At 65.2% G+C, this 56,573-nt stretch carries 55 protein-coding genes (2 of these 55 running past the window's edge); 23 read left to right on the top strand and 32 right to left on the bottom strand.

Translation table 11 applies throughout. The annotated features are described in order from the left end of the window. Window positions 1–363 carry the beginning of a GntR family transcriptional regulator gene (locus tag ACFC4D_RS17530; protein ID WP_376064487.1) on the bottom strand. The gene continues 363 nt to the left of window position 1, outside the view, so 363 of the gene's 726 nt are visible here — the first part of the coding sequence; it begins with the start codon at window positions 361–363; the stop codon falls past the left edge of the window. Between the two features lie 183 nt (window positions 364–546). Between ACFC4D_RS17530 and ACFC4D_RS17525 the strand changes: the two genes are divergently transcribed. The 4 genes from ACFC4D_RS17525 (at window position 547) to ACFC4D_RS17510 (ending at window position 4,931) form a co-directional block, all read left to right on the top strand. Then, complete coding sequence (locus ACFC4D_RS17525; protein ID WP_376064484.1) at window positions 547–1,521, top strand: phosphate/phosphite/phosphonate ABC transporter substrate-binding protein; 975 nt, start codon at window positions 547–549, stop codon at window positions 1,519–1,521. Between the two features lie 4 nt (window positions 1,522–1,525). Continuing rightward, window positions 1,526–2,347 (top strand): phosphonate ABC transporter ATP-binding protein, encoded by an 822-nt coding sequence (phnC, locus tag ACFC4D_RS17520; RefSeq protein ID WP_376064482.1) that lies wholly within the window; start codon window positions 1,526–1,528, stop codon window positions 2,345–2,347. Window positions 2,348–2,421: 74 nt separating this feature from the next. Then, window positions 2,422–3,942: a phosphonate ABC transporter, permease protein PhnE gene (phnE, locus tag ACFC4D_RS17515; RefSeq protein WP_376064854.1), complete on the top strand. Its 1,521-nt coding sequence runs from the start codon at window positions 2,422–2,424 to the stop codon at window positions 3,940–3,942. Next, on the top strand, window positions 3,918–4,931 hold the full coding sequence (locus ACFC4D_RS17510) for a zinc-binding dehydrogenase (RefSeq protein ID WP_376064480.1): 1,014 nt from the start codon (window positions 3,918–3,920) through the stop codon (window positions 4,929–4,931). Before phnE ends, ACFC4D_RS17510 begins: the two co-directional genes overlap by 25 nt. Before the next feature lie 432 nt (window positions 4,932–5,363). Here the strand turns inward: ACFC4D_RS17510 and ACFC4D_RS17505 are convergent, their stop codons facing one another. After that, window positions 5,364–5,639 (bottom strand): hypothetical protein, encoded by a 276-nt coding sequence (locus ACFC4D_RS17505; protein WP_376064478.1) that lies wholly within the window; start codon window positions 5,637–5,639, stop codon window positions 5,364–5,366. A 124-nt stretch (window positions 5,640–5,763) separates the two neighbouring features. After that, window positions 5,764–6,255, bottom strand: coding sequence for a hemerythrin domain-containing protein (locus ACFC4D_RS17500; protein WP_376064477.1), 492 nt, complete (start codon window positions 6,253–6,255; stop codon window positions 5,764–5,766). 62 nt (window positions 6,256–6,317) lie between these two features. Between ACFC4D_RS17500 and ACFC4D_RS17495 the strand changes: the two genes are divergently transcribed. Both ACFC4D_RS17495 and argS read left to right on the top strand, forming a co-directional pair. Further along, window positions 6,318–6,980 (top strand): hypothetical protein, encoded by a 663-nt coding sequence (locus ACFC4D_RS17495; protein WP_376064474.1) that lies wholly within the window; start codon window positions 6,318–6,320, stop codon window positions 6,978–6,980. Window positions 6,981–7,198: 218 nt separating this feature from the next. Then, the gene (argS, locus tag ACFC4D_RS17490; RefSeq protein WP_376064472.1) at window positions 7,199–8,965 is read left to right on the top strand and encodes an arginine--tRNA ligase; all 1,767 of its coding nucleotides are present in this window, start codon (window positions 7,199–7,201) and stop codon (window positions 8,963–8,965) included. A gap of 198 nt (window positions 8,966–9,163) precedes the next feature. On the opposite strand, the gene ACFC4D_RS17485 is transcribed toward argS, so the two are convergent. Both ACFC4D_RS17485 and ACFC4D_RS17480 read right to left on the bottom strand, forming a co-directional pair. Next, complete coding sequence (locus ACFC4D_RS17485; RefSeq protein WP_376064469.1) at window positions 9,164–10,753, bottom strand: DHA2 family efflux MFS transporter permease subunit; 1,590 nt, start codon at window positions 10,751–10,753, stop codon at window positions 9,164–9,166. 130 nt (window positions 10,754–10,883) lie between these two features. Beyond that, window positions 10,884–11,894, bottom strand: coding sequence for an NAD(P)/FAD-dependent oxidoreductase (locus ACFC4D_RS17480; RefSeq protein WP_376064467.1), 1,011 nt, complete (start codon window positions 11,892–11,894; stop codon window positions 10,884–10,886). Window positions 11,895–11,985: 91 nt separating this feature from the next. Between ACFC4D_RS17480 and ACFC4D_RS17475 the strand changes: the two genes are divergently transcribed. After that, a complete protein-coding gene (locus ACFC4D_RS17475; protein WP_376064465.1) occupies window positions 11,986–12,564 on the top strand; it encodes a helix-turn-helix domain-containing protein in 579 nt (192 codons plus the stop codon). Here the strand turns inward: ACFC4D_RS17475 and ACFC4D_RS17470 are convergent. Then, window positions 12,561–13,232 carry a TetR family transcriptional regulator gene (locus tag ACFC4D_RS17470; RefSeq protein WP_376064463.1) on the bottom strand — a complete coding sequence of 224 codons (672 nt, stop codon included), beginning with the start codon at window positions 13,230–13,232 and terminating at the stop codon, window positions 12,561–12,563. The two genes, ACFC4D_RS17475 and ACFC4D_RS17470, sit on opposite strands and share 4 nt — an antisense overlap. 5 nt (window positions 13,233–13,237) lie before the next feature. Next, window positions 13,238–13,642 carry a hypothetical protein gene (locus ACFC4D_RS17465; RefSeq protein ID WP_375958846.1) on the bottom strand — a complete coding sequence of 135 codons (405 nt, stop codon included), beginning with the start codon at window positions 13,640–13,642 and terminating at the stop codon, window positions 13,238–13,240. Window positions 13,643–13,902: 260 nt separating this feature from the next. On the opposite strand from ACFC4D_RS17465, the gene ACFC4D_RS17460 reads away from it, so the two are divergent. Next, on the top strand, window positions 13,903–14,790 hold the full coding sequence (locus ACFC4D_RS17460) for a virginiamycin B lyase (protein ID WP_376064461.1): 888 nt from the start codon (window positions 13,903–13,905) through the stop codon (window positions 14,788–14,790). 84 nt (window positions 14,791–14,874) lie between these two features. Here ACFC4D_RS17460 and ACFC4D_RS17455 read toward each other — a convergent pair whose 3' ends face one another. The 3 genes from ACFC4D_RS17455 to ACFC4D_RS17445 form a co-directional block, all read right to left on the bottom strand. Further along, entirely contained in the window at window positions 14,875–16,191 is a 1,317-nt protein-coding gene (locus ACFC4D_RS17455; protein ID WP_376064458.1) for a M20 family metallopeptidase, read from the bottom strand. A gap of 77 nt (window positions 16,192–16,268) precedes the next feature. After that, window positions 16,269–16,934 carry a DUF2625 family protein gene (locus ACFC4D_RS17450; RefSeq protein WP_376064457.1) on the bottom strand — a complete coding sequence of 222 codons (666 nt, stop codon included), beginning with the start codon at window positions 16,932–16,934 and terminating at the stop codon, window positions 16,269–16,271. A gap of 56 nt (window positions 16,935–16,990) precedes the next feature. Continuing rightward, window positions 16,991–17,401 (bottom strand): hypothetical protein, encoded by a 411-nt coding sequence (locus ACFC4D_RS17445; RefSeq protein ID WP_376064455.1) that lies wholly within the window; start codon window positions 17,399–17,401, stop codon window positions 16,991–16,993. A gap of 189 nt (window positions 17,402–17,590) precedes the next feature. On the opposite strand from ACFC4D_RS17445, the gene ACFC4D_RS17440 reads away from it, so the two are divergent. Continuing rightward, the gene (locus tag ACFC4D_RS17440; protein WP_376064453.1) at window positions 17,591–21,595 is read left to right on the top strand and encodes a WD40 repeat domain-containing protein; all 4,005 of its coding nucleotides are present in this window, start codon (window positions 17,591–17,593) and stop codon (window positions 21,593–21,595) included. A gap of 14 nt (window positions 21,596–21,609) precedes the next feature. On the opposite strand, the gene ACFC4D_RS17435 is transcribed toward ACFC4D_RS17440, so the two are convergent. After that, window positions 21,610–22,884, bottom strand: a complete 1,275-nt coding sequence (locus ACFC4D_RS17435) for a family 1 glycosylhydrolase (protein ID WP_376064451.1) — start codon at window positions 22,882–22,884, stop codon at window positions 21,610–21,612. A gap of 343 nt (window positions 22,885–23,227) precedes the next feature. Here ACFC4D_RS17435 and ACFC4D_RS17430 point away from each other — a divergent pair, with 343 nt between their 5' ends. After that, window positions 23,228–23,857, top strand: a complete 630-nt coding sequence (locus tag ACFC4D_RS17430) for a LysE family translocator (RefSeq protein WP_376064449.1) — start codon at window positions 23,228–23,230, stop codon at window positions 23,855–23,857. A gap of 91 nt (window positions 23,858–23,948) precedes the next feature. On the opposite strand, the gene ACFC4D_RS17425 is transcribed toward ACFC4D_RS17430, so the two are convergent. Next, window positions 23,949–24,617 (bottom strand): SMI1/KNR4 family protein, encoded by a 669-nt coding sequence (locus ACFC4D_RS17425; RefSeq protein ID WP_376064853.1) that lies wholly within the window; start codon window positions 24,615–24,617, stop codon window positions 23,949–23,951. Between the two features lie 898 nt (window positions 24,618–25,515). Then, window positions 25,516–26,658 (bottom strand): epoxide hydrolase family protein, encoded by a 1,143-nt coding sequence (locus tag ACFC4D_RS17420; RefSeq protein WP_376064448.1) that lies wholly within the window; start codon window positions 26,656–26,658, stop codon window positions 25,516–25,518. Between the two features lie 62 nt (window positions 26,659–26,720). Here ACFC4D_RS17420 and ACFC4D_RS17415 point away from each other — a divergent pair, with 62 nt between their 5' ends. Then, complete coding sequence (locus ACFC4D_RS17415) at window positions 26,721–27,683, top strand: helix-turn-helix transcriptional regulator (RefSeq protein WP_376064447.1); 963 nt, start codon at window positions 26,721–26,723, stop codon at window positions 27,681–27,683. 233 nt (window positions 27,684–27,916) lie between these two features. Here ACFC4D_RS17415 and ACFC4D_RS17410 read toward each other — a convergent pair whose 3' ends face one another. Further along, on the bottom strand, window positions 27,917–28,717 hold the full coding sequence (locus tag ACFC4D_RS17410; RefSeq protein ID WP_376064445.1) for a transporter substrate-binding domain-containing protein: 801 nt from the start codon (window positions 28,715–28,717) through the stop codon (window positions 27,917–27,919). Between the two features lie 615 nt (window positions 28,718–29,332). Here ACFC4D_RS17410 and ACFC4D_RS17405 point away from each other — a divergent pair. Beyond that, window positions 29,333–29,950, top strand: a complete 618-nt coding sequence (locus tag ACFC4D_RS17405) for a DUF4203 domain-containing protein (RefSeq protein ID WP_376064442.1) — start codon at window positions 29,333–29,335, stop codon at window positions 29,948–29,950. A 13-nt stretch (window positions 29,951–29,963) separates the two neighbouring features. On the opposite strand, the gene ACFC4D_RS17400 is transcribed toward ACFC4D_RS17405, so the two are convergent. From ACFC4D_RS17400 to ACFC4D_RS17390, 3 genes are read right to left on the bottom strand one after another with little or no spacing between them, the layout of a single operon-like run. Then, complete coding sequence (locus ACFC4D_RS17400; protein ID WP_376064440.1) at window positions 29,964–31,868, bottom strand: alkyl/aryl-sulfatase; 1,905 nt, start codon at window positions 31,866–31,868, stop codon at window positions 29,964–29,966. A gap of 49 nt (window positions 31,869–31,917) precedes the next feature. After that, window positions 31,918–32,082, bottom strand: coding sequence for a hypothetical protein (locus ACFC4D_RS17395; RefSeq protein ID WP_376064438.1), 165 nt, complete (start codon window positions 32,080–32,082; stop codon window positions 31,918–31,920). Between the two features lie 15 nt (window positions 32,083–32,097). Further along, entirely contained in the window at window positions 32,098–32,520 is a 423-nt protein-coding gene (locus ACFC4D_RS17390) for a DUF6325 family protein (protein WP_376064437.1), read from the bottom strand. Between the two features lie 89 nt (window positions 32,521–32,609). On the opposite strand from ACFC4D_RS17390, the gene ACFC4D_RS17385 reads away from it, so the two are divergent. Further along, window positions 32,610–34,283 (top strand): SulP family inorganic anion transporter, encoded by a 1,674-nt coding sequence (locus ACFC4D_RS17385; RefSeq protein WP_376064435.1) that lies wholly within the window; start codon window positions 32,610–32,612, stop codon window positions 34,281–34,283. Between the two features lie 41 nt (window positions 34,284–34,324). On the opposite strand, the gene ACFC4D_RS17380 is transcribed toward ACFC4D_RS17385, so the two are convergent. The 6 genes from ACFC4D_RS17380 to ACFC4D_RS17355 form a co-directional block, all read right to left on the bottom strand. Further along, window positions 34,325–34,756: a response regulator transcription factor gene (locus ACFC4D_RS17380; protein ID WP_375958897.1), complete on the bottom strand. Its 432-nt coding sequence runs from the start codon at window positions 34,754–34,756 to the stop codon at window positions 34,325–34,327. 233 nt (window positions 34,757–34,989) lie between these two features. Next, window positions 34,990–35,463, bottom strand: coding sequence for an RDD family protein (locus ACFC4D_RS17375; RefSeq protein ID WP_375958899.1), 474 nt, complete (start codon window positions 35,461–35,463; stop codon window positions 34,990–34,992). A 386-nt stretch (window positions 35,464–35,849) separates the two neighbouring features. Then, window positions 35,850–36,050, bottom strand: a complete 201-nt coding sequence (locus tag ACFC4D_RS17370) for a hypothetical protein (protein ID WP_376064434.1) — start codon at window positions 36,048–36,050, stop codon at window positions 35,850–35,852. A 63-nt stretch (window positions 36,051–36,113) separates the two neighbouring features. Next, window positions 36,114–36,302 (bottom strand): hypothetical protein, encoded by a 189-nt coding sequence (locus ACFC4D_RS17365; RefSeq protein WP_376064432.1) that lies wholly within the window; start codon window positions 36,300–36,302, stop codon window positions 36,114–36,116. Between the two features lie 105 nt (window positions 36,303–36,407). Continuing rightward, complete coding sequence (locus tag ACFC4D_RS17360) at window positions 36,408–37,394, bottom strand: Rpn family recombination-promoting nuclease/putative transposase (protein ID WP_376064431.1); 987 nt, start codon at window positions 37,392–37,394, stop codon at window positions 36,408–36,410. Window positions 37,395–38,003: 609 nt separating this feature from the next. After that, complete coding sequence (locus ACFC4D_RS17355; protein WP_376064429.1) at window positions 38,004–38,414, bottom strand: hypothetical protein; 411 nt, start codon at window positions 38,412–38,414, stop codon at window positions 38,004–38,006. Between the two features lie 229 nt (window positions 38,415–38,643). Between ACFC4D_RS17355 and ACFC4D_RS17350 the strand changes: the two genes are divergently transcribed. Then, complete coding sequence (locus tag ACFC4D_RS17350; protein ID WP_376064427.1) at window positions 38,644–39,027, top strand: hypothetical protein; 384 nt, start codon at window positions 38,644–38,646, stop codon at window positions 39,025–39,027. A gap of 30 nt (window positions 39,028–39,057) precedes the next feature. Here the strand turns inward: ACFC4D_RS17350 and ACFC4D_RS17345 are convergent, their stop codons facing one another. Then, window positions 39,058–39,300: a hypothetical protein gene (locus ACFC4D_RS17345; RefSeq protein WP_376064425.1), complete on the bottom strand. Its 243-nt coding sequence runs from the start codon at window positions 39,298–39,300 to the stop codon at window positions 39,058–39,060. A gap of 330 nt (window positions 39,301–39,630) precedes the next feature. Between ACFC4D_RS17345 and ACFC4D_RS17340 the strand changes: the two genes are divergently transcribed. After that, entirely contained in the window at window positions 39,631–39,795 is a 165-nt protein-coding gene (locus tag ACFC4D_RS17340) for a hypothetical protein (protein WP_376064422.1), read from the top strand. On the opposite strand, the gene ACFC4D_RS17335 is transcribed toward ACFC4D_RS17340, so the two are convergent. Then, the gene (locus ACFC4D_RS17335) at window positions 39,787–41,619 is read right to left on the bottom strand and encodes a hypothetical protein (RefSeq protein WP_376064420.1); all 1,833 of its coding nucleotides are present in this window, start codon (window positions 41,617–41,619) and stop codon (window positions 39,787–39,789) included. The genes ACFC4D_RS17340 and ACFC4D_RS17335 overlap by 9 nt on opposite strands. 477 nt (window positions 41,620–42,096) lie before the next feature. Between ACFC4D_RS17335 and ACFC4D_RS17330 the strand changes: the two genes are divergently transcribed. Together ACFC4D_RS17330 and ACFC4D_RS17325 are read left to right on the top strand one after the other, a co-directional pair. Continuing rightward, on the top strand, window positions 42,097–43,968 hold the full coding sequence (locus ACFC4D_RS17330; protein ID WP_376064418.1) for a ThiF family adenylyltransferase: 1,872 nt from the start codon (window positions 42,097–42,099) through the stop codon (window positions 43,966–43,968). Beyond that, window positions 43,965–45,002 (top strand): 3-oxoacyl-ACP synthase III family protein, encoded by a 1,038-nt coding sequence (locus ACFC4D_RS17325; protein ID WP_376064415.1) that lies wholly within the window; start codon window positions 43,965–43,967, stop codon window positions 45,000–45,002. Before ACFC4D_RS17330 ends, ACFC4D_RS17325 begins: the two co-directional genes overlap by 4 nt. Here the strand turns inward: ACFC4D_RS17325 and ACFC4D_RS17320 are convergent. Then, entirely contained in the window at window positions 44,999–45,424 is a 426-nt protein-coding gene (locus ACFC4D_RS17320) for a nitroreductase/quinone reductase family protein (protein WP_376064412.1), read from the bottom strand. The genes ACFC4D_RS17325 and ACFC4D_RS17320 overlap by 4 nt on opposite strands. 49 nt (window positions 45,425–45,473) lie before the next feature. After that, the gene (locus tag ACFC4D_RS17315; protein WP_376064409.1) at window positions 45,474–48,755 is read right to left on the bottom strand and encodes a BTAD domain-containing putative transcriptional regulator; all 3,282 of its coding nucleotides are present in this window, start codon (window positions 48,753–48,755) and stop codon (window positions 45,474–45,476) included. Window positions 48,756–48,809: 54 nt separating this feature from the next. On the opposite strand from ACFC4D_RS17315, the gene ACFC4D_RS17310 reads away from it, so the two are divergent. The 6 genes from ACFC4D_RS17310 (at window position 48,810) to ACFC4D_RS17285 (ending at window position 51,835) form a co-directional block, all read left to right on the top strand. After that, the gene (locus ACFC4D_RS17310) at window positions 48,810–49,484 is read left to right on the top strand and encodes a hemerythrin domain-containing protein (protein WP_376064406.1); all 675 of its coding nucleotides are present in this window, start codon (window positions 48,810–48,812) and stop codon (window positions 49,482–49,484) included. A gap of 351 nt (window positions 49,485–49,835) precedes the next feature. After that, entirely contained in the window at window positions 49,836–50,180 is a 345-nt protein-coding gene (locus ACFC4D_RS17305; protein ID WP_376064403.1) for a DUF6247 family protein, read from the top strand. Between the two features lies 1 nt (window position 50,181). Continuing rightward, window positions 50,182–50,322, top strand: coding sequence for a hypothetical protein (locus tag ACFC4D_RS17300; protein ID WP_376064401.1), 141 nt, complete (start codon window positions 50,182–50,184; stop codon window positions 50,320–50,322). Window positions 50,323–50,780: 458 nt separating this feature from the next. Beyond that, entirely contained in the window at window positions 50,781–51,257 is a 477-nt protein-coding gene (locus ACFC4D_RS17295; protein ID WP_376064399.1) for a macro domain-containing protein, read from the top strand. Window positions 51,258–51,374: 117 nt separating this feature from the next. Next, on the top strand, window positions 51,375–51,554 hold the full coding sequence (locus ACFC4D_RS17290; RefSeq protein ID WP_375958931.1) for a hypothetical protein: 180 nt from the start codon (window positions 51,375–51,377) through the stop codon (window positions 51,552–51,554). An 89-nt stretch (window positions 51,555–51,643) separates the two neighbouring features. Continuing rightward, the gene (locus tag ACFC4D_RS17285) at window positions 51,644–51,835 is read left to right on the top strand and encodes a DUF1059 domain-containing protein (RefSeq protein ID WP_364650749.1); all 192 of its coding nucleotides are present in this window, start codon (window positions 51,644–51,646) and stop codon (window positions 51,833–51,835) included. Window positions 51,836–51,913: 78 nt separating this feature from the next. Here ACFC4D_RS17285 and ACFC4D_RS17280 read toward each other — a convergent pair whose 3' ends face one another. The 5 genes from ACFC4D_RS17280 to ACFC4D_RS17260 form a co-directional block, all read right to left on the bottom strand. Continuing rightward, window positions 51,914–52,090 carry a hypothetical protein gene (locus ACFC4D_RS17280; protein ID WP_364650746.1) on the bottom strand — a complete coding sequence of 59 codons (177 nt, stop codon included), beginning with the start codon at window positions 52,088–52,090 and terminating at the stop codon, window positions 51,914–51,916. A gap of 222 nt (window positions 52,091–52,312) precedes the next feature. Next, on the bottom strand, window positions 52,313–53,407 hold the full coding sequence (locus tag ACFC4D_RS17275) for a diguanylate cyclase (protein WP_376064396.1): 1,095 nt from the start codon (window positions 53,405–53,407) through the stop codon (window positions 52,313–52,315). A gap of 128 nt (window positions 53,408–53,535) precedes the next feature. Beyond that, window positions 53,536–54,186 carry a TetR/AcrR family transcriptional regulator gene (locus ACFC4D_RS17270; RefSeq protein WP_375958936.1) on the bottom strand — a complete coding sequence of 217 codons (651 nt, stop codon included), beginning with the start codon at window positions 54,184–54,186 and terminating at the stop codon, window positions 53,536–53,538. A 93-nt stretch (window positions 54,187–54,279) separates the two neighbouring features. Then, on the bottom strand, window positions 54,280–55,503 hold the full coding sequence (locus tag ACFC4D_RS17265; protein ID WP_376064393.1) for an oxygenase MpaB family protein: 1,224 nt from the start codon (window positions 55,501–55,503) through the stop codon (window positions 54,280–54,282). A 194-nt stretch (window positions 55,504–55,697) separates the two neighbouring features. Beyond that, on the bottom strand, window positions 55,698–56,573 hold the 3' portion of the coding sequence (locus tag ACFC4D_RS17260; protein ID WP_376064390.1) for an FAD-dependent oxidoreductase. Its footprint extends 702 nt past the window's final position; only the last 876 of its 1,578 coding nucleotides appear in the window; its start codon lies beyond the right edge, outside the window; its stop codon occupies window positions 55,698–55,700.

Here is a 56,573-nt window from a genome sequence, read left to right as displayed (position 1 = left end):
ACCGACGGCGATTTCGAGTTGGGCGGCCAGTACGTCGTCGGCATACAGGTCGGTCCAGTCCACCAGCATGCGATATGTGCTGAGCCCGTTGGCTTTCGCGGCTTCGGTGTAGGAGCCCATCGCCAGGGGCAGCATCACTTTGGCGCGGGCGACGATGGTGGTGCGGCCGCGGCGTTCGACGCGGCCCGCCACGAGCAACTCGCGCATGGCTTGGCGCACGGTTTCGCGTGCCACGTCGAATCTTTCGGCGATCTCGCGTTCGGCCGGGAACGGTTCGCCCGGAGTCATGCCGTCCAGGAGGCGGTCGAGTTGCCCTCGGACCACCTGATGCTTGAGGACGCGAGGTTCGTCGGTCGCGGTCATGGGGTCAACTCTAGCAGTCGCTGGTATAGACCAGTGGTATAGACCAAGTGGTTAGGCACTGTTCACCTGCACGTCTACCGCCGCATACTTCTTGGTCTATACCAAGGATCATCGTTCCTTCCGTCCTTCTCCCTCCGCCACCACGCTCGACTTCCGGTCGGAAGAACACAAGAAAGTTCCACCATGAAGGTCTTCACCCGCCGCTCGCTCGCCGCGGCCGGATTCGCTGCCGCCCTTGCCCTCACGGTCTCGGGTTGCTCGGGTTCACACTCGGAATCCACCGCGCGCAATGCCCAGGGATTCCCCGAAACCATCACTCTCGCAGCGGTTCCCGCCGAGAACTCCACCGATCTCAAGGCCAGCTACGGCCCGTTGATCAAATTGCTCGAACACGAGACCGGATCCAAGGTCGAATTCAAACAGGCCAGCGATTACGCGGGCGTGGTCGAGGGCATGATCGCCAAGAAGGTCGATCTGGCCTTCTTCGGCCCCTTCGCCTACGTGGTCGCCGGCACCAACGGCGCGCACCTGACCCCGCTGGGTGCGGTGATCAAGGACAAGGGGCTCCAGCCCGGCTACAAGTCCTACGGCCTGACCCGGGCCGATCAGTCGAATATCAACGGGCTCAAGGACTTCAGCGGTAAGAAGGTGTGCTTCGTCGACCCGGGTTCAACCTCGGGTTTCCTCTACCCGACCGCCGGGCTGATGGAGGCCGGGGTCATCAAATCCGGTAGCGACGGCGATATCTCGGCGGCGATGAAGCCGGTCTACGCCGGTGCGCACGACGCCTCCGCGCTGGCCATCGCCCACGGCGACTGCGATGCCGGATTCGCCTTCGACACCATGGTCGACAAGACCATGATCGACAAAGGCGACCTGAAACCCGGTCAGCTCAAGACGGTGTGGAAATCCGAGACCATCGCGGGATCGGTGTTCGCGGCCAATAACGCGCTCGGCGATGAGGTCATCGGGAAACTGAAGGACATTTTCGCGAACAAGATCGATATCGAGAAGCTTCAGGCCGCCGGATACTGCCAGGGCGATGCCTGCCGGTTCACCGATGAGCGCGCCTGGGGTGTTGTGGCCGTAGATGATTCGGCCTACAACGGCGTGCGCCACGTCTGCGAAGTGACCGGCTCCAAGAAGTGCAAGGGCTGAGCTGATGTCCGTGCCCGGTCCCACGCCGTCGCCGATCGCGGGCGACGATGTCGTCATCTCGGTCCGCGATCTCGGCAAACGATTCGGCGACACCGTCGCCCTGCACGATGTCACCTTCGATGTGCACCGCAGTGAACTGCTGGTACTGCTCGGACTCTCCGGATCCGGAAAGTCCACGCTGCTGCGGTGTTTGAACGGATTGCATCCGGTGTCCTCGGGCAGTGTCGAGGTCAACGGGGTGCGTGTCGACCGGGCCTCCGGACGCCAGTTGCGGGTGCTGCGCCGCGATGTCGGATTCGTTTTCCAGCAGTTCAATCTGGTCGGGCGGCTCAGCTGTCTGGAGAATGTGCTGATCGGCGCGCTGGGGCGGCTGAGTCTGCCGCGCTATGGGGTGCCGACCTATCCGAGGCGCATGCGTGCTGAGGCGCTCGCGCACTTGGATCGAGTGGGGCTGGCCGACTACGCCGAACGGCGGGCGGACACGCTCTCCGGCGGTCAGCAGCAGCGAGTCGCCATCGCGCGCAGTTTGATGCAGCGCCCCAGTGTGCTGCTCGCCGATGAACCTGTGGCATCGCTGGATCCCGAAAATGCCCGGGCGGTCATGGAATTGCTGTTCCGGGTGTGTATCGAGGACAAGCTCACGGTCGTGTGCACCCTGCATCAGGTGGATATCGCCTTGGGCTGGGCGCATCGGCTGATCGGGTTGCGCGATGGCCACAAGGTGCTAGACCATGCCGCGGCGGGAATGACCCGCGAGGACGTCATGGCCATCTATCAGCGGGGAGAGTCGCTGTCCGCCGCATCCTCGCAAGCGGAGCGATCGTGAACTCGACACTGTCCGATCGAACCGAATCGGCTTCGGTAACAGATGTTTTCGGTACCCGCGCGCGGCGTTATCGGCTGCCGCTGCTCGCCGCCGGGGCGGTGGTCGCGACCGCGGCGTCGGCATGGTCCATCGACTTCGCGCCGGGCGCGCTCGTCGACGGTGCGGACGCGGTGCGCGCGCTGCTCGAACGCATGTGGCCGCCGCGGCTCGATGAACCCGAACGCATTGCGCTACTGGGATTTCAAACCCTGTTGATGGCGATCCTGGGTACGGTCTTGGCAGCCGTGGCCTCGGTTCCGCTGGCATTTCTGGCCGCACGTAATACCACCCCGCACCCGGTGGTGTACACGGCGGCGCGGGCGATCATCACCTGCTGCCGGGCCATTCCCGATCTGTTGTTCGCGGCCCTGTTCGTCCGGGCGCTCGGGATCGGGGTGCTGCCCGGAATCCTCGCTCTCGCATTGCATTCGATCGGAATGCTCGGGAAGCTCTTCGCGGACGCCATCGAGCAATCCGATCCCGGGCCGCGCGAAGCGGTGCGTAGCACCGGCGCGGGATACCTGCGCGAATTGCTCAATGCCGTCGTTCCGCAGGTGATTCCGGCATGGATCGGCGCTTTCGTCTATCGGATCGACATCAACCTGCGCATGTCGGTAGTCCTGGGTTTCGTCGGTGCGGGCGGTATCGGCTTCGCGCTCCAGGATGTGCTGCGGGGTTTGGTGTATCGCGATGCGCTGGGCATCGTGGGCGTCATCCTGGCGATCATCGCGGCAATGGAGTTGGCGGCCATCTGGATTCGCCGACTGCTGCTGGTCCCGTCGCGCTTCGGTCCCCGTGCCGACCGCGTGGTCCGGATGGGATTCACGCTGCTGCTGGCCGCGGCGATCGTCGCGGGACCGCTGGTGCTCGACTTCGATCCGATCGCGCTGTTCACCTGGATCGGCCCCGCTCTGGACATCTTCACCCGGCTCACACCGCCCGACTTCGGTGCGCTGGGTGGTGAATTATTCACCGCCGCATTGGAAACCGTCGCCATCGCGGTGGTGGCGACGGCGACCGGGATCGTGCTGTCGGTGCCCGCGGGAATCCTCGCCGCCCGCAATGTCACCCCGAATCTCTTCGTGTACTGGCTATCTCGCGCCTGGATCCTGCTGGTCCGCGCGGTTCCCGAGCTGATCCTGGCCGTGGTGTTCGTGGCCGCGGTAGGGCTCGGACCGATCGCCGGGGCGTGCGCCTTGGCCCTGGGATCGATCGGGTTCCTCGCCAAACTCGTCGCCGACGCGATCGAGGAGATCGATCCGGGGCCGCTGGAAGCGGTCCGATCGGTCGGTGGGGGCTGGTGGAAAACGCTTTTCGCGGCCGTGATTTCGCAGGCGCTACCCGCGGCCGTGGGAGCGAGCCTCTATCTGCTCGACGTCAATATCCGGACCTCCACGGTCCTGGGCATGGTCGGCGCCGGAGGTATCGGATTCCTGCTGTTCGAATCCATCCGCACCCTCAATTTCCAGGTGGCCGGAGCAATTGTGCTCGTCATCTTCGTCATCGTCTACGCCATCGAAAGGCTCTCGGGATGGATACGCTCCCAACTGGTTTGACGCGCGCCGCGGTGTGGGACGGCACCGGCGTCGATATCCGCACGATCCCGATACCCGAGCTCCGCACGGGTGAATGTCTGGTCCGCGTTCGGCTGGCCACTGTCTGCGGCAGCGACCTGCACACCATCAGCGGTCGGCGACCCGGACCGTACCCGTCGATCCTCGGGCACGAGGCGCTCGGGGAAGTCATCGCGATCGGCTCGAATGCACCTGCCGCCGTGGGTGATCGGATTGTCTGGTCGGTCACCGTGGCCTGTGGCCACTGCGCCCGGTGCCGCTCCGGGCGCACCGCCAAATGCGTTGCCGTGCGCAAGATCGGCCACGAGGCGATGCATCCGGACTGGGCGCTCTCCGGTTCCTACGCCCAGCACATCGTGCTGCCCGCGGGAACCACCGTGGTCCAGGTCCCTAACGGAATGCCCGACCAGGTCGCCGCACCCGCCGCCTGCGCCACCGCCACCGTCATGGCAACGCTCGAGGCCGCGGGCGATCTCGCCGGACGCCGCGTACTCATCTGCGGGGCGGGCATGCTCGGCATCACCGCGGCCGCCGCCTGCCACGAGGCCGGAGCCACCGTCCACATCACCGATATCGACCCGGACCGCCTGCACCTGGCCGAACGCTTCGGCGCGCGCCCCGACAACGGCTCGAAGGCCGATATCGCATTCGACTTCTGCGGCTCCACCGACGCTGTCCGCGAGGCATATTCGCGCCTGGACATCGGCGGCACCCTGGTCTTGGCGGGCTCGGTCAAACCCGGCCCGCCCCTCCCCCTGGACCCCGAAGCCGTTGTCCGGCAATGGCTCACCCTCACCGGCGTCCACAACTACGAACCCCGCCACCTGACCCGAGCCATAGCCCTACTGGACCGCACTCGAACCCGCTACCCCTGGCACACCCTCATCGCACCCCCGGTCCCCCTCGACAAGATCACCACCGCACTCGGTCCGACTCCCCCGGGAATCCTGCGATCCGCCATCGCACCCTGAACCCGAGAGGCGATGCCACCACACGTCCGTCGGCCGGAGCGTTGACGATCTCCGACAACGCGTGCGGAGTAGTGTTCGGGAGATGACGGACGCTGTGTCCCAGGGGAATCGGGCGACAATGATGGTGTCGGTGTCGCCTGCGACATGGGATCGATTAGCTGCGGTCGCGCAACCAGGTGAGACGGTGGATGACACGCTCGCTCGCGTGTTGGACATGCACCAGACGCTACGACCTCGCACGGTGCGCGAGGCGAGGATTGTTGCAGCACAAGCTGATCCGGCAGCGTGGGCAGCGGGCGCGCGTATGGCCGACGCGCTCGCAGCACGAGCGGCAACTCGGCGAGCGGGCCGGCGGTGACGCGCGAGAACTCGAGGTGCGATGACGACCGATTACCCTGCGCACCATCACGGCCGGGGACGTCGCACCGCAGACTATTTCGAGCTGGCTGCCGAGCCGGTGAAGTCACTACCCAGGACGCCGACAACGAGTTCCATGAGGAGGGTGAAGATGCCCTTCTCATCGCACCCGGGCGGTCGCGGAATCACAGCGGCACAGGCCATTCCGGAGGAACCACCGTTCGAGAAGAGGGATGAGCTTCCCGAGGAGCCGATGGCGGAGCCCTGGAGGGTCTCAGCGGTCGCGGGGGCGGTGGTTGCGCCCCCGATCAATGCGCCGGCCAGGATCAGTCCGGAAATTCCACGCCTCACGATTCCTCCAATTATGCCTTTGAGCTGCCTGAACGACATTAGGCCACAGCACTGTGAAATATTAGCGATTCACATAAACGAAGGTGACTTCATTCGACACCCCGATCCCGACGTCCCAAGCTGGTCAAACCTGGGTGGCCGTGCCGAAGAGTTCGGATGCGGTGAACTCGGCGGCCGAGAGCTGATCGAGTGCCTCGGTGATGCGGCGTTCTTCCCAGCGAAAATGGGATTCGAGAATGGCTGCCAGGCCGGTGATTTCGTTGCGCACCGCCGTCACGTTCTCGGTGGTGAGGTCGGCGAGCAGAGCGGTCATCCTGGTCAGGATGTCCGCGACCAGGCGATGATCGTCGCCGAGTTCGGTAAGGACCGGCGCCAGTTCCGGAAAGCGCTGTGCCAGAACGGGAAACGCCGACTCATCCTCATTCGTATGATGGGCGCTGAGCGCGCGGCAGAAGGCCAGGCAGTGGCCGCGCAACTCGCGAAGCGGGCGGACGGTGTCGCCCTCCCGATGTTCGTCGAGTTCGCGGGCCACCCGGCCCAGCTCGCCACGAAGCCAATTGTGGGTATCGATCAGTTCCTTACCGAGTGCTCGAGCGCGATCGTGATCAGCGGACATGCCATAGGCATATCACCAGGGACACTTCGGATTACAGCGGCGTGACGCATACGATCCCGATCATGGCCGAATCCGACGATGCCCAGTACTCATTGCCCACACCCATCGATATCTGGGGATATGGTGCCGTGATCGGGCTGCTGTACAGCGTCGACGTACAGACACCCGAGGAGGTGCGCATCGATGCCGACGGCATGCATGTCCGCCACCTCGGCGGAAACTGGTGGTGGTCACTGACTTTCATGAGCGGCGGTCGCGCCGTCGTTGTCGGCGGTGACGTCGACTTCAGCGAGACAATGGATTACGACGTCGACCTGCTCGCCGGTGCGCCGGAGTGGTTCCCGCACGAGTGGTTCGACCGCGTCGGTGACATGGCGGGATTCCTGTACTGGTGGGATGGCACCAGCTGGGATCGAGTCCCCTACCCGCCGGGCTTCACCGCCGACGGCGAAAACCTCCACCGCGCCGCTGACATCATCCATATGCTGAGCGAGGACTCGGAATCAGAACTCAGCGAGGACTCCGAAGTGGCTTTGGGCGAACTGACCGAACACGTTGCCGCTCGAAGCCTCGACGCCACCACGCTGCAGACACTGCTCGGGCGCATCGGCCCCGAATCAATCGCCTCAGGTGAGTACAAACTCTCCCCTGCTGAGCGCGCGGCAGCACTGCATATCGCCGAACTCGCCGGTCTCCTAGCAAGATCCACCCTGCCCGAGCTCTAGCGGGCTGTGAATGTGACGTGGTCGCCGGAAGCGCTACCTATCTTTCGTTCCGGTGTGCTGCCGCGCCGGATCTTGATGCCCGACTTCCCGGCTTCACAACGCCACTCTTGCGCGTGAATACGAGCGAGGATGTGCTGCCACCGGATGCCGCTGGGCCGAAATTGGGTGGCGGGCGCTGGGATACTGAACCATCCCGTTTTCGATGAAAGGATCCGCTGGTGAGTGCTGCCGCCGTCGTGCCGCTGCTCGCAACTGTCGCTACCGCTGTGTCGGAGGCGATCGTGCGTGCCCGCCCGCAATTGGCGGGGGCGGATCCGGTGGTGCGCCGATCGGATCGGGCGGATTTCCAATCCAATGCCGCTCTGCCGCTGGCGAAGCGGAGCGGTGACAAGCCCACGATGCTGGCCGCGGAGTTCAGCAGCGGTATCGCCAGCCACAGCGGCACGGTCATCGCTGACGTGCGGGCCTCGGGGCCTGGGTTTCTCAACATCACCCTCACCGATGCGGCGCTGTGGGGGCAGTTGGCCGCTCGGTTGGCAGGTGCTCGGCTCGGCGTCGGTGCGCCTTGTGGTGGGCAGCGGATCGTCATCGATTACTCCGCGCCCAATGTGGCCAAGGAAATGCATGTCGGGCATCTGCGGACCACGATCATCGGCGACAGCCTGGCCCGGGTGTTCGGGTTCCTGGGCGCGGATGTGGTGCGTGCCAATCATCTCGGTGATTGGGGCACGCAGTTCGGGATGCTGATCCAGTTCATCGACGAGCACCCCGAAACACCTTGGCATGCCGACGATCTGGGCACCGGCTCCTCGGTGTCAGCGCTCGACGGTCTGTACAAGGCCGCGCGCGCCCAGTTCGATGCCGATGCGGACTTCGCCGATCGCGCCCGGACCCGGGTGGTCGCACTGCAGGCGGGTGACGAGGCGACGGTGGCGCGCTGGCGGGAGATCGTCGCCGAATCGGAGAAGGCATTCGGTGCGATCTACGACCGGCTCGGGGTGCTGCTCACTCCGAATGACTATGCGGGCGAATCGTTTTACAACCCCATGCTCGCCGACACCACTGCCGAACTGCTCGACAAAGGGGTGGCGGTACACAGCGACGGCGCGGTCGTCGTGCTCTCCGAACAGGTCACCGGACCCGACGACTCGCCCGCGGTGCTCATGGTCCGCAAACGCGATGGCGGATACGGCTATGACAGCACCGACCTGGCAACGATCCGCTACCGGATCGCGCACCTGCACGCCGATAGGCTGCTCTATGTCACCGATTCCCGTCAGGCCCTGCACTTTCAGCTGATCTTCGAAGCGGCGCGGCGCGCGGGGTGGCTGACCGACGCCATCGAGGTCGATCATGTCGCCTACGGCACGATTCTGGGTCCGGACGGCACACCGTTCAAAACCCGTGCCGGAGGCACCGTGCGGCTGATGGATCTGCTCGATGACGCCGTCGCGGCCGCCCGGGCAGTGGTGGCCGAGAAGAATCCGGATCTGCCGGACGCCCAGCTCGACGCCATCGCCGAGCACGCCGGTATCGGCGCGGTCAAATACGCGGACCTGTCCACCAGCCGGGTCAAGGACTACATGTTCGACCCCGCCCGCATGACCGCGTTCAACGGCAATACCGGTGTGTACCTGCAGTATGCGCACGCGCGGATCTGCTCGATTCTGCGCAAAGCCGGTGACCCCGCAGATGCTCGGGTCGACACCGGAGCCTCGATCGAATCGGCGGAGCGGGCGCTGTTGTTGCACCTGGACGAGTACTCCGGGGTGCTCGCCGATATCGCCAACTCGCTCGAGCCTCATCGCCTTGCGACGTATCTCTACGAGCTGGCGCGGGTGTTCACCGTCTTCTACGACACCTGCCCGGTCCTGGCCGCGCCCGAACCCGCTCGCGCCAACCGGATCGCGCTGTGTCAGCTCACTTCCCGCACCCTCGACCACGGGCTCGGACTGCTCGGCATCGCCGCCCCGGAACGGCTGTGAGAATCGGAAGCGTCTCTGTCCCATACTCATTCGCCGATGTTCGGCGCTCCGGCGCGGCCCACGGGTACCTTCGCCGAGTTCAGCCCACACCCTCGACCGATTCAATCTGAACATTCGATCCGATGGCGACAGCCAAGATTGGGCCTCGTACACGCTGGGCGGGTGTGCTCTATTCGCTCCCGCTCGGCGTGTGCAGGGTCATCGGGTTGTGAGGGCTTCGGTCGCTTGGACGTCGTTGTGCGCCTTGGGTCGGTGGTTCGTCGGACCACGAAAGACAATGTAGAGGAAGAGAACTCCCATCAGGGCGGTGCCTGCCCACATGGCTTGCTGCCAGCCTTCGACGAAGGATTGTTGGGCCGCGTGGATCAGATCCGGTGCGTGCGTGCCTGCGCTGCTTGCTGTTTCGAGGGCGTTGGCGATGCCTTCGCGGGCGGTGTCGGCGGTGGTCTGTGGGATGCCGTCGAGTTTGTCGTTGATGGCGGTGCGGTAGCCGGTTGCGACTAGTGCGCCGAGTAGGGCGACGCCGAGGGCGGTGCCGAACTCTCGGGTGACGTCGTTGAGTGCTGAAGCGACGCCTTGCTTTTCGCGTGGCAGGGAGCTGGTGATGGCTTCGGTGGAGGGTGTCATCGACAGGCCCGCGCCCAGGCCCATGGCTGCCATGCCGGGCAGCACGGACCAGAAGCCGCCGTCGACGGAGACGAGCGCGGCCATCAGCAACAGACCGGCGGCGGCCAGTGCGATGCCGGTGGCCATGGTCGTGCGGGCGCTGATGCGGGCGGCCAGCAGTGGGGCGAGTCCGGAGCTCACCATCATCATCACGGCCATCGGCATGATCGCCGCGGTGGACAGAAGTCCCGACCAGCCGAGTACGGATTGGAAGAACGGGAATAGGACCACCGCGATACCGGCTTGCACTCCGAAAAGCACGAGCAGTGTGAGGGAGCCACCGGCGAGACCGCGCTCGCTGAACAGGCGCACATCCAGCAAGGATGCGTGTCGGCGGCGTAGCTCCCAGGCCACGAAGGCGACCGTGGCCGCGATACCGACGGCCAGGCTGATCAGGGTGATGGGTGCGGTCCAGCCGCGTTCGGGTCCTTCCTGCAGGACGAAGATGAGCCCGACCACCGCGACCGCGGATGTCAGCGCGCCGACGGTGTCGAAGGCGTGCGACGAGCGTTCGCGGGAGTTGGGAACCGACTTCACTGTCATGGCCAGCGCGACGATGACCAGGACGATCGGTAGCGCGAAAAGCCAGCGCCAGTTCGCGATATCGACGAGCAGGGCTGAGAGGAACATGCCCAGGATCCCGCCGCCACCGGCGACACCGGTCCACACACCGATCGCCTTCGCGCGCTGCTCTTCGGGGAAAGTGGCGGTGATGACGGCCAGGGTGATGGGCATGATCATCGCCGCGCCGACGCCCGCCGCCACCCGTGCGATCAACATGACCTCCACCGACGGGGCAAGCGCGGCAACGACATTCGAGATTCCGAACACGACCAGCCCGGCGATCAGCATGGGTTTGCGGCCCAGGCGGTCACCGAGCGCGCCGAGCGGCAGCAGCAGGGCGGCCAGGGCGAGGGTGTAGCTGTTGATGATCCACAGGACCGTGCTCTGGGACGCGGAGAACTCCACGGCCAGGTGGGTTTGGGCGACGTTCAGCCCGGACACCGAGGCGATGACGGCCATCAGCGCGATCGAGACTGCGATCAGGATCGCGCGGAGTTCACGCGCGCCGGGCACTCCCTCGTCAGCGGCCGGGGTTGGCGAAAGTTGTTTCGTGGACACGGGTTTCCTCTCGGAATGGGCATGGGGAAACGAGCGCCGACGCATCGTCGGTCGCTGAGTTGATGGATTGGAGGCCGCCGCGCATCGCGCGCTGCGATCACGGCAGTGGGTCGCGCGGTGTGCGGGAACGTCAGCCGGTAGTGATCCGACCCTGCGCGGCGGCGAGCGCCGCATCGGTGTCGGCGGTGGCCAACAGGGCGTTGATGTGTGCACCGGCCAGGGCACCAGCCGCGCCCGAGGCACCGACCTGGGCGCTCAAGTCGGTGGCATTGCCCGCGACCCACACGCCCGGCACCTCGGTGGTGCCCGCCATGCCGGACGCGAAGCTGGAACCCATGTCGTCGGGCAGGTTTTCGATCGGCAGGTGCAGTCCCTCGAGGCCCTCGGTGCGCGCCCGCATGCGGGTGGCGACCGCGAGCACGCTGCGGGCGATGACCTGTCCATCGGCCAGCCGCACACCCGTGAGCGTGCCGTCCTCGGCGGTGACGACTTCCGCTACCGGGGTATCGACGATGCGGATGCTCCGGGCCGCGAAGCGCGCGCGAGTGTTCGCGTCCAGTTCGGTGTCGCCGGTGAAGTAGACCAGGTCCTCGGTCAACTGCCGGAACAGCAAGGCGTGGTGGATCGAGGCGGGGCCTGTGGCGAGGATGCCGATCGGCTCGTCGCGTACCTCCCAGCCGTGGCAGTACGGGCAGTGCACCACACCGTGTCCCCAATGCTGGGCCAGGCCGGGCACGTCGGGCAGTACGTCGCGCAGTCCGGTCGCCACCAGCACTCGGCGTGCGGTCAAGGTGCGTCCGTCGGCAAGAACGATGGTGAAACGCAGGTCTCCCCCGACCGGCGTGGCGGGTTCGGCGGAGGCCACCTCACCGAAGACGATCGTGCCGCCGTAACCGCGCACCTGCTCCCGACCCCGCTCGAGCAATTCGAGGGGTGGGGTGCCGTCCAGCACGAAGAAGCCGTGCATGGCGGTCGCGGGCGCGTTGCGCGGACTGCCACTGTCGATCATCACGACCGAGCGGCGCGAGCGGGCGAGCATCAATGCACCGTTCAAACCCGCGGCACCGCCGCCGATCACCACGACGTCGACGGTCTCGGCGGGCAGGGCGTCGCTCGTGTACCCCGCAGCCATCTCAACCATTGCCTCGGTCCCTTCGTGCATGGCCCAGCTGTTCCGGACACCTCTCAGCGACGATATGCTTCTCTTGCATCAATGGCATAGGCTCTTGCCTATGACGCAAGACGATGGTGAGCTGGACAGCCTCGTACGCAAACGCATCCGGGCACTGCGCGTGGCGCAGGGCTGGTCGCTCGAGGAACTGGCGAACCGCGCGCATCTGAGTCAGTCCACGCTCTCACGCATCGAGAACGGCCAGCGCCGTCTGGCCCTCGATCAGCTGGTCACCCTCGCGCGCGCCCTGGGCACCTCCCTGGACCAGCTGGTGGAAACCGCCGCGGACGATATCGTCACCAGCCCGATGATCGATGCCGCGCACGGGCTCATGCGCTGGACGATGAAAAGCGAATCGGGCATGAGCGTGGTGCGCCAACGCATGACCGAACCGCCGCCGGACAATCCGGCCCGCATGCGCGCGCATCCAGGCCGGGAGTGGCTCGTGGTCCTGTCCGGAACCGCGATACTCATGTTGGGCCACAAGCGTTTTCGCATCGAAGCGAACCAGGCCGCGGAGTTCCCGACCATGCTCCCGCACGCCATCGGCGCCGAGGGGGGACCGTGCGAGATCCTGGGCATTTTCGACCGCGACGCCCAGCGCGGCCACAAGGCCGACGCGCCCGCCCAACCCGACTAGTTACCGAGGTCGTTGATCAGATCCAGGGCCGGGTACAGGACGGGGCGCAGTGGGCGCAATCTCGACAGCGCCACAACGCGTTCGACGAGTGGGGCGACTCGGCGGATCAGCATTCGGGTGCGTTCCTGATCGGGGCTGCGGTCGTGCACCCAGAACAGCACGATGCCCATATGTGCCAGCCACAGTAGATTCGGCAGCTCGGCCAGCAAGCGCTTGTCGCCTTTGACGTCGTCGCCGATGACCAGGTTGCGCATGATGTCGATGGAAGACTCTCGGGCGGGGCGGCTTTCATCGCTGAACGGGCTGAGCGGACTGGTGGGTTCGGCGGCGATGGCGAAGAACTTGCCGCCGAACTCGTGATAGGGAGCGGCTACGTCGACGAAGGCCATTTCCATCGTCTGCCATCTCGCGGCGAGGGAATCGCCGCGAGTGCTCTGCTGCACCCGCTGTTCGTGCAGGGTCTGAATCTGCTGGTAGAAGCCCTGAACCAGCTGTTCTTTGGACGTGAAGTAGTAATACGCGTTGCCGACGCTGACGCCTGCCTCGCCCGCGATCGCGCGCATGGTGGTCTTCGTGAAGCCGTTCTGCTCGAACAGACGCAGGGCGGCGGCGATGATCTGCTGGCGAGTTTCCTCACCGCGCGCGGTCGTGGGCTCAGGGCGCGTCATGTCGATCAGGCTAGTGGGACCGTGTCGAACTGAATCGGAGCGGGTGCGATGGCGTCCTGCCGCTCCTGATGCCTGCTGCGGCGAATCTTGTTCAGCGCGATCAGGTTTGCGAAGTGCATTCCGCCGAGCACAAGTAGCACCATCCCGAGTTTCATGGCGAGTTCCTCGATGGCGGCGCGCACATCGGGCACCGGTCCGCTGATCCGCAGCGCCAGCGCCACGAATCCGGCATTGACCAGCCAGAACCCAATGACCAGAAGATGATTCACGGTATCGGCGAGATCACTGTCGCCATTCATGACATCCACCAGAAACCGTGCCCCGGTGTGGTGCAGGGTGCGCGCCACCCAGAACGTGACCGCCAAGCTGATGGCCGCGTATGCGGCATAGGTGGCAACGACGAGGTTCATTTTCCCAGCTCCCTTGCTGATTTGAACGTGTTCAACTCTGAGGTTAGGACCTTTGTTGAACATGTTCAAGTGTGAGCGCGGCGACATCGCCCCGCGACGCGGCTACGCCCGCCGACGATCGAGGCTGGGAACGAAAGACGGTTGATCGACATCGGAATCGGACATAACCTGCCGATGCCCGGCTCGCCGCGATCAAGGGCGATATGTGAGCCCGACAGCCGATCGATACCGAATGACAAAGCCAGGAAAGGCAACTCACGATGCCCGAAGCCGACGATCGCATCGTTCAAGAGATCTGGGTGGCCGACGCCGAAGCGAGCCCCTATGGCATCACCACCGGTGCCGACGGCGCGCTCTGGCTCACCCTTGTCAAGAGCGGCGAGATCGCTCGTTTGACCGTCGACGGCGTGTTCGACCGGTACCCGGCGGGCCCTGTCGGCTGCCGCCCGACCATCATCACCGCGGGCGTGGACGACGCCCTTTGGTTCACCCGATCCGGTGACGATCACATCGGGCGTATCACCAGCGACGGTGTCGTGACCGCGTTCGGCCTGCCTTCAGGAGCTAGCCCGTTCGGGATCTGCGCCGGTCCGGACGAGGCGATGTGGTTCACCGAGATGAACACCGACCGCATCGGTCGCATCACCGCTGACGGAAGGGTCACGCACTTCGACCTTCCCATCGAAGGCGGGTTCCCATCGATGATCGACCACGGGCCCGACGGTGCATTGTGGTTCACCCTCAATCAGGCCAACGCCATCGGTCGGATGAGCCTCGACGGCAAGACCGCCATCTACCCACTTCCCGACCCGGGCGCACCGGTAGGCATCACTCGCGGAACGGACGCATTGTGGTTCGTCGATATCGCCGCCGGCCGCATCGGCAGCGTCGACCTCCAGGGCACGATGAGGACGTTCCCGCTCCCCGATCCGACCGCGAAGCCCCACGCCATCACCGCGCTGGACTCGGGTGACTGCTGGTTTACCGAATGGGGAGCCAATCGCCTCGGACGCATCAGCCCCACCGGCGAAATCATCGAATACGACCTGCCCACAACGGAATCCGAACCACACGGCATCACTGTCGGACCCGATGGCGCGGTATGGGCGGCGCTGGAATCCGGAGCGGTCGCCCGCATCGCACCATGACCGAGCCGCTCGGGCGGGCGACGCCGGGGCAGCGGCTGCTGCCGCGCGAATCCTCCGGTAGTCCTCACCACCTTGCAGGTACCGCTAGTTCGGAACCAGATCTCCGTGTAGATGGTCGTAGGCGACGTAGGTGTGAAGGCGCACCCCGGTTACGAGGGTGTCGTCGTCGGCGTAGAAATGCGGATTGTGGTTCATCCACGCTCCGCGTCCACCGGGTTCGGCTTCGAAACCGTTCGGACCGCTGAACGAGGTGTCCTGCACCCCGAGGGTGACGTAGAGGCCACCGTACTTGTTGACGAATTCGGAGACATCGTCGTAGCCCAGGGTGGCCGGGGTTTGCACGACACGATCGTCGCCGACGACCTTGCGCAGGGTGGGAAGTCCCGCGTCGACCCACGACGCCAGGTTGTGTACGGCGGGCACGTCTTGCAGGTAGTCCACCGTCGCGGTGCAGTTGTAGGCCTGTGCGGTGTGGGTGGCCAGGGTGTGCAATCGCGTGCGGACGTCCGCCATATCGGATTCGACGGCGCAACGGATTGTGCCCCACAGGATTACGGTCTGGCCGATGATGTTGAACCGGCCGACATCTTCGATATGGCCGATGCTCACGGTGATCGGGTCGAAGGCGTCGATCTGCCGGTAGAGCTGGCCGATTCCGGTGAGCACGGCCCCGGCCGCGGGCATCGGATCGATTCCCATCCACGGCGTGGACCCGTGGACCTGCTGACCGGTGATGACGATCTTGACGAGGCTGGACGCGCCGAATTGGTTGCCGACCCGATATCCCACGTAGCCCTTGGGATACGGCGTGACATGGAACCCGAATGCCATCGTGGGAAGCGGATCGTCGAGCGCCCCCTGCGCGATCATCTCGCGCGCCCCGCCCTTCTCCTGCACCGGAGGACCCTCTTCGGCCGGCTGGAACACGAACAGAACGGTGCCGGGAAGTTGCTCCCGCACGTCGGCCAGCACGGTCGACGCCCCCAACAGCATCGCGGTGTGGCAGTCATGTCCGCACGCGTGCGATACCGGGAACGGCCCGCCCGGATACTCCTCGTCGACAAAAGTCGACGCGAACGACACCCCGCACTCGTCCGGGACCGGGAGCGCATCGATATCGGCACGCAATGCGATGACACGATCGCCGGGCACCCCGCCTTTTAGCACCCCGACCACTCCATGTCCGGCGATTCCGGTTCGAACCTGTTCGAGCCCAAGAGAATTGAGATGATCGGCAATCAGCTTGGCGGTATTGACCTCACGGTTCGACAACTCCGGATTCTGATGCAGATGACGGCGCCAGGCGATGACCTGATCGGCTACATTCGCCGCGCCCACATCCAACCGGTCATAGATCGTCATCTCCGACATCAGCGTCTCCGATCCGTTGGCGGTGGACACACCTCGATGATATTAGCTATGTAATAGCCGCCAGCTGGTCGATGTACGCATGACAAAATGAATACTTCACTCGCCGGTCAGCTCTGCTGCTCGGCGAGGTCGAGGTGTAGTGCGGCGAGTTCGAGTAGGTCGCAGCTGCGGCGGCTGGTTCCGGCGACGTTCGTAATGCCTTGGGCGCTCCACAGCGGCGGGTATACCGACAGGCCCTGATCGGGCGGTAGGTGTTTCACCTCGTCGGCCCATCCGGGCCAGCGCACATTGGCGTAGAACCTGTTGAGGCCGCCGTCGAGGGCCCAGTTGACGAAGGTGGTGTGGCCGCCGCCGATCGGTATCCAGGCGAGGGTGTCGGAGCCGAGAAAGCATATGCCGCCGGGCTTTCCGGGTAGCGCGCCACCGTTGATGGCGAATAGTCCGCCCAGCACGTCGACGGCGATGATCAGGGCTCCGTGGTCGTCGCCGGGGTTGCTGATTCGGTTCATGGTCGCCACGTCGGGAAGGCCCGCGTGTCCGCCGCCGAGGATCCGCAGCCAGCCGTGATCGACGAGGAGTCCACCGGTGTTCAACACCAGTGTGCCGAGCATTGATCGCGCGGTGACCTGCAGACGGAACAGGGATTGTCGCGCTCGGTCGGCATCGGCGGGCAGCACTTGGACGGTCACCGGACCGGTTGTGAGCTTCTTGGCGATTATCGGCCATGCGGGGTCATCGGTGTCGGTCAGCTCGTGGATGGATCGAACGGTCATGGCGTGAATCCTTTCTGCTGAATCGGTTGTCGCAGGCGAGCTTTGCGGCGGTGAGATCAGCGCCGCGTCGGTGCGCCCAGAGCGGCGCCGGCGCGCGATATCGCCGCCGTACCGAGACTCACCGCGCCGACCGCGAGCGCGAATATCGCCGCGTAGCCCCAGTGCGCGGCGAACAATGAACGAACGGCGCCGGTGGCGAGCAGTGCGGTAACCGTGACGAGGGCTCGGGTGTTGCGCAATTGCCAATGCGCCCGGCGGCGGACGAGTAGATATGTCACCCACAGCGTCCACGCCGCGGGTATCAGCGGCACCACCATCAGCAGCAGCACTAGCAGGTGGAAGTGACCGTCCTGCAGGGAAATAACGCCGATCACGGCGACGGGGGTCAAGAAGAGCACGGCCAATGCGGCCGCTGCGAACGTGCCGCGCCGGATGGCTGCCTCGTTCGCGTCGATCGAATTCGTCATGGCGGCGACGCTAGGTCGCCGGACTCATCCGGAGCAGTCGGTCATGCTGCCGTACAACGCATTACGGCAGGTCAACGCCGCAGACCGGAATTCCTGACCGGAACTCGGCAGCCGAGTGGCGAGGTATCCCACCGGCATGAACCGAGCCGCGTCTGCGCATTGTGCACCGTAATCTGTTGCGGGAGATAGATGCTGGAACATGGAGGGCTTGTGGTCGAGCTGGGTGGGGAGCGGTTGACGCGCACGCCGCGCGAGGAATTCGTCCGCAGGCTCGCGGCATTGTGGGAGCTGGCCGGTGATCCGACCCTCGACCGGGTCACGCGGGCGGCGAATCAGCGCACCAAAGCCGCGCGGGGCTCCTCGACGCGGGGAACCGTGCGAATGCAGCGCATCAGCGCGTGGCGGCGCGGCGATAATGTTCCGGCGCAATTCGATTCGCTACGTCCGGTGCTGCTGACCCTGATGGACGCGGTGCCGCCGGGTGCGGAGCCGGAACTGACCGATCTGCGCGCCTGGCGACGCCTCTGGGTCGAATGTGATTCCTGGACTCCGGAATTGGCGGAAGGGTGCCCCTACGCGGGATTGCAGCCCTACCGCAGTGCGGACGCGGAGTGGTTCTTCGGGCGGGAACAGGTCACCGGCGAGTTGATGGAATTGGTCACCGGCACCGCGGCGGCGGGCGGCGGAATCGTGGTCGTGGTCGGTGCCTCCGGTGCCGGTAAATCCTCGCTGCTGGCGGCGGGACTGGTTCCGGCGCTCGGATCCGAATGGACCGTCGTGAGCGGAACACCCTGGCGGATAGAGGAATCCGACGCGAACCTCGAAGGCCGTCGCGTCGTGGCCATCGTCGATCAGTTCGAGGAAGTGTTCACCACCGCGCTCGACGAACCCGCGCGCACGGATCTACTGGGGCGATTGCGCGGCCGCGCCGATGCCGGTGAGACGGTCGTCCTCGGGGTGCGCGCGGACTTCTTCGCCCGCTGCCTCGAGACACCGGAGCTCGTGGAAGCCTGTGTGCGGCGCGCCTTCGTGCTCGCGCCGATGCGCGGCGACGAACTCCGCACCGCGATCACCGAGCCCGCGCGCCGCGCCGGACTCCGGCTCGAACCCGGTCTCGCGGAACTGATCATGGTCGAGTTGGTGGGGCTCGGCGGCACCACTGGATCGGAAGGCTCGGGCACCCTGCCGCTGCTCTCCCACGTCATGGAGACGGTCTGGCAGCGTCGTGCCAAGAACCAGCTCACGATCGCCGGATACCGCAGCGCCGGCGGCGTCGCCGGTTCGGTGGCGCACACCGCCGACGCGGCGTGGGCGAAACTGAACTCCGATGAGCAGGTGGCCGCCAAAGACCTGCTGCTGCGCATGGTCACCATCGGCGATGGCACGCGGGATACCCGTCGCCGGGTTCCGCGTGACCAACTGTTCACCGGTGTAAGCCATTCCGAGGATGCCGCCGCGGCCCTGGAGACGCTCACCCAGGCGCGACTGGTCACTGTCGACGGTGACACCGCGTATCTCGCGCATGAGGTGGTGCTCGATGCGTGGCCCCGCCTGCGGGAATGGCTCGACGCCGACAGGGAAGGCCATCTGATCCGCCAGCGGACCGCCACCGATGCCGCGGAATGGGAGACCTCGGAGCGTCCCAGCGCGCTGCTGTATCGCGGGTCGCGCCTGGATCAGGCTCGTCGGCATTGGCGTCGGCCCCCGCTGACGGGGGACGACTCCCCCGCCGTAGCGGAAACCGCTGTGCACGAGTCGGATAGAGCCGCATCGCCTCGGCGATGGGGCCGTTTGATCGCGGGCGACGACCGTGAGATCACGCCGGGAACCCACGCCTTTCTCGTATCGGCGATCCGGGCGCGGCGCAGGATGATCGGGACGCAGGCACTGGTCGCGTTCGGGGTCGTGGTGTTACTGGCGGCCGCATTGGTCGGCTTCGTGAATACCCGCGTGGCGGCCGATCAGCGTGATGAGGCGTTCTTCAATTCCGTGGTGAGCGAGGCGGATCGGTTGCAGGGCAGCGACCCGACCTTGTCGGCGGAGCTGACCGCACTGGCCTATCGGATGCGCCCGGGTGACGCCGGGGTCGGATCACGGCTGATCGCGAGCCAAACCCTGCCTGTCGCTTCGAGTTTCGTCGATCATCCGGGCAAAGTGGCCGCGATGGCTTTCGTCGGCAGTGATCTGCTCGCGATAGCGGGTGACGATCACACCGTACGATTGCGGCCTGCGCGGGGTGGCAGCGGATCGCATGAGCTGGGACCGCCGATCAGCGATCCGGCCGAGCGAATCATCACTCTGCTCTCCACCGGAAACCTGTTGCTGTCGGCGGGTTCCGATCACATGGTCCGCATTCGAGATCTGTCGGATCCGGTGCACCCGAAGCTGATTCGCACCATCGATACCGGTGATGCGATCGTCACGGCGACCCTCACGCGTGACGGTGGCCGACTGGCGGTGGTGCACGCCCACGATGTGACGCTGTGGAATATCGCCGATCCGGCCGCGCCGATCGCGCTTCCCGGACGAGTAACGAGCGAGGACCAGGTGTACGGCGCGGTCTTCCTCGGCGACGACCGCGATCTCATGGTCGCGGTGAATCACATCCAGGGCGGATTCGGTTCGACCAAGACCGGATTGTTCGCGAAAATAGACCCCGTACAGGGTATTTCGAGCACGACACCGCTCATCCAAAGTGCGGGCGGGTTGGCCGCGACATCGCTGGGCAGCGGACGGACCATGGTGTTCGCCGATATTCAGGGCCGGATCACGCCCGGCGGACCCGTCAGCAGCGTGGTGCGTTTCGCGCGCTTGGACGACTCCGGCGACATGACGCCCGAGGGCACGTCGTTCACCGTGGCCGCGGCCAATGACCTGCTCGGTATGACGGCCAACAAGGATGGCACGGTCCTGGCGACCGTCACCGTCGAGGGCGTCACGCTGTGGAATCTTGCCGACCTATCGCAGCCGACCGTGCTCGGAACACCGTTGGCGGGCAACTCCGTTCGGTGTGCGAAGTCCGGGCGCGGGTGCTCGGCGGTGCCGACGGTGTCGGGGTTCAGCCCGGACGGGCGGCAGTACGTGGCAGGTCTGGACAATGGTGCGGTGCAACGCTGGTCGCTGCCGGGCGCGGTGCTGGCCGGACAGTCCGGCCAGATCGATTCGCTGTCCAATGGGCTCAGTGCCGACGGGCGGCGCATGGTCACCCTCGCGCCCGGTACCGATGCCCATATCTGGAATATCGAGAACCCGGGCGAGGTGCGTTTGCTCGGCACGATCGCGCGACCGGATTTCGCGCTGGCCGGTGTGTCGGCGGCGGCCGTGCCCGCCATGAGCCATGACGGGCACCACGTCGCACTGCTACTGCACGGCGTCTTCACCTTGGTCGACATCACCGATCCGTCGAAACCTGTTGAAGTGGCGCACTTTCCGGGTGCAGCAGGGGGTGCGTTCGCCGCCGATCGGCCGATTCTCGCGACCGTGGTGGCGCTTCCGTCGCCGGAGATGGTGTTCTGGGATATCTCGAATGCCGCCACACCGGTGCGATTGGGCGCGCCGGTGCTGATACCGGTGTCGCAGACTCTCCTGACGGACGGATTGCAGTTGGCCCAAACCCGTGATGGCCGCCAGGTGGTGTCGCTGACCGATAAGTTGCAGGTGTGGAATGTGTTCGCGCAGAGCGATTCCCGCACTCCCCTGGGCAGCGTGGACGCGACCCGGGATGTCGGCGCGGTAGGTGTGGCCGTGAGCCCGGACCATCGGATCGCCGCCGCCGGATGGAATTCGGGGACGGTCCGGCTCTGGTCGATCGCCGATCCCGCCAAGATCACCCCGATGGGTGATCCGCTGCCGGTGAGCAGCATATCGGTGAGTTCGGTGGACTTCGGCGGCGATGGCGCACTCATGGCCACCGGGGGTACCGATTCCACGGTGCGGCTGTGGGATACCAGCGACCCCGAACATCCGAAAGCCTTGGGGCAGTCCATCATTGCGCCGGGTTCCACCGGGTGGCGGGTCGCGTTCCATCCCCGGGCGAACTTTCTCATCGGCGCCGGAGACAACGGGATGCTGCGGGTGTGGGATCTGAATGCCGCCCACGCCGTCGACCGAATCTGCGGGCTCACCCGGGACACCATCGCCGCGCAACTCGCCTCCGCGCTGCCGGGGCATGATCTACCGGCGGTGTGCGCCTGAGCGGGCGCCCGCAGTCACCGGGGAACCGTCACCGGATCGGTACAGCTGTCCGGAAGATCTGTGAGAGAACAGGATTGCGGCAGTCGGACGGGCCGGTAGCGGGCGGGAACGCCGCGTTCGCGCACCAACGTCCGATACGCGTCGGCGACCTCGGTGGGACGCCGAGTCAGCGTGGGATCGGTGCGGATATCCACCTGATAGATGCCCCATCGCGGGTTGTACCCGTCCCACTCGAACGAGTCGGTGAGGCTCCAGTAATTGTAACCGATCACGTTGGCGCCGTCGGCTTTCGCGCGTTGCAGCCAGTAGACGGTATCGCGCAGGTGGTCGGCGCGACCGTACCCATCGGGGCGGGCCGCACCGTCGAACGAGTACAGGCCGCTGTCCACGACGTAGAGCGGCTTGTCCGGATACCGACGTGCGTAATAGGTCAGAGCATAGTAGATGGTCTCCGGCTGGACCGACCATGAGTCCGGGTTGCCCCAATTCAGCGGGTTCTTGGTCAGCAGATCGAGAGTCGGGGTATAGACGGTCTCGATGCCGATGTAGTCGATGCGGTCCTCGATCTGCTCGGTGACCGCGGTGTTGGTGAGCCCTTCGACAACATCGGAGAAATAGGCAATCGCCGCGGTGACCATCGCGCCCGGCTGCACCCGATGGATGTGATCGTAGATGGCGTTGTGTGCCTGGCCGATTCGGCGATTCATCGCCGGGATCTGGGTGGTGTCCAGATCACCGTCGCGCCATTCGTACTTGATGTAGTTGAACGGCTGGAAGAAGGTGATCCAGAGCGGATTGCGGGATGCGTAGCGCTCCACCACTTTCCGCGCATTCGCGAGCCAGAGGTCGACGATCTCGTCGGTCCGCCACCCGCCCCGGTCGGCGACCCAACCTGGATACACCCACTCATCAAGCACGAGCATCGGGCGAATACCGCTGGCCGCCAGCCGATCCAGCACGCGGTCGTAGAAATCGAAGCCTGCTTCGGACCAACCGTCGAGGGTCGGTTGCACCCGCGCCCACTCGATCGACATCCGGAACACACCCGCACCCAATCCCGCGACCAGGTCGATATCGGAGCCATAGCGGTTGTAGAAATCGGCTGAATCGGGATACCTGCGCAAGTCCGGATTCTGTCTGCTCATATAGCGGGTCTGATTGCTGTCAGGCGTATGCCCCTCGGCCTGATAGCCGGACATCCCCACACCCCAGAGGAATTCCTCCCCCAGCGCGGGCACACTATCCGGCGCGGGCCGCGCCGCCGCCGTCCCACCGGCACCGACAGCCACCCCGGCCACCATGAGCCCCAACGCTTTTCGTCGCGATATCGGTAGCACGCCGCCCCATTCCCGATGCGATCGACGCCGCACAGCGTGATCTACAGAGACCACTTATCACAGTCGCAGTACGCGATTCAACCCTGACACCGCAGGCTCCTCGGCATCGCGGCCCCGCAACGGCTCTGAGTACTGAAACCAACTACGCCCCATACTCATTGCTTGCGGTCGCTGGTATCTGGACCTGTAGCCTGCGGTTCCCCGGTACGACTTCTCGCCGAGGGTATCTGCGGCCGCCATGCGCCGACTTGGACCGGCGGATACCAGGTCCAGTGCGGATGCCTACGATGGCCGGGTGTTGGCTGCAATTGTCTCGTTCACGATCGCGTCGGTGGTGTTGGTCGTCTTGCCGGGACCTGACACCCTGGTCGTGGTCCGGAGCCTGGTTCGGGGCGGACGGGGCGCGGGCATACGCACATCGATCGGTGTGCTCTGTGGGCTCATGGTGTGGGTGGGCGCGGCAGCCTTGGGATTGGCTGCGCTGCTGCAGGCCAGCCAGCTCGGATACGAGATTCTCAAGGTCGTCGGAGCCTGTTATCTGCTCTGGCTGGGTGTTCAATCCCTGCGGGCACTACGCCGCCCGGCCGTTGCCGGCTCCGCGGCCCATTCGTCGCCTGTATCGCCCCTGGATCGGCTGGGCAGCTTCGGCGCCGGTCTGCTCACCGATCTGCTCAATCCGAAAATCGGCATCCTGTTCGTCAGCCTCCTGCCCGGATTCGTGCCCGATGGGTATTCGGTGGGGTGGACGACTGTGGGATTGGGCGGCATTTACGTCGCACTCACTGCCGTGTACTGCGCGGCACTGGTGATGGGAGCGAATGCGATCGGAGACTGGATGCGGTCGGACCGCATTCGCCGCCGACTCGATGCCATCGCGGGGGTGGCGCTCGTCGGCTTCGGTATCCGTCTCGCCCTCGAGCCCTGAGCGCTACGCGACTGGATGCCCGCCAGTCAGGCTGCGCAGGACCATGTTTGGGGCTCGAGCGACTGAACGTTCGGCGGGGTCCGGCTCACCTTCAGGCGTGGGCGGCGAACTCGGCAAAGCTCCCTACCTGATCCTCGCCCGGGTCGAGGGCCCGGGCGAGCCAGAGCTCGTACCAGTCCAGGAACGTGAGCGGCTCGCGGGTGTCGGGGTGTAGCAGCGGCAGGGCGGCGGCGTGCTCGTAGCTGTGCCACCACACCTGCCCCGCGGCCGGGCCGCGCAGGACCAGCAGGTTGTACATGCCGCATCCTTCGTTCGCGAGGAAGGTGGCACCGCGGTGGATCATTCCGATGTTCTCCGACCACTGGGACTCGGAGTCCTCGTCGGCAGACGGGCAGGGTCGCTCGGCGGTGAAGGGGAAGTCCGCGGCGTAGTCGATCTCCGCGTCTTCCGCCTCCTGTTCCAGCGGGAACAGCCCGAGCATCGGTCCGGCTCCGCCGTCGCTCACCGAGGTAATCCACGCGCGGTAGTCGGCGGGAAGTCCGCCGCCAAGTCGATGCTCGAATGCCGTGAGTGCGTCGGCGTTCGCGCGAGCAGCGAACTCGTAGCGGTGCACGGTTGCCCCGTGGATGCGGCATTTGTAGCCGGTGACCTCGCGATCGCCAAGCGAGATGACAGTGGTCTTCAGATCGGCTGCTCGCAGTCGGCCGAGGTCGGTCAGGATCCCGGCGATCCGGTCCGCCTGCGTTTGCGCGTATTCCATGCCCACATCCTGACCGATGCGACGACTTGCTTGCGGGCTCGGATTCGACGGGAGCAAGCTGCATCTTCCCGAGCTTGTTGCGTTGCTGGCCGCAGTGCGGCCATTGGTGGAGTTCGGGTCGATGTCGTCGACGCCGACGGCGCCGCCGCCGAAACAGCTTGATGTGAGGCATCCAGGCCTGGCAGTCGCGACTGCCAGGCCTGGAGCATGTTTCCCATCCTGCTCTCGAAACACGTCTCAACATCCTGGGGTACGTCGTCTTGGTCGCGTCGCAGAACTCACTCACCAGGACAATCGTTCTCCGAACGAACCGGGAGGCGTGGGACGAGAAATGGCTACGGCGCGGATGGCTCGCTGCACCAATGCTCTAAGGTGCGCGGTCGTTCGGCTTGGTGTCGGTGTGGCCTCCTGCTGCGCTGGCTGCTCCCGTGCAGACGATCGTGCCCGAAGCCATGGTCATGAGTATGGCGGTGATGCACTTCGCGATCATGTGCCCCCCTTGTTCCTATAAGAACGCCCGAAACAACGGATACGTCGTTGCCCGGTCCGTACTTGTTTTCCTTGACCGGCCCGGGGTGTCGGGCCGCCGGACCGAGTGAAGTCGAAAACACAGCCGTGGTGACGTGGATCAGGTCGGTGAACACCCTGAATGTGCTGCTCTCGGCCATGATTTGGGTTCTCCGGACCGGAGACTGAACAGCGGATGGGCATGCTCACGTGTACGCCGACCTCCAGCATCACCGCCTCCAGCGCCGGCGACTACCGCGGCCCAGCCGTATGTTTTCGTCACCGCCGTGGGTGCGAATGCAAGCTGCAGGCCGGCGCCTGCCCCTGACGGTTGGGGACGCCGAGATCCTGGGCGCGCTGGCCTCGAGTGACTAGCGACCCTGACGCGGGGTCAGGAAATGCCGCGGAAGAAGGTGCGTATGTCGTGCGCGAGCAGTTCGGTTTCTTCCATTGCGGGGAAGTGGCCGCCGTCGGTGAACTCGCTCCAGTGGCCGACCGCTTTCCACGGGTCCATCGTGCGGCGGATGAGCGGGTGGGTGTCGAACACCGCCCATCCGGACGGAACACCGGAAGCCATGACGAATGCGAGGTCGGAGTGTTCGGCCTCGTAGTAGAACTGCGCGCTCGACTCGCCGCTGCGGGTGAACCAGTAGAGGCTGACATTGGTGAGGAGTTGGTCGCGGTCGACCGACTCGTGCGGCATCCGGTGATCGCCCATGGGCCTGGTCTTGAATTTCTCGGCGATCCACGCGAGCTGACCGACCGGAGAGTCCGCGAGCGCCGCGCCGATCGTGTCGGGACGGTGGTTCTGCATCAACAGGTATCCGTGATCGGCCGCATCCGCGTTGCGCACCGCCTCGAGCTCGGCGATCTCGTCATCGGACAGACCGTCCGGGAGCGGGAACTTAACGCCGACCAACCCGAGCAACCGGGGGTCGGCACCGATATGCGTGCCGATGACACGCTCGGGGTACAGCGCCGCCAGGCGACCGGTGATACCTGAACCCATGTCGGTGCCGTGCGTCGCGAACCTCTCATAGCCCAGCCGCGTCATGATCTCGGCAAAGGCATCGGTTGTCCGCGCCAGCTCCCAGCCGGTCCCGGACAGCGGGGTGGAGAACCCGAAGCCGGGCGGCGACGCGATGACCACGTGGAACTCGTCGGCCAGCAGCGGGATGAGCCGCTGGTACTCGACGAACGAGCCCGGCCAGCCGTGGTTCAGCAGCAGCGGGATGGCCTCGGGATTCGCCGATCGCGCGTGCAGGAGATGGAACCTCTGACCGTCGACGACCGTCGTGAACTGTTGGTACTCATTGAGTTTCGCCTCCTGAACGCGCCAGTCGAACCCGTCGCGCCAGTACTCGGCAAGCTCCTTCAGGTACGCCGCCGGGATGCCTCGGCTGAAGTCGGTGCGATCCTCTCGGCCCGGCACGGGGTTCGGCCAGCGCGTATGTGTCAGCCGGGTGCGCAGGTCGTCGACATCGGCCTGCGGGATGTCGATGCGGAAAGGAGTGAGTGCGTTGTCCTTGTTCATGACACCCACCTTCCCGGGTAATGCGGCAGGCTAGCTTCCGCAATTGCTGCAATGATCGAAACATGTTGGAGACCTCGGCGCGCCTGCTCGAACTGCTGTCGTTGCTCCAGCTCAAGCGCGACTGGACGAGCTCCGAGCTCGCCGACCGGCTCGGGGTGAGCACGCGGACAGTGCGCGCCGATATCGGCAAGTTGCGCTCGCTCGGCTATCCCGTGGACGCGCGTCCCGGCGTCGCGGGCGGGTACCGGCTGGCCGCCGGGACGGCGATGCCCCCACTGCTGCTCGACGACGACGAGGCCGTCGCCGTCGCGGTCGGACTGGGTGCGGTCGCGACCCAACGGCTCGGAATCGAAGAAACATCGCTCACCGCACTCGCGAAACTGGAGCAGGTACTGCCCTCGCGCCTGCGTCGGCGCGTGGAGGCGGTCCGCGAGGCGACGAGCGTGGTCCCAGGGATACAGCCGCCGCTCGATCTCTCGGTACTCGGCACGGTCGCCGCCGCGATCCGCGGCCACGAACGGCTTCGGTTCGGGTACACGAAACCCGGAGCCACGACAGGACCCCGGCATATCGAACCGCACCGGCTGGTGACCTGGGGGCCGCTGTGGTACCTCCTCGCGTGGGATATCGACCGCGACGACTGGCGAGTCTTTCGCGTCGACCGCATGGGTTCGCCCACACCGACGGGCGCGCGGTACCCGCCGCGCGTGATCCCGGCGGACGATGTCGTCGACTACGTCGTCGGACGCGTCAGCAGAGCGGCCTGGACGTACCGCGCCCGGGTACTCGTACACGCTCCCGCCGCCCAGATCGCCGCAAAGATCCCCGTCCCGGTCGATATCGAGGTGGTCGACGAGGCCACGTGCCGTCTCGAGGTGGGTTCCAACGATGCGGACCAGCTCGCGCTGTCATTGGCCCAGCTCGACGTCGACATCGAGGTACTCGACGGAGACGCGCTCGCGGAGGCGTTCGATCGCCTCGCGAACAGGTTCCGCCGCGCGGCAGGTGGCGCGTCCACGGCGTGAATCTCGGCCGCCGGTCGTTCTACGCGTGCCGCAGAGAGACGCCGGGCACGAAGATTACTTGTCTTCTTTACTTTCGGTGGTATCGCGACGGCGGATCTTGATGCCCAGCTTCTCGGCTTCACGTCGGCGTGCTTCGCGCTATTCCGGGGTCAACAGCACGCGGGTTGCACGCATCGCTTCTTGGGTCAGGGCGCCCATCACATACCTCCGGTCACTCGCAGCGATCGGTCAGCTCAGCTGAGCCAGTCGCCGAGCAACGCGGTGGATCTGCCGTTGCTGATCTGTACCTGCAGCCAGGCATTCACCACACCGTTGAAGGACGTGTCACCCCGTGGCAGCAAATAGACTTTCGCCGCCGAGTCAAAGGGCTTATCGGGGTGCAGCACCTGCAAGTCGGGGTATTCGCGCTGGCGGTAGAGGCCCTCGATGGAATCGGTGACGAATACATCGGCCTGGCCGTGACTGAGTTGGTCGTAGATGGTCAGGTTGTCCGGCCACACCATGATCTGCGCTTGCGGGAAGTGTGTGCGCGCGAAATTCTCGTTCGTGCCACCGGGATTGACAACGACGCGCACCTCCGGCCGATCAATCTCGTCGATGCTGCTGTAGGCATCGCCACTGCTACGACGAGTGACCGGTGTCTTGCCGTCGGTGACGGTCGCGACCGAAACATCGGCCACTGCGCGGCGGCTGGCAGTGTCGGAGATTCCGCCGACCGCAATATCGCAGTGCGCGAGGAAATCCTGGGTCAGTGTCGTCCAGGTCGTGGGCACCCACTGTGGCACCGCGTGCAGCATCGTCGCCAACTCCGCGGCAAGGCTGATATCGACCCCACGATAATTGCCGCCCGCATCGCGCACAGTAAAGGGCGGGTAGTCACCTGTCGTGCACACCCGCAAAACACCTGAGAGCGGCACGCTCCACAGTCGGGACGGTGAGGGTTCCGCCGCGGCAGGAACGGCCATTCCGGCGACGGCCAGCACCCCGGTCAATATCGTGTTCAGAATTGACCACAGTCGTCGCGATCGGCGCATCAGTGCAGGGTACCCCGAGGGGCACGGTCACTCTCCCCTCCCGTGAAGATCACCCGATATGTCAACGACCGCACAGCAATTGATGCGGACTAGCACGAGCAGCGCGCCGTTGCGGCGTCTGCAAGTCCTCCTGGCCAGCCCCACATCGGGATGCGCGGCAGCATCTGTTGCACTGTGCGGCGCGCCACCGTTCGGCGCGGTCGGCGTGCGCGTGGTCCGGGGCCTGGCGCGTGACAGGCGCGATATCGGTCACGTGACGTAATAGTCCCCAGGTCTCGGTACACCGCGATCACGGTCGCCGACCGGCCCGCCGGTCCTGAGCGCGAACACTCCCCCCCTGTGCGGCTGCTGATAATTGACGACGAGTCTTCCATTGGACGACGCGAACCCTTCGAGATATCTGACCGCCGATAAGGTTCACTTATCGGCGGCCAGATCCTCTCATTTCGTTTCGTTGATTACGTTTGCGATTGACGCTATTAACGCTACGAATTACGTACTTGTCGATTTCACCCGAAGCGGGTGACCCGCCGTCTGCCACAGCTACATAGCGTCGATCAGTCCGTGTTCGCCGATCCCTGAGCTGTTGTAGCTCGGGCGGTGAGAGGAGTGTTCGTGAACGGAATCGTGGTCGTACTGGTCGGGGCGCTGCTGTGCTTCTATGGGATCCGGTCGGTGCATCTGGGGATCCTCGCGATCGGGTTCGGTCTCGGCTGGATGATCGCCGACCTGTTCGACGCGACGTTCTGGTGGCTGATCCTGATCGGCCTGATCGGCGCGGTGTCGTCCTGGGTGGTGACCTCACTGGTGTTCCGGTTCGCGTCCTACTTCATCGGCGGTCTCACCGGCGCGATGATCGGCACCAAACTGGCCACCGTGCTGCAGCCCGGTGACAAGAACTGGGCCTTGAGCATGATCGTGGCGCTCGCGGTCTGCGTGGCGGGTGCGTTCCTCGCCGAGAAGTTCCGAGCCCGCGCACTGCTGTGGCTGACCTCCATCGGCGGCGCCAGCATGGTGCTCAGCGGACTCGGCCGGATGACCGATTCCCTTGCCTTCCTGCGCAATCCGGAGCCGGGGCTGCAGCAGGTCACCGCGACCCTGGCGTGGATCGGTCTGTCCGTGATCGGCTGGATCACCCAGCGTCGCCTGTTCGCCGAGAAACTCGGTATCGAGCATGGGCCAGCCGCCGCAACCGACAAGAGTCGGTCGAACGGCGGCTGGCCTGCGGGCTAGATCCGTTGCGGCACTAAGGCGTGACGATATTGAAGTCCGGGTCCGGTGTGTCCAGGACCGCGATCAGTTGGCGTAGTTTGGCCGGGTCACCGGAGACCTGGACCCGACCGTCGGCGATATCGACTCCGCCGGCGATGGTGGCGATCAGGTCGTGCCGGGTCAGGGTGAAGGTGGCATCCGGGTCGGGCCCGGTGAAATCCGCCGGGACCACATGGTGAATCAAGGCTCCATTGCGCAATTCGGGGCGGTAGGTGGTGTTCTCGTCGGTGATCGTCCAGTCGTTGATCAGGTGCAGATCCCACGCCTTGGGCCCGTTGACGAGGAAGGACGCTGATTCGAAGACCTGGTCGACGGTCAGCGCCGCCATGATCGACGGTGACGCGGTCTGAGTCGGCGTGCCGAAGTTGCCGTTGCGCAATTCGTAGGCGCCGGAGAGGAAGAAGTTGCGCCAGGTGCCGTTCTCGGCGCCGTAGCCGAGCTGGTCGAAGGCGTTGGCCTGCAACGCTTTCGCGGCGGCATGGGTCGGGTCGGCGAAGATGACGTAGTTGAGCAGCTGCACCACCCAGCGGTAGTCGCCGTCATCGTAGGCTTTGCGCGCGGCCTCGACTGCGGCGTCGGCACCGCCGATCACGGCGACGTGACGTTTGGCGGATTCGACCGGGGGATGCTCCCACAGGTGCGCGGGGTTGCCGTCGAACCAGCCCATATAGCGCTGGTAGATGGCTTTCACATCGTGGCTCACCGATCCGTAGTAGCCGTGGGTATGCCAGCTGCCCTCCAATGCGGGTGGCATCTGGATCATCTCGGCGATCTCGATGCCGGTATGGCCCTGATTGAGCAGACGGAGTGTTTGGTCGTGCAGATACGCGTAGGTATCGCGTTGTCCGGCAAGCCATTCGGTGACCTTGTCGGTGCCCCACATGGGCCAGTGATGCGAGGCGAAAGCGACATCGGTCTTGGCCCCGAACAGCACGATGGCCTCGGTCAGGTACTGCGACCAGACATGTGCGTCGCGCACCACCGCGCCGCGCAGGGTGAGGATGTTGTGCAGGGTGTGGGTGGCGTTCTCGGCCATGCACAGGGCACGGTGGTCGGGGAAATAGAAGTTCATCTCCGACGGCGCTTCGGTGCCGGGGGTCATCTGGAACACGATGCGGACCCCGTCGACGACCTCTTCCTGACCGGTCTCGGTGATGTCCTTGGTCGGCGGGATGAGGGTGACGGTGCCGGTCGAGGTGGTCATACCCAGGCCCGCACTGATCTGACCCTTCGGATCGCGCGGCAGCACAGCGCCGTACATATAGCCCGCACGACGGCCCATGGCGGTGCCGGCGTAGACGTTCTCGCTGACCGCGTGTTCGACGAATCCGGCCGGGGCCAGCACCGGAACCTTGCCCGCCGCAACATCTTCGACGGTGGTGACACCCATCGCCCCGCCGAAGTGGTCGACGTGGGAATGGGTGTAGATCAGTCCGGTCACCGGGCGGTCGCCGCGATGCGCGCGGTACAGCTCGAGGCCCGCTTTCGCGGTTTCGGTGGAGATCAGCGGATCGATGACGATGACCCCGGTCTCACCTTCGACCAGCGTCATATTCGACAGATCCAGGCCGCGGATCTGATAGAAGCCGGGCGCGACCTCGTAGAGACCCTGCTTGATCATCAACTGCGCCTGCCGCCACAGACTCGGGTTCACGGAATTCGGGCAGCTGCCCTGGATGTAGCCGAAGGAGTCGTTGTCCCACACCACATTTCCGTCGGCGTCCTCGACCACACCGGGTTTCAGTTCGGCGACGAAGCCGCGGTCGGCGTCGGTGAAGTCATTCGTATCCGACATCGGCAGCGTTGCCGCGGCCTGTTCCAGACGCCGCACCGTCAGGTCGCTGGGTTCGGATGCTGGAACCTGGTCTGTGCTGGTCATGGTTTCCTCTCCTGTGCTCATATCCGGATGACCGTCTGATAGGCAGCCGTCAGCCCAGTAGGCGAGCCTTGGCAGTGGCGACCTCGGTGTCGGTGAGCGCCGCGCGTTGTTCGGCGCGCTGGTTGACCTCGTTGGCGGTACCCGGGAGCGCCGCGGTGCGTGCGACGGTCCCCGCTAGTCCGGGCCGCCCGATTCTTCGTCGTCCGAATGCCATGCCCGGCAACCTTTCTCAGATTTCCGCCAGCGACGCCGCGAGTACATCGCGCGGCACCTGGAGATGGAGTTCGACCTCGCCGCCGTCGGCGCGGACCGCCTCACCGAGCGCGCGGGCCCAGGTTTGCTCGTAGACCACCACGACGGCGGAGGTGCCGGGGCGCATCGCGCCACTGACGACTTCCAGGTCCTCGTTGCTGATCAATTCGCGCGTGGCGGTGAGCCGGCCCAGGCCGAGGTCGTCGAGCGGCTCGGCGAACTCGCGTAGCGTGAGTTGTCCGTCAGAGTCCTTGGCCAGATAGACCAGATCCAGGACGGTGGCATAACCGGCATCGGTGGCCGCAGCCAATGCGGTGCCGATACTGGGGGCGATTTCGGCGTGCGGGAACGTGAGCACGACCAGTTCCACGGGGCCGAGTTGCGTTGGCGATTCCGGCATGCGGCTCATGCTGGGGCAGTGCGCGCGATCGTGCCTCATCCGATTCGGGTGAGGTCGGCGACCGCGGTGGTGCGCGAGGATCGCTTCACATGGAAGGACTTTCGCGGCGGTTGCGGGCGGCACTGCCGCGGGACCGGATGACCAGGGCCGATGTCGTGGCCGGACTGCCGGGGGCCGTCGGGAGCGTGCCCGACGGTATGGCGGCGGGGGTGCTGGCCGGGGTCAGCCCGGTGGCGGGGCTGTACGCGAGCATGGCGGGACCGCTGTTCGGTGGCTTGGCGACCAGCACACAGTTGATGGTCATCAGCACAACCAGCGCGTCGGCGCTCGCCGCGGGATCGGCGCTGTCCGATGTCGCGGCCGAGGACCGGGCCTCGGCGCTGGTGCTGTTGACGTTGATCGCCGGGGTGGTGATGATCGCCGCCGCGGCGCTGCGGCTGGGCCGCTACACGCGCTTTGTATCGCATTCGGTGATGACCGGGTTCCTACTGGGCATCGCGGCCAATATCGTCTTCGGTCAGCTGCCTGATCTGACTGGCGTATCGGCCCGCGGTGATGTCGCGGCGGGCAAGGCGGTGTACGTGGTGACCCATCCGGGTGAGATCGATGTGCCGTCGCTGGTGACCGGAACGCTGGCTATCGCGTTGCTGGTCGGTCTCGCACGCACTCGGCTGCGGCTGATCGCCTCGCTGGGCGCGCTCGTGGTGCCGACGTTGCTGGTGCTGGCGGCCGGATGGGATTCGGTGCGCCGGGTCTCCGACGCGGGCGCCATCCCCTCGGGGTTCCCGCTGCCGCACCTACCGGATATCACCGCGATCAGCCCCTCATTGATCGGCGGCGCGGCGGCGGTAGCGGTGATCGTGCTCGTACAGGGCGCGGGGGTCGCTGACGCCGCACCGAACCCGAATGGCCGCCGCTCACAAGCGAATCGGGACTTCACCGCGCAGGGGGTGGGCAATGTGGCCGCCGCGTTGTTCCGGGGTATGCCGGTGGGCGGATCGGTCGGCCAGACCGCGCTCAACAGCGCCGCCGGGGCGCGCACCCGATGGGCCGCGATCTGGTCGGGGGTGTGGATTCTCGCCATTCTGGTCGCGTTCGCCGGTGTCGTCGGCCGGGTCCCGATGCCGACCCTGGCCGCGGTCTTGATCGTCGCCGCGATCGGTTCGCTGGATCCCACCCGGGTTTCGGCGATCTGGAGCAGCGGTTTCACCTCGCGCGTCGCGCTGGCCGTGACCTTCCTGGCCACGTTGCTCTTGCCGGTGACGGCGGCCGTGGGCTTCGGGGTAGCCCTGTCGCTGCTGTTGCAGCTCAATCAGGAGGCAATGGATCTGAAGGTGGTGCGACTGCGGGTGGACGGTGATCGGCTGGTGGAGGAAGTGCCACCGAAACGCCTGTCCGACAACGAGATCGTGATCCTGGACGTGTACGGGAGCCTGTTCTACGCGGGCGCGCGCACCCTGCAGGCGCGACTGCCCGACCCCGCGGGCGCGCACGCGCCGGCGGTGATTCTGCGGTTGCGCGGTCGTACCACCGCCAGCGCAACCTTCCTGACCGTGGTCGCGGACTACGCGCACCGCTTGGACGCGAGCGCGGGCCGACTTTATTTGAGTGGCGTGGATCAGGGCATTCGCGCGCTGTGGACCGACGAACTGCTGACTGCCCAAGGGGTCAGCGTTGAGTTCTTCGAAGCGACACCGACGGTGGGAGAGTCCACCCTGCTGGCCCATGCCGAGGCCAGGGTGCGGACGCGGGAAGCAGGCTGAGGATGCACCGGGATCGCCGGTGCGATTCGGTTTTCCTGAGGTCACGAATGCGCGGTTGGGCCGAGACAGGTGTGGATGCGGTCCAGGAGGGCGCTGACCCGGAAGGGTTTGGGCAGATAGGCGCAGGCGCCTGCCGCGTAGATGGCGCTGATTTCGTCCGGATCGCTGTCCAGGGAGGAGGCGATCACTTGGACCTCGGCTTGCCGGCGCAGTTGCCGACAGAGGTTGGCGCCGGAGAAATCCGGCAGGGACAGCTCCAGGAGCACCAGGTCCGGATGCCATTGCTGGGATACGGTGAGCGCGTCGTGGGCGGTGGCGGTGGCGAATGCCTCGTGACCGGCTTTGGTGAGGACCAGGACCGCGAGTTCGGCCATTGCCGGGTTCGTTTCGACGACCAGGACCCGGCCGAAGCGGGTCTCCACACGAGACCGCGGGATGGTCAATTCTGTTGTCGGACGCGGATATTGACTCATGTCGATCCTCCACAGGCGGGTCCCCGACCCTGATCCCCGTCGCGTTCGCGCCGCAATGGCGAAGACGTGGTGCTCGCAATACCGCTATCGCGATCGACGGAATCTGAAACTACGCCTTGCCGCAACTTCTCAGCAATGGGCGGGGCGAGTATTCAATGGATGGCCACTCCCCCGCGCCCGATTCGTGACCTTTCGGTCTCGGCCGGATAACCATGATCCGGCCGATCCGAACATCAGGACTTGACCACCTGCGTGCCACCTGCGAAGTTGTCATGCCAGCCCTGCTTGGTCGGGCTCGAGCCGACCGTGACGGCGATGGCGATCGCCGAGCAGAACCACAGCAGTCCGCCGATCCACGGGATCAGGTTCAACAGCATGTAGGCGTTGCGCTTCGCCGATTCGGCAACACTCGGCCGAGCCGAGCTACCGGCTCCATTGACATGCAGGCCGAGCAGCCGCTTGCCCGGCGTCGCACCGCTCGTCACCTCGAAGAACACGAAGTAGAGGAAGCCGAATCCGGCGCCGGGCAGGACATCGACCCACCCCGGCACTCCCGGCACCTTGCTCATCAGCCAGAACAGAATCGCCCCGACAATGCCCGCGATGATCCAGTCGATGAACCGGGCCGCGGCGCGACCACCGATTCCAGCCGGAACCCCACCCACCGTCAGCCCAGCATCCTGTCCGTAATACCCACCGGCGGTCATCATTCCTCCTCATGCCGAGACGCCCGGCAAGGTAATGCGAGGCGCTCGAACAGCTTTCACACCATCGTGCTCACAATGCGGCCGCCTCGCATCAGGGGATCCCCCGATCCGAACCCCGGTTTCCCCATACTCCCCCGGTACCAACGCCACTCATCCCGGCACGACAGATTCCCAGACGATGCCCACGACAGAGGTCACGATGATCGACACGACAGTGGCTACGACGCTAACTCGACCCTCTACACGGCACGAGGACGTCTCTCACGGGAACCTCTGCCCAGCAACGCATTTCGATCGCAAGCGTAAGTCGGGTGAACAACGGCGGGATTCACTCAGCCCGGACCGATGCCCCGACCTTTTCCGCAACTACGCTCTGTTGCGCGCCACTACTCGGCGAACACCTCGTCGAGCGTCTCGGCAGCAAGCACCCGCGCGCTCCACATCCGCAACCGCGCCACCTCGGCCCCACGGACATAACCGTCAATCCGCTCAGGCACCTCCCCGAACTTGGCCGCCAACAGGTCGAGCAGACCTTCAGCGTGCCCTTCGCGGCGACCTTCCGCGCGAAACTGTTCGGCGGCGGTCATTGTCATCTCCTTCGCTCACGGACCGGACAGCCGATCAACGCGACCATCACGGAACAACAAGCACTACTTCGCAAAGACCTCGTCGAGCGTATTCGCGGTGAGCACACGCGCGTTCCAAGTCCGCAGCTGCGACTCCTCAGCGATACGTACGAGACCGACGATACGATCTGACAACGACCCGAACTTGAATGCCAAAAGATCGAGCAGACCCTCCGCGCGTCCTTCGAGGCGGAACTGTTCGGCGGCCGTCATCATTCTCTCCTTCGCTCGTGGACCGAGCGGGTCGTCCAAACGAGTAACTCAACGCTTGATCGATATCGTTAATGCTCTGCGTCGGCCCGGCCGAGCTGCGAGGTGCTACTCCGCGAAGACCTCGTCGAGGGTATTCGCGGTGAGCACGCGCGCGTTCCAGTTCCGTAGCTGCGACACCTCAGCCATACGCAGGAGACTGACGATCCGATCCGGCACGGCCCCGAACTTGATTGTCAATTGATCGTGCAGACTCTCGGCGCGTCCTTCGAGGCGGCCCTCTGCCCGGCCTTCGGTGCGGAACTGTTCGGCGGCGGTCATCATCATCTCCTTCGCTCGTGGACCGAGCTGGTCGATCAACGGTGCAAACCCGGCCAAGTCGGTCTGGCCGACACCCCAAAGATAGGTTACTACCTGGTCGAATTCGCGTGGGTGGTGCTCAATCAGTACTTGTAGCTCGCGCGCCAGTGGCAGTAGGTCGTGGCCCAGTTGGCGGTTTCCGGGGGCGATCTTCAGCGTGACCAGCAGGACCTTGGTGACTTCGGTCAATTGCCGTGCGCGCAGCGCTGCCACATCGGTGGCGCCCAGGTCATCGAGCACGAACCGCAGTCTCGGTAGGCAGTCACCCAGCGCGGCACGTGCTCCGGGATCGATATCGAGGAGGTCGGACAGTTCGGTGGGTGCGCTCCAGCGTCGTCCTTGCGGATCGCAATGGACCACTACCGGAATCACTACCGGCAGGCGTCGGGCGCCCGGGGTTTTGCGCAGGTAGCGGTTCCAGATCGCGACCATATATTCGAGCATCCGGAACGCCATTAGATTGTCCGAGCTGCTCTGGTGCTCCATCAGCACGAACACGAATGCCTCGCGGCCCTTCCAGCGGGTCTGATAGAGCACATCGCTGTATCGGGACTGCAGCTCCTTCGGCACGAAACTGCACGACTGCAGTTCCATGGCGTCCCAGTCCATCTCTGCGGCAACCGATTCCGGCAGCACTGTCCGCAGTTCACCCTCGGCCGCGGACGCCTCGGACATCACGTGTCGGAAGTAGGCGTCGTGAGGGTTCTTCGTCAACTTTTCCGGCTGTTCAGCCATGTTTTAGCAATCTAGTTCCGAAAGATCTTCAGCGAAAGCGGTTTTCGCAGTTGCGCCACAGGTGAGCGGCATGAACGAGTCATCAGGCTCGGCCAAAGCTTGAGGCGAGAGCGGGATTTCGGGCGCCAATCAATCTGAACGAGCAAATGCTTGGTGATGGTTCATATCAGTTTGGCGGGCGCTGCCGACCATTGATTGAACTCTGTTGCAAGCCTGTAGAATTGGGGCCCAGCGTAAGACCGCAGAGCCAGTTCGAAAGCAGGGTAGATTCATTCGATCCTGAGTTCGGATGCGCACCATGGAATGAGTGATATGCACCGACTTCTGGTGTCGCAATGGGACCGATGACACCTATCGCGTAGATGTGGTCTCCAACTGTGGTTTTGGAGCGGAGCGCCTGGTTCGGGCCTACCTTCCCGCGCTTCGGACGACGAGCGTGAACGGTGGATGCGGTAGTCGCAGCAGATACGACAATGTGGTGATCGACAACAGCCCGATCCCGCCGTGGCCGTTCGGCGGCACCAGCTCATCATTTTGACCCGATCCGCCCGTGAGAAGAACGCTAACGCTGTGCGCGACAACCGGTCTCGTTCGATGCGGGTGTCGGCCTCAGCCCCAGCCTGCCGGGCGATGGTCAATGATATGTACATCGTCCAGGGAGACAACGGGATCCGTCACGCCGGTGCGACCGGTGATGGTCATCGTCCCGGTGAAGATGTCGCCGGTGGCGAGCGTCTGGGCGCCCTGGCCGGTCAGTTCCACGCGCACACCGTGCAGATCGTAGAACTCCTGGGGGTCGGCGGTGACGAACGCCAGCGGCCATGCGGGGAGATCGGAATAGACGTGTCCGAACACCGGTAAGCGCTCACCGATGTGCCGGGTGTGGTCACGGACCGCTTGGGTCACGTCCGCTTCGGCGGTGGGCTCATTGGCAGGCGGCTGGGCGGTGGCGACGGTGGTGCCGGAGGTGGCTGCCAAAATGGCAAGGGCGGCTATGACGTGCTTCGGGCTGAAGGGCATTGGTCCTCTCCATCGTTGTCTCCGAAGCGGCATAACCGAATTCCCGGCCGCTAATCAGAAGTATCGAAAACCGATCCGCACCAGCACGAGCGACCTCCGTCTCGGTGGAAGACCGGACCGCGATCATCTTCGAGTCGTCGCAACGCTCGTGTCTTTCGCCGGTCGAACCGCGCCACGCACTAGCGTCTGTGGCAGAGAAGCACTTCCGGGCGAGGAGCGGAGAGATCATATGACAGGTGTTCGCCGCATGGTCGCGACGGCAATCCTGATCGCGACCGCCGCAACCACGACCACGGTCGTGTCGGCCTCGGCACTCGCCGACCCGCAAGGCTGCACACTCGATCGGTGGTGGAGCGGAGCCTCCGCACACTGCGCCGAGGGCACCTACATTCTCGAGGTCGACTGTTTCGGCGTGAGCGTGTCCGGCGGACAACCGTTCGGCCCCTACTTCAAATCCGCGACGATACGCACCGACCCCAACCTCGACCCGATCTTCACCCATCCCGTACGCGACTGCATGATGCCCCTCACGCTGGGACAGCTCGGTATCGCGACCGATGTGCGAATCACTCCGGTCCCTACGCGCCCAGCACCATCGAACGCGTACGAGTGAAGCCGCGAGCGCAACCTGCCGACCTTCACGTCAGTTCGAGTCAGCGAACACATCGTCCAATGTCTCGGCCGCGAGCAACCGCGAACCCCACGTCCGCAACCGAGCTGCGTCGCCCCCGCACACGAGAACGCGGATCCGCTCAGGCACCGCCCCAAATTTGACTGCCAACAAGTCGAGCAAACTCTCGGCGTTGCCTTCGATGAACCCTTCGATGAACCCTTCGATGAAGCCTTCGACGAAGCCTTCGGCACGAAGCCTGTCCGCAGCAGTCATCGTCTCCTCCACGAACCAAACTGGCCGATCAATAGACCGAAGCATTCTTCGTCAGCTTTCTGGCTTTTCAGCCATGTTTGAGCAATCTAGTTCTGAAAGATCTTCAGCGAAAGCGGTTTTCGCAGTTGCGCCACAGGTGGCGGCATGATCGAGTCATCGGCTCGGTGTGAGCAAGGGGTCGCGAGCAGGGCCACCTCATCACTTGCACGCAAGCCGAGCAAACGCTCGCTGGTGTTGTGCGCGCTCTTTCGGAAGGCTGCCGATCAGTCGCTGAGAGCCGCTCCATAGATACGCCGCCCTCGGCCGTAGGGTGGGTTGGTGGAGTCAGGTATGGAGCTCGAGAATCTGCGGTCCGCGCTGTCGTGCGTGTACGAGAAGCTTGGGGCCGAGAGTCTTACCGAGCCCGATCGGGTCGAGTTGGTGGCGCGCGCCGAGGTGGTGCAGGACCGGATCGACGCGCTCCAGGATGGTGTCGATGACCCCGCGTCAGCGTGAGCTGGTGCGGTACGGCTCGGCGGGGGCGCCGAGATTCGGTGTGCCGAGCAGGGATTGGGACGATAGGGCGTAGATGCCGTCGTTGGTCATGAGCCAGGCGATATTGCGGTCGTATTCGATGTAGACGCCGTGGGTCGGGTTGCTGCGAGCCCAGTCGTCGGTTTCGGGGCCGAAGGTGGGTGGGGCGAAGTAGCCTGCGATCTTGGGGTTTCGGGGGTCCGTGACATCGAAGAATTGGGCGCCGGCGTTGTAGAAGTCGTAGATGAGCAGGCCGTTTTTCGGGTCGCCGGGTGAGGTGTAGTAGCCGCTGCGTTTGGGGCCGAAGCTGCCGCCGCGCTGGCAGTAGTCGGTCACCGTCGCACCCGCCGGTGGTGTGGGGCGCGGCAGCCGTCCGACGATGTGCGGTGTCGCCGGATTCGAGGCATCGATCTGAAAGATGTCCTTGTACGGCTCATAGCAGTCCTCCGAGAGCGGGTAGCCGCTCAGATAGACCATGCCGGTCGACTCGAACTGCGAGACATCGACATTGTCGGCTTCGGTTCCGGACACCGACATCGGGATGTCGAGATGGCTGACCTCGCGAAGGTTCGACGGATCGGAGATGTCGAGGATCGAGAGTCCGAAGCCGCCCATGGCCGCGAAACCGTATTTGCCGCCCTCCTCGATCGGGGTCGGAATGTAGAGCGGATTGCGCGAACCCATCCACGAGGTGCGATTGCCGCAGCGTGGATTGGCGCGGTAGGCGGCGTCCTCTCCGCGCACCATGCCGTCGCGATGCCAGGTGTCCAGGAGCTTGGGCGTCGCGGGATCGGCCATATCCCACACCTGGAATCCATTGGCGTACAGGTACGTCGGGTACTCCTGGTTCGACCAGTCATCGCTGGGCGCGGTCGACAGGAACATGTAGCGCCCGCCGTTCCATTGCGGCACGTCCAGTGACCCCGAGCCCTGCTGCGGTTTGGTCATATCCGGTGCGAGCGGATTCTGTTGCGTCTCATCGGTGCTCACTGTCGCGAGCAGTTCCCAATCCTTCTTGCGGGGACCGTTGAGCTTGTAGACCTTGAAGCCTTTGAGTTGGGTGTCGGCGCGCGCCGCCGCGACGCCGTCGGCCGCAGCGTATTTGCTCTTGTCCGGTGTGTCGCCCATCCAGAACGGCACCTGCCGCCGCATCTCGAAGCTCTGGACCATGACGTAGCCGTTGTACCGCGGACTCCATTGAATGATGGAGGCTCCCCAGTAATCGTGTGCGGCCCAATCCTTTCCGGCGACGGCCTCATCGTTGCCCGCGACACCGGCGACATCGTCGCGGCTCAGCGATTCGACGACCCGCACATTCTTGACGTCGGTGATGTCGTACACCCGCGCCTCGCTGCGGTCGTACTGGAACATGTACCGGCGGCCGTCGAAATCCACGATGTTCTGCCAGGAGTGGAATGGATCCGGGGTGAACTGCTTACCGGGGTAGTGCGCCTCGACGGTCACGTTATCGCTCTTGTAGGTGTTCGGGTCGTATCCGCCGGTCGCGGGAAACAGGTCCTCTCCCCCGCCAGGGAACGGATGCTGTTCCTCTTCATTCACGTAGGTGAGTCCGGGATGCAGGAATGATCCATTGTTCTGCATTCCGTAGCTGCCGGGATCGACCTTGCCCGGGCGGCTGTCCGCACACACGAGCGGAACGTTCGGATCCCCCGACGGCGCGTTCGCGCTCTCGCGCCGATCGTCGATGACCCGGGTCACCACCGCCCCACCCGTGCCGGCTCCCACGGCAACGGTCACGATCACCAGCCCGACGAGCAACCTACCCCGTCGTTTCACCACATTCATTCGGCCGATCCCTCTCCTCGATAGTGAGGACCAGTCTGGTCAGCCACCACCGGGCAACCCTCCTCCCGCAAGCCTCACTCCGATCCGCACATCCGGACCTCGATGCCCTTGTGGGCCGACGCTCGTTGTGCTATTCGGCGACCTAGTCAATCTGAAAGCAGCAGGCCATATTCGGCCAAGAATGCGGTTTTAGGCAGCCTTTTATAGCAATCTTGTAGCAATCAATCATTTCCCCGACTGTTCTGGGACAGAATCACCATTTCGAGGCTACGCCCCAGGCGTTATGCGCCGCGCCGAATCTGCGTTGCGGATACTTCACATCCTCCTCAAGCTATTATTTAGCAACCGAATTCGCGTGCGGCCCCACACCGCACCACCGTTCGGACCCACACACAAGCACTCGCTCACGCCAGGCCACCCACACACACGAATCCCCGGAAAGGTTCCATGCCCGTGTCGGCATCTGATGGATCCCGCATGCCTGTCGAACGACGTGATATCCGCACCCTCGATCATGATGTGCGGTGGCATGTTTCAGCGTTTCGGATACCGCGCAGCGGTGCCGATCACGCGGATCGGGTGAGCCGATTACGAGAACTGCGGGCTCGCATCCTGTACGACAACGGCAGGCGACCGGAGTTCCGCGACGCCTGCGGCGCGCATGTCGATGATCAGGAATTGGATTACGGTGCATGGCATTTCATCGCCCGCCGGCATCCGCGAGGCCCCGTGCTGGGCTACATTCGCCTGTCGACGCCGGAGACCGGCGAACTGTTCCAGTCGCGCGCGCATCTGGGTGAACAGCGCTACGAGCAGTTGCTCGCCGAGGAAGGCGCCGAGCCCGCCAATACCTATGAACACAGCCGCCTGGTGGTCGAGCATCGTGCCCGCAAACTCGGGCTGGGCGTCTACCTGAACGCGGTCGCGATCGGCGCGGCGCACCATCTGGGCGCCAAGCTCATGATCGGCACCTCGGGGACCAAGGACGGTCAGGACCGCTTCCACGGCCGGTTCGGATTCCATCCGGTGCCCGGAACCCGTTGCTATGTCGAGCGGTACACCGAGGACGTGGTGATTCTGCGGCACCGCACTGCAGACGGCGCGGGCGAGTACACCGACCTGGTGAGCGAATTGCGCCACCGATTCCCATCGCTCATGCACGACGACCCCGCCGAGTGGGCCTCGGCGGGATCCGAAAACCCGCCCGAGCCAGCGGCTCTCACCTCGGGAGTCGCACCGGATCGCGATGCCTGGCAGCCGGTGCTGCTCGAACCCTGCCATGCCGCCGACTACGCGACCCTGACCGCGCTGCTCGAATCGGACCACATCACCGCGGTGTACGACACCATCGACGCCCAGCTGGCGGAGTTGATCAGCTGCCGCGAACCGCATCTTCGCCACACCGAGGCCGAACTCGAACACAAGATAGAGGAACAGCTCGCCGGGGTCGAGCCATGGGCTTACGGCAGCTGGTTCTGGTATCCGTGGTCCGGGCGGCTGGTGCATGTGCTGCCGCGCGAGGAGTTCCGGCTCGTGCGCGCCGACCGCAATCGCGGGAAAATCGAACGCCCCCAACAGCGTCAACTGCGTGAGCATCGGATCGGGATCATCGGGCTGTCGGTCGGTAACAGCGCCGCGGTCACCATGGCGCTCGAAGGAGTCGGTGGGGCGTTCCGCCTGGCCGACTTCGACGACCTGAGCCTGTCGAATATGAACCGGTTGCGCGCCAGCGTGCATCATCTCGGCGTCGGCAAGGCGGTGCTGTGCGCGCGCCAGATGTACGAGATCGACCCGTATCTGGATATCGAGATCTTCACGGGCGGGCTCACCGACGAGACCATGACCGAGTTCTTCCACGGCGACGGGACTCCGATCGATCTGCTGGTCGAGGAATGCGATACCCCGTACGTCAAGATCGCGGCGCGGGAATGCGCACGCGCACTGCGCATTCCGGTGGTCATGGACTGCAACGATCGCGGCATGCTCGATATCGAGCGTTTCGACCTCGAACCCGACCGTCCGCTGTTGCACGGGCGCATCGGTGATCTGCACGCGGCGGATCTGCCCGAACTGACACCTCAGGCCAAGTCGGATCTCATTCTGGCGATGGTCGACGCCGACCGCATCAGCCCCGAGCTGGCCGCCTCCTTCGGCGAGATCGGCCGAACACTCAGCAGCTGGCCGCAATTGGCGTCCGATGTGGCGCTCGGTGGTGCGCTGGTCACCTCGGCCGCACGGCGCATCCTGCTCGGCAGACCGTGCGAATCCGGGCGGTTCTATGTGGATCTCGATCATCTGATCAGTCCCGACTACAACACTGCCGCCACCCATGACGGGATCCCCGCATGACGGGCATGGTGGCCGAGCCGCGTCCCGTGTCCGTTCGGCCGCCGGTCCCACGCCCGCTGCCGGTGACGGTGTCGGGCTCCAGCGTCCATCTGCCCGCGACCGTCGTCACCAACGACGAACTGACCAGAACCTTGGACACCTCGGCCGAATGGATCCTGAGCCGCACCGGTATTCGTGAACGCCGACGGCTCGCGCCCGACCTGGCGGTATCGGATATGTGCGTCGCGGCGGCGCCGGCGGCGCTCGCCGAGGCGGGAATCTCGCCCGGCGAACTCGATGCCGTCATCGTCGCGAGCTACACCTACGACCAGCCGCTGCCCTCGACCGCATTGATGGTCAAGGAACGCATCGGCGCGCATCGAGCGCTACCGATCGATATCACCCAGGCCGCGTGCGCCAATGGGCTGCAAGCGATTCTGCTCGCCGCCCATCTGCTCCAGGTCTCGGCGCGCGCGGTGCTGGTCATCGCGGCCGATTGCGCGTCCCGGGTCACCGATCCGCGCAACCGCACCACCGGCGTGTTCTTCGGCGACGCGGCGGGCGCGATCGTGTTGACCCGCACCGACACCCCCGATGCCGGAATACTGGCCTGGGACTTCGGATCTCAGCTCTCGCACAGCGTGGAGATCCGGGCCGGTGGATCCCGGTTGCCGACCAGCGAGCAGACCGTCGCCGATCGTGAGCACTATCTGCGCATGGACGGCCGAGCGGTGTGGGACACCGCGACCAGCTGTCTGCCGCAGAGTATTCGCGCCGCCGTCGGTCGAGCCGGGCTCGCCGTCACCGATATCGATCACTTCTTTCTGCATCAGGCGAACCTCAATATCCTCATCGCCGCGATGGCCGAACTCGAGGTGCCGATGTGGCGAGCTCCGGTCACCCTGGACATGCTCGGCAACACCGGATCCGCGGGTGTCGTCACCGCACTGCATCAAGCGCGCAGTGAGAACCTGATCAACGCGGGAGATACCTTTCTCCTGTCCGCGATCGGGGCCGGATTCCAGTGGGGCACACTCTGTTTTCGTCAGGCCTAGGGTGACAGGGTGACCAGGGGGATGGTTCGGGTCGTCAGCGCCTGATAGTCGGCGTAGCCGGGATGCGCCGAGATCACCTCGGGCCATAACGCGTCCCGCTCTGCCGATGACAGGACCCGAGCCGTCATCGGCAGAGCCGGACCATTCCCCCGGGCGACCCGCACCGAGGGATTGGCGCGCAGGTTGTGCAACCACGCCGGATCGGTGGGATCACCGCCGCGGGAGGCTACGACGACAATCGTGTCGCCGTCGATGATCGGTGCGGTGAGCACGACGGTGTGTGCACGGCCGGATTTGCGGCCGATGGTGGTCAGCTTGATCGTCGGCATGCCTTTGAAGGTGGTGCCGAGCATGCCGCCACTGCATGTGATCACCGCGCGGTGAATGGTGGTGATGGTCTTGAGCTGTCGATCGGTCGGCATGGTGGCGCTCCTTGTGCTGGGTGATGTGCCATCCAGCTTCCGGAGACGACTAGTGATCGACTTGTAAACCGATGCGGTGCTGCACCGCGCTGATCCATTCCCGGCATCCGCAGCGGCGAGCGAGGCGTTCGGCGGCTGCGTAGTGTTCGGCCGCCAGGTCGGGTTTGCCAAGCAATACGGCCAGGTCACCGAGCACGGTGTCGACCGGCCCCACGGCGTGCGCGCCGGTGTCGGAGCCCGCGATCTGACCCGAGTACACGCGCAACTGCTCGTACACCTGTTCCGCCTCGCCGCGCTGTTCGAGACCGGCGACGGCCATACCGCGCACGGTGAGGAACAGCGAGCGGAAGAAGTCGTTGCGCAGCGGGCGGCGAGACCGTGTCACCGCCAACGCACCGGGCCGATCGCCGGTCGCCAGCAGCGCCAAGGCCAACGGGTCGACGGCCAGATCATTGCCCGCGGTGTCGAGGTGCGCGAACGCCTCGGTGAGCGGTTCGGTGAATTCGCCGATCCGGCCCTGTGTGAGCCGGATGGTGAGGATCGCGATCAGCAGATTGCCGTCCGAGTCGAAAACACAATGGCGGCTGAACATTTCGTGTGCGCGCAGGTAATGCTGTTCCGCCGCGTCGAACTCGCCCGTCAGGTGCGCGATCATGGCCTCGCCCATGAAGTTCGCAGCCCGGGCCTGCATCCAGTGGTAGCGGTCGGCCAGCGCGGTCGCGGCCGCGAGTTCGGCCCGCGCGCGGTCGATATCGCCGCCGGCGGCGGCGACCTGCAGGGCGGCGTTGCGCCCGATCAGCGCGACGGCGGGCAGTGCGTTGTCCTCGCCGAGCGCGATCAACTCGGCCGCAAGCCGGTCGCGGTCGGCGAGGGGAATCGAGGTGTCGTACACCGAGGTTCGCGCCTGCAAGGCCAGTCCCAGCAATCGCGGATCGCCGAGTTCGCGTGCGAGGGATTCGGCCTGTTCGGCTGCCTCGCGCGCTCGGTCGTGGAGCTCGCCGCCGATCTCGCGGACCAATGCGACCAGGAGCCTGCAACGTGCCTGCGGTGTGAGCTCGGGTGTGCGCAGCGCGGTCTCGATCGCGGTGACCACCTGGTGGTCGACGTATCCGTAGGCGCGGTTCAGCCAGGGGGTCGGGGTGTCCCAGGCGGTGAGCGCCTCGATCATCAGGTCGGGGGTATCGGCGGCCGCGACCGCCCGATCGCGGGCATCGCGAGCTTGCGGGCCCGAACCCGCGGCGAGGTAGCTCCTGCTCATTCGCGAGAGGGCGGTGACTCGTTCGGCTGCGGTGCTCTCACCGCTGATCCGTTCGAGCGCCGCGACGACACGGCCGTAGCTTTCAGCCGCGGCATCGTGGGCGAATCGGCGTTCGGCCTGTTCGGCTGCCGCGTGTGCGGCGTTCGCGGCCCGTCGTGCCGTTGCGGCGGTGAGGGATTCGCCGAAATGGTGTGCGAGCGCGGATAGATCGTCGGGGCGGGTGCGCTCGATCGATTCGGCGATGCGCAGGTGCCAGCGGCGGCGGCGCACGCGGGACAGGTCTGCGATCAACGTGTCGCGGATCAGGGCATGGGTGAACCGCGCGTGATCGAAGTCCGGTTCCTCGAGCAGCCCGGCCAGTACACCGGCTTCCACGGCATCGAGGACTTCGTCCTCGCCGATCTCGGCCGCGCCGATCAGTACCTCGATATCGAATTCGCGCCCGATCACCGCGGCCAGCCGCAGGATCGACACGCTGACCTCGGGCAGGCGGGCGAAGCGTCGCCGCAGCACATCGCGCACGCCCTGCGGTACTTCCGAGGTCGCCACCAGCGCGCCCTCGCTCGCGAGTAGGCGAGCGCTTTCGGTGAGGTAGAAGGGATTTCCGCCGGTGCGTTCGGTCAATGCCTCGATGGTCGCCCGCGCGGGATCGTGCCCGGCGACCGCGCGGATGAGGACTGCCGCGTCGTCGACGTCCAAGCCGCGCAAGTGGATTCGCGCGGCAGTCGTGGTGGCCAGTGAGCCGAGCACCTCCCCCAGCGATGTGCCGATCTCGTCGGGGCGGTAGGCGATCACGATCAGGATCGAGGCCGATTTCGCCACGCTGCCGAGCAGGGTGAGCGTTTCCAGGTCCGCGCGGTGCAGGTCGTCGAGTATGACCGCGAGCGGTTGTGAGCGGGCCGTCTCATCCAGGTATGCGCCGACGGCGCGATGCAGCAGGAATCGTCCGACCGAGGCATCGGCGTCGCGTCCGGTGCGGCGGTCGGTCAGTAGGGGCTCGAGCGGTGCGGCGTAGTCGCCCGGGTCGACCGCGGTGGTGAGTTCGCGCAGTGCCTCCACCCACGCCCAGGCCGGTGGTGCGCCGTCCTCTTCGGGGCAGCGGCCCGTGATGACGCGCCAGCCGTTGGATACCAGCTCGGCTCGAAAACGCTGTAGCAGAAGCGATTTGCCGCTACCGGCTTCCCCGATCACCGCCGCGACACGCGGCGAACCCGGGCTCGCCGCGCGCATCAGTTCGTCGAGTTCCCTGGTGCGGCCGATGAATTCGGGATGCACCTCGGCGGGCACGGCGGTCGGTGACGGCAATGGCGTCGGCGCGGAGAGTTCGATCGGAATGCGTTGCGCCAGCAGGTCGGCCTCGAGCTGGATCAAGGCCGGGCCGGGATCGATGCCGAGTTGATCGGCGAGAATCTCCCGTGCGGAGCGCAATGCCGCGAGCGCGTCCGCCTGCCGTCCCGCGTGGAATCGCGCCAGCGCCGATATCCGCCATGCCTCCTCGCGCAGTGGATGCGCACTGGTCAGGGCGTCCGCTTCCACGGCGGCAGCGGTCGGGTCACCGAGTTCGATCAGTGTCGCGGCCAGGCGTTCGCGTGCGGCCAGGCGCAGCTCTTCGAGTCGGCTCGCCTCGGGCCGCGCCCAGGATTCATCGTTGAACTCGGCGAACGCCTGGCCGTGCCATCGGCCGAGGGCTTGTTCGAGGCGGTGCCTCCGCTCAACGGGATCTGTTGGCGCGCCGCGTAGTTCGGCCTCGAACTGCCAGGCGTCGACTGCTTCGGGGGCGAGCCGCAACGCATATCCCGGCGCCTGGCTCACGAGCACGGTGGCGGGTGCGCGGGGTAGTCGATCCGGTTCGAGGAGTTTGCGCAGGTGTGAGATGTAGGCCTGCAGGGTGCCGAGTGCGCGCGTCGGCGGCTCGCCGCGCCACAGATCATCGATGAGCCGGTCGACCGGCACGACCGCGCCGCGCGCGATGAGCAGCAGGGTGAGCACACCGCGCTGGCGGCGACCGCCGAGATCCACGCTGCCACGCCCGGTCTGGGCGGTCAGCGAACCGAGCACCTGAATCCGCACCATGGCGGCAAATTCTATTGCAAGTGCCCTACAAGTGGATCCACGCACAGTGGGCACATGACCGCCACAACCCACACCGTCGAACGCCCCGACACCACCGATATGCTGCTCATCCACCGCGCGTTCCGCCGCCATTTCGACGCGCTACCCGCCCTGGTGCGCGGTGTCGCCGACGCGGACACCGCCCGCGCACGCCGCATCGCGGATTTTCTGGCCGAGCTCAACACCGGCCTGCATCACCACCACACCGCCGAGGACGAGCTGATGTGGCCGCTACTGCTCGAGCGCGCGAAAACCGATGGCGCACTGATCCTTCGAATGGAAGAACAGCACGAGCGCATCGCCGAACTGATCACCCGAGCCGATCACCAAGCCCCGGAATTCGCCACATCCGCCCAGCCGCAAATCCGCGACCAGCTCGCGACCACCCTGTCCGCGCTCGCCACCGCCCTGGACGAGCACATGACCGAAGAGGAAATCTCCATCCTCCCCCTCGCCGAACGGTTCATGACCACCCACGAATGGAACGCCCTGGGCGAACACGGCCGCGGAGCCATCCCCAAAGACCGCCAACTGATCTTCCTCGGCTTCGTCCTCCAAGGCGTCCCACCCACCGACCGCCGAAAGTTCCTCGCCGACATGCCTTTCCCCGCCCGCCTCGCCTGGCACCTCCTCGGCCGCCGCGCCTTCGCCAAGGAACACCGCGCCATCTACGGCACCGATCCCGATTGATCCCTCGATCGGGTCGCCGAGTCGGCATAGCCTCATCAAGTCACGAGACCTCACCGCACGGGTCCGCACAAAGCGTGGACAAGAGCCTCGCCCGGCGGCGCGCAGGCCCACGGGGCGGGGCTCTCGTATCGGCTCGACCGGTGAAACTCGTGCCGCGCCGACCCCATAGAAATACCAACCGGACGGGACTGTAAACCTCCTGCGGACTCTCCGATAACGGCCGGACACACACCTCGGTAAGAACGCCACGTCAGAGAGCCGGGCCGCGTCGAAAACCGCTTCGGGTTCGGCAATTGCGATCGAGCGCCCATGGTCGGCGACCTTGTCGGAGCGTTCGACTATCTTTCTGCCATGGCTTCCCCCACGCCTGATCCGCATTCGGGCGTGCTCGTGCCCAGCGGCGACCCGGCGCAGATCCGGGCCGCTCTGCCCGCCATGGCCGTGCCGGTATTCGATCGCGAGTGGGCGCTGACCTTGGAAGAGGTCAAAACCTCGATGGACTTCGAAGAGGTCTTCGTGCTGCTGGCACATTGGCGGCACATCGCCGCCATCGAGCAACGGTCACCGGGGGCGTACGCACGCCTCCAGGCGAAGATCGAGGAAATCACCACCACCGGCGTCAACTCGACCGCCGCCTCCCCGCAGAAAATGCAGGACTTGATCGCGCGGCGACGAGCTCCCGCGGTGAAGGAATGACGTGGGAGCCCTGACTCAGGAGACGATGCGCATCGAGCGCGTGGAAACCACTCAGGCGGAGCGCGAACAGATCTGCCGCGAAGCCGAGAAGCTCGGCATCGAGTTCCGTCGTCGCGGCCCGGCCGATAGGACCAGCACGTAGGTTTCGGTCGGACGATTGGTTTCTGCTCTGTCCGTGTACTTCTCGCCCTTGGATCGGTCCGTGAGTACGGATGAGTTGCTCGGTGACCTTCGGCTCTGGTGGGGAGCGCGGGTGGGGCGGGAGAATTCGGCGGAACGGGGGTGTTGGAGAAGTATGGGAATCTGAAGCGGTTCGGGGTTGCCTTGTTGCACAGTCATTTTCAGCTCGGTGAGGATGAGATGATGCTCGAGACGACCAACGTCGAGCGGCGGGAGCATTGGGTTCGGCCGGTCAGCAAGAGCGATCTCGAAGGGCGGGGGCTGCGGGCGCAGACAACCATTGTTCGGTTCGATACGAGCGGATATTCGCAGTACTGCGGATGCCTTCAAGACAAGCACGGGCATACCGGCAGGCACACCTGAGCGGTAGGCGACCGAAACCCGATTGACCCGTGGGTAGGCCGATGCCAGCATCGCGGGGTGCGGACGCTGCGGGTGATCAAGGGGGATGCGACGAGCCCTCAGGCCAAGGGACCGAAGATTATTGCGCATGTTTGCAATGATCTCGGCGGGTGGGGCAAAGGGTTTGTGCTCTCGATATCGAAGCGCTGGCCCGAGCCGGAGCGCGCCTATCGAGAATGGCATCGGGGCCGGGCCCGGAACGACTTCGGGCTCGGGGCAATACAATTGATTCAGGTTCGTGCGGATGTCTGGGTGACCAATATGATCGGCCAGCACGGAATGCGTACGGGCAGTAGCGGTCCGCCTATTCGCTATGACGCCGTGGCTCGGTGCTTGCGCGCTGTCGGCGATGATGCGTTGCGGCTCGGCGCGAGTGTGCATATGCCGCGCATCGGGTGCGGTTTGGCGGGCGGGCGCTGGGAGCGGATCGAGCCGATCATCTCCGAAACCCTCCTGGCCAGGGAGATCGCCGTTACGGTGTACGACTTCGACTAGCGCACAACAGATTTCGATGCGAGCCAGCGGTACTCGCGCACCGCTTGGGGCGCAGAATCTCGACGCCGTTCCCCCTCGGACGGTTTGAGGTGATCGAGGCGGGGTAGTCCCCCGATCATGACCGTGACATACCAAACCAGTGCCGGCCGAACCGTCATCTCGATGCTGGACCGCAGCACGAACGGCACCCCGCAGCGCGATCGACTCGTACGCGCCCAGGCTGGTTTGGCCACGCTGGCCGGGGGATCCGCTCTCTCGGCGCTCGCGATCCTCACCCTGCTGTCGCCGCATCTCTGAGCAATTCGGGCTACTCGTTTTCGTGATTGCCGCACCATTGCAGGTCTATCGTGGAGAAGCACCATTAATGATCTGCAAGGAGGTTTCCGATGACGAGAAAGGTAGCTGACTGTCGTCGGTTCCCCAGCGACTCGAATTGCACGCTCACCATTTCCGGCGAGGAAGACGAAGTCCTGCGAGCGGCGGCCGAGCATGCGGTCTCGGTTCACCAGCATCAGGACAGTCCGGAATTGCGTGAACAGCTTCGCGGGATGCTCGAGGATGAGAAAGTAGCGCCGTAATCGCGCCCCGGTGGTCAACCACCGGGTCATCGATTCGGCGATAACGACGGCGTTGCCGCTGTGCGGCAACGGCGATCGTCAGTGGTTTGCGGCGTGACGCCCGGGCCGAGCGACGGTGCCGAAGTCGATGCGGGGAAGTTCCTGGGTCGGTGCATCGAGTTCACTGCGCAGGTGCGCGAGAAATTCTTCGAGACTGCTGTAGCTGGACAGGATCTGCGCCATCAACTTCAGCGCGCCACTGGTTTCGGTACCCATCGTGATCTCCCCTCGGATAGTCAGGAACCCGGGATCGCTTCCGTTCGGTCCCGGTGCAGGTGGGACCGAACGCGCCGCCCCGGGCGGGGACGGCTCACCACGCATTAGAGTAGAGACCGCCCGAGGTGTTCAGCCGATAAAACACGGCCACAATTGTGCGGATTTCGGCCATGTTGTTTCGTTCACGAACATAGCTGCCGAGTCCGCACCCGGCGGGTAGGTTCACCCCGGCGTTTCGGATAGGTTCCGAATTTCGGCAATAACGATCGCATTGCCGCCCTGCTGTTTTGCGCGATACATCGCATTGTCCGCGGAGCAGAGGGTTCGGCGAACCAGATCGTCATGGCGGGTCGGGCCGCTGCGAGTCGGGAAAGGAGCCAATCCGATGCTGGCGGTGACGGCAATGGCTCCGGTCGGTTCGGCGACGGCGCGGCGTAGTCGATCGGCTACCTCGGCGGCCGGATCAACGGGCAGGCGCACGATGATCGCGAATTCCTCTCCGCCGAAACGCGACACGATGCTGTCCGCGGGCGCGGTCCGGCGTAGCCGGTCGGCGGTGGAGATCAGGACCTCATCGCCCGCGGAGTGGCCGTGGGTGTCGTTGACGGCTTTGAAACGGTCGAGGTCGATCATCAGCACGCAGGCCGGGGCCGGTGCGGGCCGGGAGAACCAGATCGCGGCGTGATAATCCAAGCCGCGCCTGCTCAGCAGCCCAGTCAAAGGGTCGGAGAGCATTTCGCCGCGTAGCAGGGAATAGCAGAATTGCAGGCCCGGCGGCACGATGACCGCCGCCGACATACCCAGCAGCATGATCACCGCGGAGGTGATATCGCCGCCGCGCACCAGCGGTATCGCCAGCAGAACCGCAGCGAGCAGCGACCAAACCGTCTGCACGGCAAGCACTCTCGGACTGTGCAGCGCGCTGACATAGATGCCGATGATCAACAGCATCATCATCCCGACCGCGCGCACGACATATCCGGGACTCACCGCGCACACCGCCGTCACGCAGACATCGGCGATCGCAATGAGCACGAGCGATTCGGTCTCCCCCGGCCACGGCCGCAACCACCAGCGGGCACACCACACCACACCGATCCCGGCCAATAGCCACAGCAGCATTCGCGATGTCGAATCCATCGGCCGCGTCGGAGACAACACGGTCAGTACGGCGATGATCGGTGCGGCCAGACCACACAGACCTACCGCGACACGGAGTCCGTCCAATGCCGATCGGGCGTCGATCGCGTCGACCACCCATCGGTAGTCGACGTCCTCACGCCACCAGTCACGAACCAAGCGCAGATCAACGAGCACGTTCGGCCCCCTCGGTGCGGAACGAAACCTCCTGCTATCTCGATCAACGTCCGCCCGCACCAACCTCCGGCCGGATTACCGCAGTGTACGCACGGCCTATGACAGCGATCGAAGAATCGTGCGCCAGGTCACAGTTCGAGCATGGGGACCAGGAACTGGCGGGCGATCCGAGCGAGCTGCTCTTCATCCTCGAGATCGACGAGCTGGCTCGGTATCGCCAGGAATGACGCGCAGATTCGGACCATCATCTCCGCGATCAGCGGGGTGTTCAGGTCCGCCGAGATCGTGCCCGCGCGCTGTTCCACACCGAGCTGGTTGGCGACGAACTCCCGCACCATCGCCACCGCCCGGCCGCCGTCGCCGATCAGTGAGCTGGTGAACTGATCGGGTTCGGCGGTGATCAAGGTGCCGATCAGCGGGTTGCCGCGCAGTGAGCGCAACGAGCTCACGAAACCGGCGACGACGCGATCGGCCGGGGTGGTCGCGGCGGCGATATCGACCAGGAACGTATCGAAGTAGCCCCGGAACTCGCGCAGTATGACGTGCTCGACCAGATCTTCCTTGGTGGCGAATCGGCGGTAGACCGTAATGCGGGAGACCCCCGCCCGGCGGGCGACGTCCTCCATGGTCGAGCGCTGAATTCCCCAGTGCCGGAACTGTTCCGCGGCCGCGTCGAGCACGCGCGAGCGAATCCGATCGGTGTCGTCGGTCTGCTGCACCGCCTGCAAATAGGCACGTTCGATGAGGGATTTCCCGGCCGCGGGCGGCACAGCTTCCACGGTGTCCTCCTACAGACCGTTCGATGGTACGCAGCTACGTTAGCTGTTTCATTGCATCGCCGGTGTATCGCGAGGGGGCACAGGCGGTTTCGATCACCGGTTGGTCAGCGGGATCTCGATGCTCAACGGCATGCGGAGTTCGGCCAGATACCACATGGCGAATTGGCGCAGGAATTCGTCGAACATCCAGTACGGTGCATCGACCACCGGGGCCACCGACAGCACGCCCTCGCGCACGGCCACGAACGGACCCCATGCGACCTCCAACAGCGGACTCCACGCCGGTTCGCGCGGGATGGCGAGCCAGTCGGCGACCTTGTCCCCCATGATGAATCGGGTGAACGCGCCGAGCACACCCCGGCTCAGCAGCGTCAGGTCGAGGTTCGCGCCGAGATTGAGCAGCTGATTGGCCAGATCCTTACCCTCGGCGGTCGGCGCGAGGATGGGGTCGAGTTGCTGTGCGGCCTGCACGTTGGCCTGCTCCCAGGTGGCGGGCAGGTATTCGTCGCGGATGCCGAGCATATGCCCGGCCAGCTGCCAACTGTGCAGGTAGCCTTCGGATTCCGCGACGGGCATGGGCATTCGCCACGCGGTGAGCGTGCGCATGATGGTGGTCGCCAAACTGTGCCAGGTGACCATCAGATCGTCCTGGCTGATCGGGGTGACCCCGTCGGGCCAATGCGGTGAGCGCGGCAGCAGATGCCGCACCGAAGCGTGGATGATCCGGGTCTTCACGCAGGTCACGATCATTTCGCCGCCGGCGCCGTAGGCGTTGACCGTGCCGATGTCGTACCCGAATTTCGCGGTCTTGGCGATGCGGTCCTTCAGGTGCGAGCCGCCTCGGGAGTAGTACACCGCGAGCGCCTCGTGCGGGATGACCGTGGACATCATGCCGCTGGCGAACGCGTACAGCACCCCGAGGTAGAGCCCACGCTTCTTGGTGAATTCGAAGGAGCTGGCCAGCTTGCCCTGATCGGCCCAGGAGGGCAGCTGCCGAGCGGCTTCGATGAAGTCCGCCAACCCTTTCGGCAGTCCGGCGGGTACGGGTTGATCGTTGTAGACCCATGTCGCCAGCAGTCTGTTGACCTCGGGCACATCGTAGTGATCGATGACATCGGCCAGTACCGAGTCCGCGTCCGGATCGAACATCGTCATGGGATCTGCGCCGTCACCGCTGCCCACCACCGAATCGGCGGGCGACCATTTCCACGGCTCCGCCCGAGCGGTCCGCGCGGTCAGCGCCATTGCGCCGACCACTCCCAATAGCCCTCCACCGGTGCGCAATGCGTCGCGGCGGCTGAGGTGGTGTGCGTCCATCATCGAATCCTCATCGTCGAGAGATACAGAGACACAATCTGCGTTTCCCTGTATCTTCATGACAGCACATTGTTACCGCCATCACAACCGATTGCGGCACAACACCTTCCACCTGCGGGTGAATCCAGAGAAAGCTCGAATCGATGAATCCCTATGTCCTGATCCAGAACCTGCTCAACCGCCTCGACCTGGGCTCAGCGGGCAGCAGCGGCCCCGTCGCGCTGTCGCCCGGCCGCGGCTAGACAGGCCGATATGCCGAACCAGCGGGTGAGGGCGGCCTGGAGACCCTCGGTGTCCGAACCCGCCCAGGCGACGTAGCCGTCGGGGCGGATCAGCAGCGCGGGAGCGACGGGGTGGGCTGCGGTGACGCTGACGTGGCGCACCGCGTCGCTCAGGGAGTCCGCGAAGGCGGCGAGGGTGTGGTCACCGGTGAAATCGACCAGTACGGGCCGGGATTCGTGCAGGAATTCGGCGAGTCGCCGGGTGTTGCCGTCGCCGTCGATCAGGTCGAGTGGCGGGGCGAAGTAGCCGACGAGGTCGGAGGGATCGTCCTGACCCATGTCGTAACGGGTACCGGAGCCCGCCATGCCCGCCGCGAGGGTGGCGACGGTGGGCTGATGTGCCAGTAGTTCGGTGAATAGTGCACGCAGGGCGGTGATTTCGGCTCCGGGTGCGGTCAGCGCGGTTTCGGCCCGGGTATGGATCAGGAGCTCGGCGGCGGCCGGGTGGCGTTCGGTCTCGTAGGTGTCGAGCAGACCCTCCGGGGCGCGATTGTGAACGGCCGCAGCGAGTTTCCAGCCGAGGTTGGCCGCATCGTTCAGGGCGGCGTTGAGAGTGGGGCCGTGGCTGGTATGGGCGGCGTCACCGGCGAGGAATACCCGCCCCTCGCGGTATCGAGCGGCCTGGCGGGAATTGCGATTACACAGGCGGCGCAGCTGCGTGGGCGCGCCCTCGGGCGGCGGCGACAGCGGAACACGCACTCCCAGTACACGTTCGATGCTGTCTTCCATCTCGGTCAGAGTCATCTCGGGGCCGGGACCGGGATAGTTGCCCACGGGGTGTGGTTCCCA

Origin of the sequence: Nocardia sp. NPDC056000 (assembly GCF_042269265.1) — a bacterium.
In the GTDB taxonomy this organism is placed as follows: Bacteria; Actinomycetota; Actinomycetes; order Mycobacteriales; family Mycobacteriaceae; genus Nocardia.
The sequence above is the reverse complement of the archived record's forward strand: the minus strand, read 5'-3'. Positions and strand labels throughout refer to the sequence as shown.

Bases quoted from the DNA above. Each gene is read 5' to 3' on its own strand.
- ACFC4D_RS17395 (WP_376064438.1), bottom strand. From the start codon at position 32,082: ATGGCATTCGGACGACGAAGAATCGGGCGGCCCGGACTAGCGGGGACC.
- ACFC4D_RS17450 (WP_376064457.1), bottom strand. From the start codon at position 16,934: ATGACCGTTCGATCCATCCACGAGCTGACCGACACCGATGACCCCGCA.
- ACFC4D_RS17410 (WP_376064445.1), bottom strand. From the start codon at position 28,717: ATGCGCCGATCGCGACGACTGTGGTCAATTCTGAACACGATATTGACC.
- ACFC4D_RS17320 (WP_376064412.1), bottom strand. From the start codon at position 45,424: ATGCCGACCGATCGACAGCTCAAGACCATCACCACCATTCACCGCGCG.
- ACFC4D_RS17340 (WP_376064422.1), top strand. From the start codon at position 39,631: ATGGAGCTCGAGAATCTGCGGTCCGCGCTGTCGTGCGTGTACGAGAAG.
- phnC (WP_376064482.1), top strand. From the start codon at position 1,526: ATGTCCGTGCCCGGTCCCACGCCGTCGCCGATCGCGGGCGACGATGTC.
- ACFC4D_RS17445 (WP_376064455.1), bottom strand. From the start codon at position 17,401: ATGACGAATTCGATCGACGCGAACGAGGCAGCCATCCGGCGCGGCACG.
- ACFC4D_RS17290 (WP_375958931.1), top strand. From the start codon at position 51,375: ATGACCGTGACATACCAAACCAGTGCCGGCCGAACCGTCATCTCGATG.
- ACFC4D_RS17360 (WP_376064431.1), bottom strand. From the start codon at position 37,394: ATGGCTGAACAGCCGGAAAAGTTGACGAAGAACCCTCACGACGCCTAC.
- ACFC4D_RS17330 (WP_376064418.1), top strand. From the start codon at position 42,097: ATGCCTGTCGAACGACGTGATATCCGCACCCTCGATCATGATGTGCGG.
- ACFC4D_RS17370 (WP_376064434.1), bottom strand. From the start codon at position 36,050: ATGACCGCCGCCGAACAGTTTCGCGCGGAAGGTCGCCGCGAAGGGCAC.
- ACFC4D_RS17420 (WP_376064448.1), bottom strand. From the start codon at position 26,658: ATGAACAAGGACAACGCACTCACTCCTTTCCGCATCGACATCCCGCAG.
- ACFC4D_RS17325 (WP_376064415.1), top strand. From the start codon at position 43,965: ATGACGGGCATGGTGGCCGAGCCGCGTCCCGTGTCCGTTCGGCCGCCG.
- ACFC4D_RS17525 (WP_376064484.1), top strand. From the start codon at position 547: ATGAAGGTCTTCACCCGCCGCTCGCTCGCCGCGGCCGGATTCGCTGCC.
- ACFC4D_RS17425 (WP_376064853.1), bottom strand. From the start codon at position 24,617: ATGGAATACGCGCAAACGCAGGCGGACCGGATCGCCGGGATCCTGACC.
- ACFC4D_RS17475 (WP_376064465.1), top strand. From the start codon at position 11,986: ATGACGCAAGACGATGGTGAGCTGGACAGCCTCGTACGCAAACGCATC.
- ACFC4D_RS17510 (WP_376064480.1), top strand. From the start codon at position 3,918: ATGGATACGCTCCCAACTGGTTTGACGCGCGCCGCGGTGTGGGACGGC.
- ACFC4D_RS17355 (WP_376064429.1), bottom strand. From the start codon at position 38,414: ATGCCCTTCAGCCCGAAGCACGTCATAGCCGCCCTTGCCATTTTGGCA.
- ACFC4D_RS17335 (WP_376064420.1), bottom strand. From the start codon at position 41,619: ATGAATGTGGTGAAACGACGGGGTAGGTTGCTCGTCGGGCTGGTGATC.
- ACFC4D_RS17415 (WP_376064447.1), top strand. From the start codon at position 26,721: ATGTTGGAGACCTCGGCGCGCCTGCTCGAACTGCTGTCGTTGCTCCAG.
- ACFC4D_RS17465 (WP_375958846.1), bottom strand. From the start codon at position 13,642: ATGAACCTCGTCGTTGCCACCTATGCCGCATACGCGGCCATCAGCTTG.
- ACFC4D_RS17460 (WP_376064461.1), top strand. From the start codon at position 13,903: ATGCCCGAAGCCGACGATCGCATCGTTCAAGAGATCTGGGTGGCCGAC.
- ACFC4D_RS17310 (WP_376064406.1), top strand. From the start codon at position 48,810: ATGACCGCCACAACCCACACCGTCGAACGCCCCGACACCACCGATATG.
- ACFC4D_RS17305 (WP_376064403.1), top strand. From the start codon at position 49,836: ATGGCTTCCCCCACGCCTGATCCGCATTCGGGCGTGCTCGTGCCCAGC.
- ACFC4D_RS17315 (WP_376064409.1), bottom strand. From the start codon at position 48,755: ATGGTGCGGATTCAGGTGCTCGGTTCGCTGACCGCCCAGACCGGGCGT.
- ACFC4D_RS17390 (WP_376064437.1), bottom strand. From the start codon at position 32,520: ATGCCGGAATCGCCAACGCAACTCGGCCCCGTGGAACTGGTCGTGCTC.
- ACFC4D_RS17280 (WP_364650746.1), bottom strand. From the start codon at position 52,090: ATGGGTACCGAAACCAGTGGCGCGCTGAAGTTGATGGCGCAGATCCTG.
- ACFC4D_RS17345 (WP_376064425.1), bottom strand. From the start codon at position 39,300: ATGACTGCTGCGGACAGGCTTCGTGCCGAAGGCTTCGTCGAAGGCTTC.
- ACFC4D_RS17285 (WP_364650749.1), top strand. From the start codon at position 51,644: ATGACGAGAAAGGTAGCTGACTGTCGTCGGTTCCCCAGCGACTCGAAT.
- ACFC4D_RS17400 (WP_376064440.1), bottom strand. From the start codon at position 31,868: ATGACCAGCACAGACCAGGTTCCAGCATCCGAACCCAGCGACCTGACG.
- ACFC4D_RS17440 (WP_376064453.1), top strand. From the start codon at position 17,591: ATGCTGGAACATGGAGGGCTTGTGGTCGAGCTGGGTGGGGAGCGGTTG.
- ACFC4D_RS17380 (WP_375958897.1), bottom strand. From the start codon at position 34,756: ATGAGTCAATATCCGCGTCCGACAACAGAATTGACCATCCCGCGGTCT.
- ACFC4D_RS17365 (WP_376064432.1), bottom strand. From the start codon at position 36,302: ATGACGGCCGCCGAACAGTTCCGCCTCGAAGGACGCGCGGAGGGTCTG.
- ACFC4D_RS17480 (WP_376064467.1), bottom strand. From the start codon at position 11,894: ATGGTTGAGATGGCTGCGGGGTACACGAGCGACGCCCTGCCCGCCGAG.
- ACFC4D_RS17495 (WP_376064474.1), top strand. From the start codon at position 6,318: ATGGCCGAATCCGACGATGCCCAGTACTCATTGCCCACACCCATCGAT.
- ACFC4D_RS17470 (WP_376064463.1), bottom strand. From the start codon at position 13,232: ATGACGCGCCCTGAGCCCACGACCGCGCGCGGTGAGGAAACTCGCCAG.
- ACFC4D_RS17265 (WP_376064393.1), bottom strand. From the start codon at position 55,503: ATGGACGCACACCACCTCAGCCGCCGCGACGCATTGCGCACCGGTGGA.
- ACFC4D_RS17385 (WP_376064435.1), top strand. From the start codon at position 32,610: ATGGAAGGACTTTCGCGGCGGTTGCGGGCGGCACTGCCGCGGGACCGG.
- ACFC4D_RS17350 (WP_376064427.1), top strand. From the start codon at position 38,644: ATGACAGGTGTTCGCCGCATGGTCGCGACGGCAATCCTGATCGCGACC.
- ACFC4D_RS17500 (WP_376064477.1), bottom strand. From the start codon at position 6,255: ATGTCCGCTGATCACGATCGCGCTCGAGCACTCGGTAAGGAACTGATC.
- ACFC4D_RS17375 (WP_375958899.1), bottom strand. From the start codon at position 35,463: ATGACCGCCGGTGGGTATTACGGACAGGATGCTGGGCTGACGGTGGGT.